The sequence below is a fragment of the Citrobacter werkmanii genome, assembly GCF_008693645.1.
Classification (GTDB): domain Bacteria; phylum Pseudomonadota; class Gammaproteobacteria; order Enterobacterales; family Enterobacteriaceae; genus Citrobacter; species Citrobacter werkmanii.
In genome coordinates, this window is sequence record NZ_CP044101.1 from 3,620,841 (window position 1) to 3,678,511 (window position 57,671).

The window sequence follows — 57,671 nt, forward strand, 5'->3', positions numbered from 1 at the left end:
ACTAAACCTATAAGTTGGGGAAATATAATGTTCCAGCAAGAAGTTACCATTACCGCTCCGAACGGTCTGCATACTCGCCCTGCTGCTCAGTTTGTTAAAGAAGCAAAAGGTTTTACTTCTGAAATTACTGTGACTTCCAACGGCAAAAGCGCTAGCGCCAAAAGCCTGTTTAAACTGCAGACTCTGGGCCTGACTCAGGGTACCGTTGTCACCCTGTCCGCAGAAGGTGAAGACGAGCAGAAAGCAGTTGAGCATCTGGTAAAACTGATGGCTGAACTCGAGTAAGTTCAACGAGTTCTTTTAAATATCAGTCACAAGTAAGGTAGGGTTATGATTTCAGGCATTTTAGCATCCCCGGGTATCGCTTTCGGCAAAGCATTGCTGCTGAAAGAAGACGAAATCGTCATTGACCGGAAAAAAATTTCTGCCGACAAGGTTGATCAGGAAGTTGAACGTTTTCTGAGCGGTCGTGCCAAGGCATCTGCGCAACTGGAAGCGATCAAAACCAAAGCTGGTGAAACGTTCGGTGAAGAAAAAGAAGCCATCTTTGAAGGGCATATCATGCTGCTCGAAGATGAGGAGCTGGAGCAGGAAATCATAGCCCTGATTAAAGATAAGCACATGACGGCTGATGCAGCTGCGCATGAAGTTATCGAAGGTCAGGCCACAGCCCTGGAAGAGCTGGATGATGAATACCTGAAAGAACGTGCGGCTGACGTACGTGACATCGGTAAACGCCTGCTGCGTAACATTCTGGGTCTGGCGATCATCGACCTGAGCGCGATTCAGGAAGAAGTTATCCTGGTTGCCGCAGACCTGACCCCGTCAGAAACCGCACAGCTGAACCTGAACAAGGTGCTGGGTTTCATCACTGACGCGGGGGGACGTACTTCCCACACCTCCATCATGGCGCGTTCTCTGGAACTGCCTGCCATCGTCGGTACGGGTAGCGTCACCTCTCAGGTGAAAAACGACGATTATCTGATTCTGGATGCCGTAAACAACCAGGTTTACGTCAATCCGACCAACGACGTTATCGAGCAACTGCGTGCCGTTCAGGAGCAGGTAGCGACCGAGAAAGCGGAACTCGCAAAACTGAAAGATCTGCCGGCGATCACGCTGGACGGACATCAGGTTGAAGTTTGCGCCAACATCGGTACCGTGCGTGACGTTGAAGGCGCTGAGCGTAACGGCGCTGAAGGTGTTGGTCTGTACCGCACCGAATTCCTGTTCATGGACCGTGAATCGCTGCCGACTGAAGAAGAACAGTTCGCTGCGTATAAAGCCGTGGCTGAAGCCTGTGGCTCTCAGGCGGTCATCGTCCGTACCATGGACATCGGCGGCGATAAAGAGCTGCCGTACATGAACTTCCCGAAAGAAGAGAACCCGTTCCTGGGCTGGCGCGCCGTACGTATCGCCATGGATCGTAAAGAGATCCTGCGTGACCAGGTTCGCGCTATCCTGCGCGCCTCTGCTTTCGGTAAACTGCGCATCATGTTCCCGATGATCATCTCTGTTGAAGAAGTGCGCGCGCTGCGCAAAGAGATCGAAATCTACAAACAGGAACTGCGCGACGAAGGTAAAGCTTTTGACGAAAGCATTGAGATTGGCGTGATGGTGGAAACACCGGCTGCGGCAACAATTGCGCGTCATTTAGCCAAAGAAGTTGATTTCTTTAGTATCGGCACCAATGATTTAACGCAGTACACCCTGGCAGTTGACCGTGGTAATGATATGATTTCACACCTTTACCAACCGATGTCGCCATCTGTGCTGACGCTGATCAAGCAAGTTATTGATGCTTCTCATGCTGAAGGCAAATGGACTGGCATGTGTGGTGAGCTTGCAGGCGACGAACGTGCTACACTTCTGTTGCTGGGGATGGGTCTGGACGAATTCTCTATGAGCGCCATTTCTATCCCGCGCATTAAGAAGATTATCCGTAACACGAACTTCGAAGATGCGAAGGTGTTAGCAGAGCAGGCTCTTGCTCAACCGACAACGGACGAGTTAATGACGCTGGTTAACAAGTTCATTGAAGAAAAAACAATCTGCTAATCCACGAGATGCGGCCCAATTTACTGCTTAGGAGAAGATCATGGGTTTGTTCGATAAACTGAAATCTCTGGTTTCTGATGATAAGAAAGACACCGGAACTATTGAGATTGTTGCTCCGCTCTCTGGCGAGATCGTCAACATCGAAGACGTGCCGGATGTAGTTTTTGCTGAAAAAATCGTTGGTGATGGCATCGCTATCAAACCAACCGGTAATAAAATGGTCGCCCCTGTTGATGGCACCATCGGCAAAATCTTTGAAACCAACCACGCTTTCTCTATCGAATCCGACAGCGGCATTGAGCTGTTTGTTCACTTCGGTATTGATACCGTTGAACTGAAAGGCGAAGGCTTCAAGCGTATCGCTGAAGAAGGTCAGCGCGTTAAAGTGGGCGACCCGGTTATTGAATTCGATCTGCCGCTGCTGGAAGAAAAAGCCAAGTCGACCCTGACTCCGGTTGTTATCTCCAACATGGACGAAATCAAAGAGCTGATCAAACTGTCCGGTAGCGTGACCGTGGGTGAAACTCCGGTTATCCGCATCAAGAAGTAATTCTTGCCGCAGAGAAGAATGGCGCCAGATGGCGCCATTTTTTTATCTAACGGATGGCGGCGTTAAATTTGTGAGGTCATCGGCCGGTAACACGCCTCGCGCATCAGGATTTTCATCCCTTCCGGTCCGCTTTCCAGCATCCGCCTTTCGGAATCAGACACCAGCAGTTCACAATCATACCCACCCGCAATACCAAACATCGCCCGCGCTACACAAATGTCTTCCAGCGCCTCTGTGCCGCTGGTATCAAAATGCCCGACTAAACGTCCATGCTGACGAACCACCAGCCGATAACTTTTCATCGCGCCTCCCCTGCCGGTGGCAGAATTAATTCATCACAACCGCACTGATGCGTCCAGCTCATGACGTCCAGCACGCGCTGCGCGGCATCGTATGCTGCCGTAGTCAGCGCTTTCCCCAGCACAATGCCGCTCACCAGTTCAGCACAGAACAGATCGCCGGTGCCTTTTAAATCCGTCTTCACCCGCGGGTGAGCGAACACCTCAACCGTTTCAGCCGTCACTACCGCCACATTAATATTCTCTTCGCTATCGCCCGGCGCGCTGGTGATCACCACCCATTTCAGCGTGTCGCTAAGCAGAGATTTTGCCGCTGCGATTGCTTCATCAAGCGTACGACACGGCTTTCCGCTCAGCATTTGCAGCTCGAATACGTTCGGCGTCAGCCCCTGCGCCAGCGGCAGCAGATGCTGACGATAAGCCTCCGGGATTTCGGCTTTAACATACATACCGCTATCCGTATCGCCAATCACGGGGTCAACCAAAATGCACAGGTCCGGATGCGTGGCCCGAACGGTTTCCAGCCACTGTGCCAGCAAGGCGATTTGCTCCGCGCTGCCCATGTACCCTGTCGTCACCGCCTTTAGCTCGCGTAAGGCATCACGTTCGCTTAAGGCGCGCAGATAGCCGCTAAACCAGTCGGGCGGAATAACGCCGCCGTAAAAAGTTTCATAATGCGGGGTGTTACTGAACAGTACCGTGGGTACTGCCGTCACGCGTAATCCCTGCGCTTTAATGGCCGGCACAGCGATACTGTTGCCTACGCTGCCATATACCACCTGTGACTGGACGGCGACGATATCGGTCTGTAATGCCCGATGTTTGTCGTCAAAGAGCACTGACTGAATATCACTCTCCTGCTCCATTAATTTCTCCTCTCGCTGGACAGCGCGCTTACGCCTCATTATTATCGTCATATGCTAAAATTCATTTTGTCATAGGTCAATAATGATCGACGGAAAAACCGCTAACGAAATTTTTGACAGTATCCGTCAACATGTCGCTACAGGCACGCTGGTAGCGGGAGAAACGTTGCCGCCAGTGCGGGAACTGGCAACGGAATTAAACGTGAACCGCAATACTGTCGCGGCGGCTTACAAACGTCTGGTCACCTCCGGGTTGGCACAGAGTCTGGGACGCAACGGCACCGTGATTAAGGGGATTACTGCCCCCGTTGCGCTGGAAGGTGGGAACCCAGATACCCCACTAATCGATCTTTCCGGCGGTAACCCAGCCCCCTCACGGCTTCCTGACCTGAGTAGTTATTTCGCGAAGATAAATAAGAATCCGCGCTTGTACGGCGATGCCGCTGTATCATCTGGACTTAAGGTATGGGCATCACAATGGATGCAAAATGCCATGCCCGGCGAAGGTGAAATTGATATCACCAGCGGCGCCATTGACGCCATTGAGCGGCTGCTGTGCGCCCATTTGCTGCCCGGCGATAGCGTGGTTGTAGAAGACCCGTGCTTTTTAAGCAGCATCAACATGCTGCGTTATGCCGGATTCTCCGCCAGTCCAGCCAACGTTGATCGCGAAGGCATGCTGCCGGACCAACTGGAACTCGCACTACAGAAAGGCGCGCGGGCGGTGATTCTGACGCCGCGCGCGCATAACCCGACAGGATGCAGTCTGAGCGCATCCCGCGCGGCGCAATTGCAGGAAATCCTGGCCCGCTATCCGCAGACGCTGGTGATTGTCGACGACCACTTTGCGCTGCTGTCCGCTTGCCGCTGGTATCCGGTGATTACGCAAGAAACCACGCACTGGGCGATAGTCCGTTCGATGTCGAAAACTTTAGGCCCGGATTTACGCCTGGCTATCGTCGCCAGCGATCCCGTCACTTCCGGGAAACTGCGTTTACGGCTCAACTCCGGCAGTCAGTGGGTCAGCCATCTGCTGCAGGATTTAGCCTGCGCCTGCCTGAGTGACGAGACATATCAACACACGCTGGCGCAAACACAGCAGTTTTACGCCGTCCAGCAGCAAAAGCTAAATTCAGCTCTGCGCCAATATGGTATTGAACTGCCCGTCGGGGACGGTCTGAATCTGTGGTTACCGCTGGCAGATCACAGTCAGGCGATCGCATTTGCGCTGGCAAAGTCCGGCTGGCTGGTACGCGAAGGCGAAGTGTTCGGCGTCAATACGCCTGCACATGGTTTACGCATTACGCTGTCAACATTAGAAGACAGCGACATTGATAAGCTGGCGGCTGATATTCATCAGGCGCTCAAGCGCTAACAGGAGAGAAAAAGTGCGAGTTCATTTTGTTATTCATGAGTCTTTTGAATCTGCTGGCGCGTACCTGCCATGGGCCGAATCGCGCGGCTATAGCATCACCTGGTCACGCGTATACGCTGGAGAAACGGTTCCCGCCAATGCCGATGGTTTCGATATGCTCGTCGTCTTTGGCGGCCCGCAGTCGCCCCGCACCACGCAGGCAGAGTGCCCATACTTTGACGCTCAGGCCGAGCAGCATCTGATCAACCAGGCGATTACGGCACGAAAAATCGTGGTGGGGATCTGTTTGGGTTCGCAGTTAATTGGCGAAGCGCTGGGCGCGAAGGTGTGTCAAAGCCCGGAAAAAGAGATTGGCCACTATCCAATCACCCTTACCGAATCAGGCCAACAGCACCCGTTATTCAGCCATTTTGGCTCACCGCTTATCGTCGGTCACTGGCACAACGACATGCCAGGGTTAACCGACCAGGCGATAATTCTGGCCGCAAGCGAGGGCTGCCCGCGACAAATCGTGCAATACGGTAATTTCGTCTATGGTTTCCAGTGCCATATGGAGTTCACAGCTGATGCGATTGAAGGATTAATTCAGCACTCAGAGCAAGAGCTGGCCGAAGCTGAAGGGAAACGCTTCATCCGCCCGGTTGAAGAGATGCGCGCCTGGGACTACCAGCAGATGAATGAGAAGCTGTGGCAATTCCTGGATAAGCTGGTGCAAAAACGTAACGAGTAATCATCCCTGGCCGGATAAAACATTATCCGGCCATCGTGCCAGGCAGTTACCTGATGGCGCTACGCTTATCAGGCCAACAAGTTAAATTCCCAGCCCCTGATTAAAGTGCTCTTCACCAAAGACGCCGGTCGAAAGGTAGCGATCGCCGCGATCGCAGATGATCGCCACAACTACCGCGCCGGGCGTGGCACGTGCGACGCGTAACGCGCCCGCGACCGCGCCGCCAGAGCTGACACCGCAGAAAATTCCTTCACGCACGGCCAGTTCACGCATGGTGTTTTCGGCATCATTCTGATGAATATCCAGCACCTCATCCACCAGCGAGGCGTTAAAAATGCCCGGCATATATTCCGCAGGCCAGCGGCGAATTCCCGGAATACTGCTGCCCTCTTCCGGCTGCAGGCCAACGATAGTGACCGCTTTTTCCTGCTCACGCAGAAAACGCGACACGCCGGTAATGGTACCGGTCGTCCCCATACTGGAGACAAAATGGGTGATGCGACCTGACGTCTGCTGCCAGATTTCGGGTCCGGTGGTGGTGTAGTGCGCATACGGGTTATCGGGATTATTAAACTGATCGAGCAGTTTACCTTCTCCGCGCTCAGACATAGCGAGGGCTAAATCGCGCGCCCCTTCCATCCCCTGTTCTTTAGTGACCAGAATCAGCTCCGCACCATAGGCACGCATTGCCGCCCGGCGTTCCTGGCTCATGTTGTCCGGCATCAGCAGCTTCATGCGGTAGCCCTTCAGCGCGGCGATCATCGCCAGCGCGATGCCAGTATTGCCGCTGGTGGCCTCAATCAATATGTCACCCGGCTTAATTTCCCCACGCTTTTCCGCTTCAACAATCATCGACAGCGCCGCCCGGTCTTTCACCGAACCCGCAGGATTATTCCCTTCCAGCTTGACCCAAATTTCGCTGCCGTTATCCGGCGCCAGACGTTGTAATTTCACCAGAGGCGTATTGCCAATTGTTTGTTCTAATGTGTTCACGTTTTCAGCTCGTAAAAAAGCCCGGTAAGCGTAGCGCCACCGGGCGATAACTATGCAAATTAACCTATCAGGCTGATTGCGCCAGGGCAAGTTCCTCTTCACGCGTTTCAATACGCTGGTCGCCGTTATACAAACGTGCATTTTGCAGTCCAACAAACAGCCGTTCACCGCGGTTCGGGGAATCATCGCCCTGCATGATGACCGTCAGCGGTTCGTTGTACCACCCGAGGGGTTGTACAACTAATTGGGTGTAGTGCCCTTTCGGACTGGCTTCCAGCACCTGAACCGGCAGCGGCGAATCCAGGCTGGTACGGCGGCTCACATCCACTTCCCATGGACGCAGGAACAGATCGACCGGTCCCTGATAGCCAGGCGTATAGCCCAACGGCCAACGGTGTGCGCCCACGTGGAATTGCCCACCGCGAATCGTCCCCTGCAGGCGGTTAACCTCGCCCATAAACTCCAGCACAAAACGGGTAGCCGGTTCACGCCAGACCTGATCCGGTGCGTCGGCCTGTTCGATATGACCCTGGCTCATCACCACCACCCGGTCTGCAACTTCCGTCGCTTCTTCCTGATCGTGGGTAACAAACACGCTGGTAAACTTCAGCTCCTCATGCAGTTGACGTAGCCAACGGCGCAGTTCTTTACGCACCTGAGCATCGAGCGCGCCAAACGGCTCGTCGAGTAGCAGGATCTGCGGTTCTACCGCCAGGGCACGCGCTAATGCCACACGCTGCTTTTGCCCACCGGAAAGCTGTGCCGGGAAACGATCCGCCAGATGAGCCAATTGCACCATCTCCAGCAGTTTGGTCACTTTGGCTTTGATCGCCGCCGCATTAGGACGCTCACGCCGTGGCAGAACTGTCAGACCAAAGGCGATATTGTCGAATACCGTCATATGACGAAATAGCGCATAGTGCTGGAACACAAACCCCACTTTGCGATCGCGCGCATGCAGACGGCTGACGTCGGTGCCGTGAAAACGAATATGCCCGCTGGACTGATGCTCCAGCCCGGCAATGATACGCAGCAGCGTAGTTTTGCCCGAACCGGATGGCCCCAGCAGAGCAACCATTTGACCTGAAGGAATATCCAGCGAGATATCGTTCAGCACCTGGGTGCGACCAAAAGACTTCTTAATATTGGCAATCTCAATGCTCATGATTTTCCTCCTGCTGCGCGCGTTTCTCCTGGTTCTCCAGACGCCATTGCAACATGCTCTTCAAAAACAGGGTAATAATCGCCATCAGCGTCAACAGCGCGGCGGCGGTAAAGGAGCCAACGGCGTTATAGTCCTGCTCCAGTAATTCAATCTGTAGTGGTAAAGATAAGGTTTCGCCGCGAATTGAGCCGGAAACCACCGACACCGCGCCGAATTCGCCTATCGCACGGGCATTAGTCAGCACCACGCCATACAGCAACGCCCAACGGATATTCGGCAGCGTGACGCGGCGGAACATCTGCCAGCCGGAGGCACCAAGCAAAATCGCCGCTTCGTCTTCATTGCTGCCCTGACTTAGCATCACCGGTACCAGCTCGCGCACCACAAACGGACAGGTCACGAACACCGTCACCAGCACCATCCCCGGCCAGGAGAACATAATTTGCAGGTTGTGCTCATCCAGCCAACCACCCAGCGGGCCGTTAGAACCGTAAAACAACAGATAGATCAGACCAGCGACCACTGGCGAGACGGCAAAGGGAATATCCAACAGCGTCAGCAACAGCTGGCGTCCAGGGAAGTTGAAGCGAGTCACCAGCCAGGCCAGCAATACGCCGAACACCAGATTCACCGGCACCGCAATCAGCGCAATTAACACCGTCAGCCAAATGGCATGCAGCATATCCGGGTCAGCCAGGTTCTGTAGCACCGGCATTAATCCCTTGCTGAACGCCTGCACGAAGATATAAATCATCGGCACCAGCAAAATAAAAGCCGATACCAACATGCCCGTACCGATCAGAAACCATTTACCCCAGTTAATGCGGGGTGCGTCATAGCGTTTCAATTGGGTAATGTCTGCCATTAGTGACCTACCACGCGTCGACCAAAGCGACTTTGCAGGGTGTTAATTGAAAACAGTAGCAGCAACGACGCCCCGAGGATCACAGAAGCAATCGCGCTGGCAGCCGGGTAGTCAAACTCCTGCAAGCGAACAAAAATCATCAGCGAGGTCACTTCTGTTTTCCATGCGATGTTCCCGGCGATAAAAATAACCGCGCCAAACTCACCGAGGCTTCGGGTAAACGAGAGCGCTACGCCCGCCACCAGCGCAGGAGACAGCTCTGGCAACACCACTTTACGAAAACTCTGCCAGCGCGTGGCGCCAAGCGTTTCCGCCGCTTCTTCATACTCCGGGCCTAACTCTTCCAGCACCGGCTGTACGGTGCGCACGACAAACGGAATGCTGGTAAAGGCCATCGCCACCGCGATGCCCAGCCAGGTGTAGGTCACCTTAATATCCAGCTTCGCCAGCCATTCGCCGTAGAAGCCATTGACAGAAAACAGCGATGCCAGCGTCAGGCCAGCTACCGCCGTAGGCAGCGCAAATGGCAGATCCATCAGCGCATCCAACAGCGTACGGCCCGGAAAGCGATAGCGGGTTAAGATCCACGCCATCAGCAGACCGAACACACCGTTAAAAATCGATGCCACAAACGCCGACAGCAGCGTCACTTTATAAGCCGCTACCACCTGCGGATTGGTAATCACTTCCCAATACTGCGCCCAGCTCATTTGCGCCAGTTGCATGACCAGCGCGCTAAGCGGCAGCAGCAATATCAGGCAAACGAACAGTAAGCTGGTGCCCAGGCTTAAGGTAAAGCCGGGCAGCACGCGTCGGGAGGAAACAGCAAACATTTACTTACGCCCCGCCGCCAACAGTTTGTCCAGCTCGCCGCCGCTGACAAAGTGCGTTTTCATCACCTCAGGCCACGTGCCAAACTTGTCTTCCACGCGGAACAGTTCGGTTTGCGGGAATTTATCTTTCAGCTTGTCCATCACCTGCGGGTTGTTCACGCGGTAGTAGAAATCGGTAATGATGGTTTGCGCCTGTGGGCTGTACAGCCAGTTCAGGTACGCTTTCGCCGCTTTTTCAGTACCGTTGGCCTGCACATTTTTATCGACCCAGGCTACCGGGAATTCCGCCAGAATGTTGACCTTCGGCACCACGACTTCGAAGCCCTGATCTTCATACTGTTTACGGATGTTGTTCACTTCTGATTCAAATGTGATCAGCACATCACCCAGACCGCGTTCAACAAAGGTGGTCGTTGCACCGCGACCGCCGGTATCAAACACTTCAACATTTTTCAGGAACTGGGTCATAAATTGTTCGGTTTTGGCTTTATCGCCGCCGTCAGCTTTGTCCGCCGCGCCCCATGCCGCTAAATAGGTGTAACGCGCATTTCCGGAGGTTTTCGGGTTCGGGAAAATCAGCTTCACGTCCGGGCGAACCAGATCGTTCCATTCGTGGATATTCTTCGGGTTACCCTTACGCACTAAAAACGCCATGGTGGAATAGAATGGCGAGCTGTTATTCGGCAGGCGGCTTTGCCAATCGGCAGAGATCAGTTTGCCTTTATCGTGCAGGATCTGCACATCGGTGACCTGGTTATAGGTCACAACGTCAGCTTTCAGTCCCTGCAAAATCGCCAGCGCCTGTTTTGATGACCCGGCATGAGATTGTTTAATCGTCAGTTTATCGCCACCGTTATCTTTCGCCCATTGCTGTTCAAACGACGGGTTAAGGGCGGCAAACAGCTCGCGGGAGACATCGTATGAACTGTTCAGCAGTTCCGTTGCCTGCGCCTGCCCCACCAGCAACAGCATTGCTGCCAGCGTCAGGGTTCTTTTTTTCAGTAAGTTAACGGCCATTGCGCACCCTTATAAATTTAATGACTTTCTTATGGTCATCATATTTATAACCAGTGCTAAAGGAGTAACGGTTTTATATACCGTTTGATGATTTGAAAGTTGAAAAGAGAATAAGGGGTACCTCCTCCCCATCACGCGGGGAGGAGACCGGCATCAATCAGATGCCAACGCTTACGCTTTCAGGCAAAGTGCTGCCGCCATCAATGACGTTTTGCGTGCCAGTTAAATAACTGGACTCATCCGAGGCGAGAAACGCGGCCAGTTCGCCGACTTCAAGCGGACAGGCCAGACGACGCATTGGAATCGCTTTCGCCATTTCAGTTAATACAGATTCCGGATCGTCCGGATTGGACTGACGCGCAATATTTTCCGCCATCGGCGTACGAACATAGCCAGGGCAAATGGCGTTCACGCGAATGCCGGACTGCGCATATTCCACCGCCAGCGATTTGGTTAAGCCGATAATCGCCGCTTTTGACATTGCGTAGGCCGTTTCGCCCGGATCGGCCACCATATCGCCAGTGACTGAGGACATCATCACGATGCGCCCGTCTTTGCGATCAATCATCTCCGGCAGTACGGCTTTCGTTACGTTCCAGACGCCTTTGATATTGATATCAATATGGAAGTCGCGATCGTCATCGCTCATCTCAAGGAAGTTACCGAGGCGACATACGCCGGCGTTGTTGACCAGAATATCGATTTTGCCTTCAACCTTCTTCGCGCGTTTCACCGCTTCCGTGACTGAAGCAAAATCTCTGACATCCGCGTGAACCGCCGTGCAGCGGTGACCGCGTCCAGCCAGCTCATCCGCCAGTTTTTCAATCTCATCGGAGATATCCAGCAGGATTAAGTTCGCGCCATGGCGGGCAAACGTTCTGGCGATCCCTTCGCCAATACCCTGAGATGCGCCCGTAATCAATGCTGTTTTGCCCGTGAGTTTTCCCATTTCAATATTCTCCTTTTGAATATGAAGCCTTCGCTTCATTCACGCAGAAGATACAGCAATAACAAATCGGTGCTGCGAAACGGCTCACTAATCAGTCCGGTCAATGAAAAAATATCGTCAACGCGCTTGTTTTTCGTTCGCTGACGCAACCGTTATGCGAACAGGCGGCTTTGTCTGATCAACTTTTGCTGGCCCTAATAGTTTATCCGGCGTGCAGTCACGAATGATTTTGCCCCCTTTCATGACCAGCACACGATCGAAATACTTCAGCAAATAACGACGGTGCGTCACCATGATCAGTGTCTTACCGCTGATAAAGTGATCGAGATGATCGAAGATTCGCTGTTCGGTCATTTCATCCATATTCGAGGTTGGCTCATCCCATAAGTAAATCTGAGCATCGCTACTCAAACTACGCGCTAATAACAGCTGCTGGTTTTGCCCTGAGGATAAGTTACGCGCCATAAACATCACCGGGTAACGCAGCCCCATAGGATGCTGGAGCACAAAGGTACAGTTCGCCAGATTAAGCGCCTCGATCACCTTCTTGCGGTTGTCGCAATCTTTAAGGGCAAAGTTACTTTCAATGCTGCCGGTAAACAACGTGTCATTATTGGTCACCATACTGATAAAGCGGCTGAAAAAGTTCTGCGCCAGATGTCGGGTATTGTAGCCATCGTACATAATACTGCCCTCAGTAGGTGGACAGTAGCCAGAGAGCAGGGAAACCAGCGAGCTTTTCCCGGAACCACATTCGCCAATAATTGCCACCCGCTGCCCATGAGGAATATCCAGCGTCAGCGTATCCAGCGCTTTTGGTAATTGCGGATCGTACTGATAGCTCAGGGCGCGTAGAGAGATATCACCGCGCACGTTAACAATCGATTGCAGCAATTTTTGCTCATGTTCCTGCCCTGCCGGCATAAACATTTTCATTAAATCCGTAATGGTTTTATTAGTCGTAAAAATAGTAGAGAGCGTTGATGATAACCCCGAGATGATCCCCGACATCCGCCCGGAGACAATAACGGAAGAGACAATCGCACCCGTGGTGATTTCACCTTTGATGACCAGGAAAAAAGCGAAAACCATCAGCAGGATCTGGTTCAGGTTCGACATCGCGCTAAGCGCAGACTGATAATAGACCCCAGCCTTACGCAACTTTAAGCTAAGCCATGACTGATTGTTACTGCTATTAACCCAATCAAGCATCAGGTTTTTGTTGTTTAAGGTATGGATGGTACGTAGGGAATAGAGTAATTCAGTAATGAAAACGTTACGGTTTGACTGGCTCTCCTTCATTTTATCCATCAGCACTTCCGTATACTTGAAGTATCCCCACGCCAACAGTAGCGACACCACCATCATCATCACGGGCACTAACACCAGGGCACCGAGATTAATGTAAATAATCACACAAAAAATAATAAATACCGGAATATCCGACACGCGCTGGAAAACGGAATTTAACAGCACGGGCTTTATTTTTTGAAATTCTGTCCACAGAACAAACACGGAGGACATAGAGCTGCTTTTAGTGGTGTTGTAGATCAATGCCTCCACAAAAGAGACATCAATATTGACATCCTCCTGGCGCGAGACAATCGACTGATAGATATCTTTCGAGGATCGCAGTAAAAATTCAAAGACGATAAATACCAGTACGATACCCACCACCCCAAACAGAGAGGCGGTCGATGACCCCGGTACAAGCTTATCGTAGTAAATGTTACTGAAAACCGGGATAGTCAGGGCAAACAAGGCCATAAACAGCGAGGTAAAAAAATACTTACTGTAAAAAACTTTATTATTTTGCAGTCCGGATTTTAATATCGAGCTGATTTTTATCGATTCAGTCATCCCGCTTAAAGGCTGGATCAGAAAGACCGAAATCGTCTGGATGTTTTCTCTGGCGCACGCAACGACACCCAACTCGTTGTTACGCTTGACCAGCTGTAGCCCCCCTTCCTGGCACCCGACACACACCATCCATTGCATGTCGGAGGTTAATATAATCAGCGGCATATTTTCATTCAGCAAATCGTCGGGGCGCGAGAATTTCACCTCGTGGATCATCAGACCTAATGATAGAAAATAGTTTTTAATCTGCGCTTCATGGTTCGGATCGTTTTTATCATATTGCGACAGCGTGACCGGTATTTTCGCTTCATCTATTTCGATACGTGAGTCGTGGTTTTTAGCGATGTATTGCATAACGCCAGCCAGGCCTAAATCATATAGCGTAAAATCATTCATAGAATTTGCACTCATTCCCCCGCACGTCCTGTACGGGGGAAACGGTTATTTATTGATGGTGATGTTGCTGATCGTCCTGATTATCTTCGACGCTCTGGCTAATGCTCATCACTTGTGCCGCGAAGCTGGCTGCTTCATGCGAAGAGGATTGATCCGCTGCAGAATGCGGCGCGTCACTCTCATCGCTGCGGGCGTCGTCCATGCCTGCAACGACGCTGCGGCTACTGGTATCCACCGTAAAGGCGATATCCTGACGTTCGCTATTCCCGGCACTGTCCTGCGTGCGCAATACCAGAGAATGTGGGCCATCCTCCAGCGCCACAGGCACGTCGAACTGCGTAGAGCCAGACGGCGAAGGCACCAGCGGATGCGTGACACCGTCCAGTTCAACGCTGGCATGGGTAATGCTGGCGTCCAGGTTGAACTCAAAGACCGGATGCGACGACTCCACTTCTATGGTGTCCCTGGTGTCCTGCTCGCTACTGTACAGACTGCTGCGTAGCGACACCGGGTCATCGGTTCCAACATCCACATCGTGCGTCACGGTGCTGGTGTTACCCGCCACGTCGGTAATGGTGAAGGTAAGCTGATGCTCGCCCTGCGCCACATCCTCAAGCTGGAGATTCCAGTTACCGTCTTTATCCACGTTTGCCGTCAGCACATCGCCATTATCCAGTGAAACGCTAACCTGGGCTCCCGCTTCGCCATGCCCGCTAAACGACAAGGTTGACTCATCGGTCTGCCAGGTTTGTTCCTGGCTACTCGTACCATCGAAAGTCACATCAAAATTATCGACATGGGTATCGACCGTGAACTCAACCGACTGGCTGGCGGTATTACCTGCCGCATCGCTGACATTCACCACCAACGTCCAGGTGCCTTCAGCCAGCGCCTCTTCAGGTGTCCAGGTCCAGTGGCCTGATTCATCCTGCGTGGCGCTGTGGGTTTCGCCGTTTATGGTCACCGTTACGGTAGTTGCATCAGGATCAATGTTACTCAGGATAAACGTTGGGGTGTCGTCCTTAGTAATGTTGTCCCCTGAGGCACCGCTATCGCTGCCCGCATCCAGGGAAACTGTCGGCGTGCTGACCGTGGTGTCGATGGTGTAATCCAGGGACGCATCCGCGCTATTGCCCGCCGCATCGGTCACGGTCACCACTAACGTTCCGCTGCCGTCCGCCAGCGGGGTGTCCGGCGTATACGTCCAGTTACCCTGCTCATCCTTGGTTGCGCTGTGCGTTTCACCGTTCAGCGTCACCATCACTGACGTGGCGTCCGGGTCGATATTACTCAGGATAAAGGTTGGCGTCGTATCCTTCGTCAGATTATCACCCACCGTACCACTATCGCTGCCCGCATCCAGGGCGATCGTCGGCGTGCTGATAGTGGTGTCGATGGTGTAATCCAGGGACGCATCCGCGCTATTGCCCGCCGCATCGGTCACGGTCACCACCAACGTTCCGCTGCCGTCCGCCAGCGGGGTGTCCGGCGTATACGTCCAGTTACCCTGCTCATCCTTGGTTGCGCTGTGCGTTTCACCGTTCAGCGTCACCATCACCGACGTGACGTCCGGGTCGATATTACTCAGGATAAAGGTTGGCGTCGTATCGCTGGTGATATTATCCCCTGCCGTTGCGGTGTCACTGTCCGTATCCATCATTACTGTTGGTGTGCTTAGCGTACTGTCAATGGTGAAATCCAGTGAAGATTCCGCAGTGTTACCTGCGCCATCCGTGACTTTCACCTTCAGGGTCCAACTACCGTCTGACAGCGCAGTTTCCGGCGTATACGTCCAGTTACCCTGCTCATCTTTGGTTGCGCTGTGCGTTTCGCCATTCAGCGTCACCATCACCGAAGTGACATCCGGGTCAATATTGCTCAGGATAAAGGTTGGCGTCGTCTCATTCGTCAGGTTGTCACCGACATCACCGGTATCGCTGCTGGCATCAAGAGCCACCGTCGGCGTACTGATACTAGTGTCAACGGTGAAATCCAGGCTGGACTGCTTAGTATTCCCTGCCGCATCGGTTACTTTCACCTCAACGGTCCAGTTACCGTCTGCCAGCGGGGTTTCCGGCGTATAGATCCAGTTACCCGAAGCGTCTTTGGTCAGGGTTTGCGTATTGCCGTTTAAGGTCACCTCTACCTTCGTCACATCAGCGTCAACGTTAGTCACGACAAACGTCGGTTTAACGGTTTGCGTGATGTTATCGCCCACCGTGCTAGTATCGCTTGCCGCATCCATGGCGATGACCGGCGCGCTGAGCACAGTATCAATAGTAAAGCTAAAGGATTGCGTTGCGGTATTTCCTGCCGCATCCGTTGCGCTCACCTGAACGTCACATTCGCCGTCACTTAGCGGAGTTCCCCATGTTACGGTCCAGACGCCATCGCTGATCTTCGTTGCCTGCACCGTCGTTCCATCAATCGTTACGCTCACCGCAACGACATCCTTCTCGATGTTACTCAAAACCAGCGTCGGGGTTGAGTCATTGGTCAGGTTGTCGCCCAGCGCACCACCGTCTGAGGACACATCCAGCGCCACGGCTGGCGTCGTGAACATCACATCAAGGTCGACAGGCACGCTGATATTGGTGGCAGAATCCTCTGCCTGAATGCTGACTTTACCGCCATCAGGATAGTTAATCGCGGTACTCCAACTGCCGGAGCTGTTGACATTAACCGTGGTGATAACGTTGCCGGACTCATCCTTGATAACAATGGTCGTTCCCGCTTCCGCCTTGCCTGAGAGGATCCACAGGTTCCCCTCTTCGTTCCAGGAAGAGATCTCTACCGTTGGCGTATTTGGCGCAACGCTATCGACCAGAATGTCATGGTTAATGGTTTGGGTATTGCCGGCAGTATCTTTAATGGTGAAGGTTAAATTGCTGGTCCCTTCAGGCAACGCGCTGGCCTTGATGCTCCAGGTGCCATCGGCGGCAACTGTGGTGGTAGCCACCACCATCCCTGCCACCATCAGGGTGACAGTAGCCCCCGCCTCACCGACGCCATTAAAGACAGGCGTGCGGTTGTTAACTACCCATTTATCGGCCGAACTGTCTTTGTCGTCCTGCACGTTGGCGGTGAACTGGCTGATGGAGGTATCAATCACTATCGTGAAGGTTGAGACGGTACTGTCGTTCCCCGCGCGGTCTTCTGAACTCACCTGGACGGTCCATGTCGCATCGCTAAGCAACATAGGATTAACGTTTACGCTCCATTTTCCTGTACCGTCTGCCCAGACGTTGCTAACGGTCATTCCATTAATTTTGACAGTGACATAGCTGTTAGCCTCAGCCATACCGCTCAGCTTAATACCTGCAGAAATATCATTGATGTAAATCGTACCATCAACGGTGTGGTCAGCGACGCTCTCTCCGTTAATATTGTCCAGCGTGACGGGAGTATCGTTAACCGTATCGATCGTGAACTTCTGATCGCCAGTGGAGGCCGTATTGCCGGCGGCATCGGCAATATCAAAGCGGATGGTATGGCTACCGTCGTCCAGCGCTTGCGGAACGGTATATTGATAATTTCGCCCGGAGATCGTGATGGTTTCCACATACTTACCATCAATATAAACCTTGACGGGCTGACCCGTTTCACCGTTGATCTGGAACGTCGGCGTCGTTCGGGCGGTAACATAATCGTTAGAGTAGAGGCCACCATCAGGATTCATTTTATCCAGCTCAATCCAGGTGCTGGTATCGACCGTAACCAGAATGCGTGCCGACTCTGCGGTATTGCCCGCCGTATCTTCCGCCACTACGCGGATGGAATATTCACCGTCAGCCAACGTAGTTGGGTATTGCCACGTCCAGTTGCCTTCGTCATCCGCCGTTACCGTTGCGACCGTTTTTTCATCCACCAGAATAGAAATCGTCGCCCCCGGCTCTCCCGTACCATGGAAGGCTGGCGTATTGTCGCTGGTTATGTTGTCATCCAGCGAGCCTGAGTTAGACGCGTCATCCAGGTTGATGGTCGGGTAATCGGTATGGCTATCCAGCGTGAAGACAAATGGATCGCTGGTCTGGCTGTTTCCGGCCACATCCGTGATCTGTACCGTCAGGCTGTACTCGCCATCATCATTGAGGATCAGCGGTACCGTCCAACTGCCATCAGCCGCTACGGTAACCTGGCCTGCCGCGACGCCATTCAAATAGACGGTAATCGTAGCGCCGCTTTCACCGGTACCTGTGACACTCAGCGCTTTACTATTGGTCAGGTCCGGCAGCGTATCGACGCTAAAATTGTCAACTACGGTATCAATAACAACGGTAGTCGTTGCACTGGTTGCGGTATTGCCTGCCGCATCCGTCGACACCATTTTAATATCATAAGAACCGTCGGCGCTTTCCGGCATCGTCCAGCTCACTGTCCCTGCCGCATCGGCGGTTACCGTGGCAACTTTTTCGCCATTGACATAAACATCGACCGTCGCATTAGGATCGGTGACTGCCGTCAGGGTTGGCGTAGTCACTTTGGTGATGGCGTCCAGCGTGTCCGCACTGTTGGAATCACGACTCAGGACTACGTCAGTGATGCTATTTTGCGTATCGCGGGTAATATCGATATTTTTGGAGACGGTATTGCCAGCAGCATCGGTGGAAGTCACCACAAAGGTTTGCATCCCCTCCTGCAGCGTAATTTCCGTACTCCATGCACCATCGCTCTCCACGGCAATGGTAGCCAGAATCTCGCCCTGCGTATTGGCGATCGTAACGGTTGAGCCCGCTTCTGCGGTACCGTCAAGGTGAACGCTGGTTTTTTGGGTGATGTTGTCGGTATCGCTGGTGCCGGTATCATCCGTATCGCGTAAATCAACGGTCAGTGGCGCAATATAGGTATCGAGAACAAAACTCTCCGGGCCGAAGGTTTCTGTGTTACCCGCCACATCTGTTACCGAGAAGCTAATCTCATGCTCTCCGTCAGCGCCAATGTTTGTAATCGATGCCAGCCATTTACCATCACTGGCGGCAACCGTTTCCACCACTACACGACCGTCAATCATCACCTTGATATGCGCGCCGGCTTCAGAGATTCCGCTCACTACCGGGGTATTGGTGTTCAGATACCCTTCATCATTTAATCCGTTAATATCCCAGTCAAGAGGAACCACATGCGTGTCAATGACCAGACTTGCAGGGTCAGATTTTACCTCCTCCCCGTTGTTCGGGTTAATGACGCTCACCTCTATGCTGTAGGTCCCTTCAGCCATTTCTGGCAGGTTAAAGTTGTAGCGTCCGGTTGAGTCCGTTGCCGCGGTACCAACCACCTCACCGTTAACATAGATCGTCACGGTGCTGCCCGGCAGCGATGTCCCGGTAATTGATGGCGTCGTATCATTAGTGACAAAGTCACCAATGGAGCCGCTATCCGATGCGGTTTGTAGCTGCAGTGTCGGTGGATCGACGTCGATCAGCGGAATGATAAAGGCGAAGTTAGTGGCATCAGAGACGTTACCCGCTTTGTCGGTCGCGACGACGCTAATAATATGATCGCCAGAGTTAATGGCGCTCGGCGGCGTCCATGACCATGTTCCGTTGCTGTCCGCCACAACACTGGCGACAGTAACGCCATCAATACTTATCACCAGCGTCGATCCTGCTTCCGCAGTACCGCTGAATTCTGGCGCCAGACTTAAGGCTTCATGGTTATTCCCGGGATCGGACTCGCTCAATGCAACACCCGGCGCGTTAACCACTGTATCGATAACAAAATCAATGTTGCTTGCCTGGGTGTTTCCGGCCTTATCGGTCGCGGTAACCGAGATGGTATAGTTGCCATCAGTCAAATCACCCAGCGTAATAGACCAGGTCCCGTCCGAGGCAGGAGAGATCGTTTGGGTCTGAATCGCATTACCGCTCTCATCCAGCACGGTCACCACTAGCGTTGCGTCTTTGTCCGTCAGACCGCCGAACGTAGGTGACGTATCTTTGGTGATTTTATCCGTCTGCGAAGAGCCTGTATCAGAAGAGGCCAGCAGCTCCACCGACAGCGCAACGTGTGTGTCAATGGTAAAATTCATGCTGCTTTCAGCGGTATTACCGGCTTTATCCGTAACGGTCACTTCTGCGGTGTAGTTACCATCCGCCAGATTGGCTGAGGTAACCGTCCATTCCCCAGCTTCATTTTGTGTCGCCGTATATTTCGCACCGTTTATAACAACAAACACGGTATCAACATCGTCCGGCACGCCGGAAACTATGAACGTCGGCTGCGTATCATTGGTTAACGAATCACTTGAGCTATCGCCAGAATCACTGGCGCTATCCATCGAAATGGTTGGCTGCGGGATCTGAGTGTCAATCGTAAAAGTCAGGGTCTCTGTCTGGTGGTTGCCCGCGACATCGACCATCTCCACGGTGGCGGTGTAAGTACCATCCGCTAGCATGTCAGCGGTATAAATCCACTCGCCCTGGGCGTTTTTCTCCAGCGTCTGCGTGTGCCCATTGAGCGTGACGGTGACGGAGGTGAGTTCCTCCGCCGCGCTAATCTGGATACGCGGCACTGAGACGTTAGTCAGGTTATCGGTGGTATTCTGCCCGGTATCATCCAGCAGCAGCACGGCAGGAGAGTCAACCACCGTATCAACGGTAAAGTTATAGGTTGTCGATGCGCTGTTACCCGCATTATCCGTAAAGGTCACGACCACGCTATATGCGCCATCCGCCAGGCTTTGCGGTACCTGCCAGCTCGTTGTCGACGGATCCAGTGACAGCGTCGTGTCACCAAGAGTTACCGTTATACTGGCGATATCGGCAGGTACGCCGCTGATACTGATAACCGGTTTCGTCACGTTGGTGATGTTATCATCAGTGCTGCCGCTGTTGCTGCCATTATCCAGCGCCAGAACCGGTGCCGAGCAAATGGTATCAACGGTAAAGCTCATTGAGGATGATTTGGTATTGCCTGCATCATCTTCAACCTTAACAGTTGCGGTATAAGTTCCATCCGGGAGGGCATCAGCATCGGGTAACTGCAAGCCCCATACTCCATTCTTTTCCGTCGCGTTATAGGTTTTATTGTTGATAGTGACAGTGACGCTATAAGCATCGCTATCGATATTATCGAGCGTGAAATATGGCGTCGTATCGTTGGTTAGGTGATCGTTTGACAAGGTCCCCGTATCACTTGCAGCCGCTAAATCGATTGTTGGCGTGCTAAGGGTGGTATCCACCACAAATTTGAGTTCAGTGCTGGCGGTGTTACCCGCTTTATCCACTACTGAAACGTCGAGAGTGTAGTTGCCATCTGCCAGTGCCGGAGCCGAGTAGATCCAGCGGCCGGACTCATCCTTCGTCAACGAAGTCACCGTGCCGTTGAGGGTAACGCTCACCGATTCCACATCCGCCGGAACGCTGATTTCAAATTCAGGGGCATTGCTCTTCGTTATGTTATCGCTGTCGGAATATCCCGTGTCGTCACCGACGACAAAGTCCACCGATACCGACGTTTGCGTATCAATGGTGAAGGTCAGCGGAGTTTCTTTGGTATTTCCGGCGTTATCCGTCACCGTGGCAATTAAGGTGTAAGTGCCGTCTGCCAGCGCTTCATCCGGCGTAAAACTCACCGGCTGACTGGTCAAATCCACAGGAATATCTTTGCCGTTCAGGTTCACCGTCAGACTATAAACATCTTTATCCAGCGAACCAAACTCAAACGTCGGCTGGGTATTGTTAGTGTAATTATCGGCGGAGCTGCTGCCGCTGTCGTCCTCGTCTTTAAGATCCACCGTCACAGGTGTAAGCGTTGTATCGATAGTAAAGGTGAAAGTTTCCTGGGTTGTGTTGCCCGCTTTATCCATCACGTTGACGACAATCGAATGCTCACCATCGGTCAACGCCGAGCTGGCGGTGTAGGTCCACTTGCCATTGGTTTTCGTCAGCGTCTGGGCATCACCGCCGTCCAGTGCCACCGAGACATGCGTAACATCTGCGGCAACGCTAATATCAAAGCTTGGGATGGTATCGTTCGTTAAATGGTCATCCGAAGAAAAACCGGTATCATCAGACATGGTAATCTGATCGATTGCCACCGCGGTATCAATGGTAAAATCGAGATCGGACGTCCGTTCGTTCCCCGCTTTATCGGTTGCCGTGACCGTTATCGTATAGTCCCCATCGGCCAGTTTAGGAGCCAGGAATACCCACTCGCCGTCGGCATTTTTGGTGACGTCATAGTCGACACCGTTCAGGGTGACGATAACTGAATAGATATCACCATCAACATTGTTGATAACAAATTCGGGCTGCGTTTTCGACGTCAGATTATCGTCGTCGCTATCACCCGAGTCGGATGAGCTGCTGAGATCGATAGTTGGCGTCGATAATGTAGTATCTACTGTAAAGGAGAAGGTCTGCGTTGAGGTATTTCCCGCCCGATCCTGCACTTCCAGGATCATTTTATGATTGCCATCCGAAAGTGCCGATGGAGGCGTAAAGCTCCAGTTACCGCTGCCATCCTGCGTCAGCGTAATCGGCACCCCATCAAGCGTAATGACGGCATGCGTCACGTCGCTGTCCATGTTGCTTATCAGGAACGTGGGCTTATTGTTACTCGTCAAATGATCGGTAGCGTCATAACCCGTGTCATCACCCGCGTCGAACGCAATAGTCGGTACGGAAAGCTGGTTATCAAAGGTGATCGTTTTCGTGTCGCTGGTGGTGTTCCCTGCGGCATCTTCAACGGTAACGGTCAGCGTGTAATCTCCAGCGACAGAGAGTATCGGCGAGGTGACGGTCCAGTCACCGTTGGCATTTTTCACCACGGTACAGGCAAGACCGTTAATCGTTGCCGTCAGGCTGACGACATCATCAGAGGTGGTGACGTTAAATATCGGTTGGGCAGCATTCGTGATGCCATCGGAGGACGAATCCCCAGTATCTGTCGTCAGAGTGATGGAATTAATATCCACCGAGGTATCCACGGTGAAATCATATGTCGACGTTCTTTGGTTTCCTGCTTCATCAGTAACGCGTACATCCAGCGTATATTTCCCTTCAACAAGGGCGGTTTCTGGAGTATAGGTCCAACTGCCATCCGCTTGTTTCTTAATGGTTGTCGTCGCGCCGTTCAGCGTCACTTCGATGCTGTAAACATCTGCCGGCACATTGCCTAGTTCAAACGTAGGTTTTGTGTCGTTGGTAACATTGTCGCCTACCACACCACTGTCATCCGCCGCCATCATCTTGACGGTGAGCGGCTCCAGGGTGGTGTCAATGGTGAATGTTTGCGCGCGATTCGCCGTATTGCCTGCGTCATCCGTAACGGTCACCGTAAGCGTATATTCACCGTCCGCAAGGGCAGATGGCAGAGTCACCACCCACTTCCCTTCCTGGAAAATGGCATCCTGAGTCAGTGAGCCTATGCTGACAGTGACAGCATGCGCATCAGCAGGCGCGGTGATCGCAAACGTTGGGGTGGAATCGTTGGTCATCCAGTCGTTTTGCACGCCGGTATCACTTTGCAGAGTAATACCGTCCACGCTGGTGGAGGTGTCAATGGTCACGGAGAGTGAGGTCGTCTTTTCATTACCTGCATCATCAACAACCGTCAATTGGGCCTGCCAAATCCCATCCGGCAGATCGGCGGGAACGGTAAAGGTAGCACTGCCATTTTCAACCGTAATAGGCCATGTCTGACCGTTAATCGTCAGTGAAACGCTGACAACGTCGCTATCGATATTGCCGATCACAAACGTTGGGCGCACATCCTGAGTGACATTATCTGAATCACTGTGCCCCGTATCGCTATCGCTTGAAAGCTGCAGCGTCGGCACAGAAAGGGTCGTATCAACCGTAAAATTGAGATCTTTATTACTGGTATTACCCGCTTCATCTGTTACGGTAACCGACACAGTATGTGCTCCATCGGCGAGCACCGCGGTGGAAAAATGCCACTTTCCATCGGTCTGCTTAGAAGCTTCACCAGCCGCTTTACCATCAATCATTATGCTGACATGCGTGACATCATCCGGCACGCCGATCGCAAACTCAGGTGTATTCACATTGGTTTGGTTATCGGTAGTGCTTGAACCGGTATCATCCAGAAGCACGATAGAGTCGATGTGAGTGACAGTATCTATTTCAAACCTGGCAGCGTCAGAGGTGCTCTGATTACCCGCCATGTCTTCAACCGTGACCGTTATCGTATATTGCCCATCGTCCAGCGCAACCGGACAGGCCCAGGCTCCGCTTTCGTAGGTTTCACTGTCCAGTGTCCAACTATCTTTATAGCTGCCATCGCTACTCACAATCGCTATCGTAATCGTATTGACGTCATCAGTATCCACGCCACTAATCTGGAATTGCGGCTTCGTCTCATTAGTCAGCCCATCGGTCTGGCTGTCACCCGAATCAGATACCGTCGCAAGTTCGACTGTCGGTTTATCGACAATGGTATCGATAGTAAAGCTAATCTTACTGTCAGCACTGTTACCTGCCACGTCAGTCACCGTCACAGTTGCAGTGTAACTGCCATCTTGCAACTCATCAGGTAGGGTGAAAGAAGTACTCTTGCTCAGATCTATTGTGTAGTGCTGCCCGGTGCTCAACGTCAGGGTAATAGTGGCGACATCGTCCGGAATATTGCTGAACTTAAACGTCGGTGTTGTGTCCGCAGTATAATTATCTGTCGAGCTCTCTCCCGTGTCAGACGTCTTATCCAGCACAATATTGACTGGCAGAACCTCTGTATCCACCGTGATAGCCAGCGCCGCCGAGGTCGCGGTGTTGCCGGCGTCATCGGTCACCTGCACGCTGATGCTGTAGTCGCCGTCCGCCAGTTCCGGGGCGGTAAAGGTCCACTTGCCCTCAGCCTTCACGGCGTCATAGGCGGTGCCGTTGATAAGAACCTGCACCTTCGTCACATCCGCATCGATATTCCCCAGCGTAAAGGCTGGCGTGGTGTCGTTCGTGATGTTGTCGCTGTTGAGGCTGCCGCTGTCTGACGCATCCGCCAGATCGATGGTCGGCACCGACAGCGTGGTGTCCACCGTAAAGGTCAGGATGGCCGAGTCCGCGGTGTTGCCCGCCAGATCGGTGACGGTGGCCACGATGGTGTGGTCGCCGTCGGCCAGCGCGGCGCTGTCAATATGCCACTGCCCGTCCGCGGCCTTCGTCGCCGCCACCGGGGTGCCGCCGTCAATGCTCACCATCACGCTGACGGCGTCGTTCTCCGTGGTGATGGCAAAGCCCGGGGTGGTGTCGTTAGTCTGGTTGTCGCCGGGGGTACCGGTGTCGTCGCTCAGGGCGATCACCGGCGCCGCCAGGCTGGTGTCCACCGTCACAGCCAGCGCCGTGGAGGTCTGCACGTTCCCCGCGTCGTCGGTCACCTGCACGGTGACGCTGTAGTCCCCGTCCGCCAGTTCCGGGGCGGTAAAGGTCCACTTGCCCTCAGCCTTCACGGCGTCATAGGCGGTGCCGTTGATAATGACCTGCACCTTCGTCACGTCGGCGTCGATACTGCCCAGCGTGAACGCCGGCGTGGTGTCGTTCGTGATGTTGTCGCTGTTGAGGCTGCCGCTGTCTGACGCATCCGCCAGGTCGATGGTCGGCACCGACAGCGTGGTGTCCACCGTAAAGGTCAGGGCGGCCGAGTCCGCGGTGTTGCCGGCGAGGTCGGTGACGGTGGCCACAATGGTGTGGTCGCCGTCGGCCAGCGCGGTGCTGTCAATATGCCACTGCCCGTCGGCGGTCTTCGTCGCCGCCACCGGGGTGCCGCCGTCGATGCTCACCATCACGCTGACGGCGTCGTTCTCCGTGGTGATGGCAAAGCCCGGGGTGGTGTCGTTAGTCTGGTTGTCACCGGGGGTACCGGTGTCGTCGCTCAGGGCGATCACCGGCGCCGCCACGCGGGTGTCCACCGTGATGGCCAGCGCGGTGGAGGTCTGCACGTTCCCCGCGTCATCGGTCACCTGCACGGTGACACTGTAGTCGCCGTCCGCCAGTTCCGGGGCGGTAAAGGTCCACTTGCCCTCAGCCTTCACGGCGTCATAGGCGGTGCCGTTGATAATGACCTGCACCTTCGTCACGTCGGCGTCGATACTGCCCAGCGTGAACGCCGGCGTGGTGTCGTTCGTGATGTTGTCGCTGTTGAGGCTGCCGCTGTCTGACGCATCCGCCAGGTCGATGGTCGGCACCGACAGCGTGGTGTCCACCGTAAAGGTCAGGGCGGCCGAGTCCGCGGTGTTGCCGGCCAGGTCGGTGACGGTGGCCACAATGGTGTGGTCGCCGTCGGCCAGCGCGGTGCTGTCAATATGCCACTGCCCGTCCGCGGCCTTCGTCGCCGCCACCGGGGTGCCGCCGTCAATGCTCACCATCACGCTGATGGCGTCGTTCTCCGTGGCAATGGCAAAGCCCGGGGTGGCGTCGTTAGTCTGGTTATCCCCTGCCGTACCGGTGTCGTCGCTCAGGGCGATCACCGGCGCCGCCACGGTGGTGTCCACCGTCACAGCCAGCGCGGTGGAGGTCTGCACGTTCCCCGCGTCGTCGGTGACCTGCACCGTGACGCTGTATGTCCCGTCCGCCAGTTCCGGGGCGGTAAAGGTCCACTTGCCCTCTGACTGCACGGCGTCATAGGCGGTATCATTGATAAGAACCTGCACCTTCGTCACATCGGCGTCGATACTGCCCAGCGTGAACGCCGGCGTGGTGTCGTTCGTGATGTTGTCGCTGTTGAGGCTGCCGCTGTCTGACGCATCCGTCAGATCGATGGTCGGCACCGACAGCGTGGTGTCCACCGTAAAGGCCAGTGAGGACGTCGCGGTGTTGCCGGCGAGGTCGGTGACAGTGGCCACGATGGAATGGTCGCCGTCGGCCAGCGCGGTGCTGTCAATATGCCACTGCCCGTCCGCGTCCTTCGTCGCCGTCACCGGTTTACCGCCGTCGATGCTCACCATCACGCTGACGGCGTCGTTCTCCGTGGTGATGGTAAAGCCCGGGGTGGTGTCGTTAGTCTGGTTGTCGCCGGGGGTGCCGGTGTCGTCGCTCAGGGCGATCACCGGTACCGCCACGCGGGTGTCCACCGTCACAGCCAGCGCGGTGGAGGTCTGCACGTTCCCCGCGTCGTCGGTCACCTGCACGGTGATGCTGTAGTCCCCGTCCGCCAGCTCCGGGGCGGTAAAGGTCCACGTCCCGTCCGTCAGTGTCGCCGGGTAAGCCGTCCCGTTGATCAGCACCTGCACGCTGATCACGTCGGCGTCGATACTGCCCAGCGTGAACGCCGGCGTGGTGTCGCGGGTGATGTTGTCGCTGTTGCTGCTGCCGCTGTCTGACGCATCCGCCAGATCGATGGTCGGCACCGACAGCGTGGTGTCCACCGTAAAGGCCAGTGAGGACGTCGCGGTGTTGCCCGCCAGGTCGGTGACGGTGGCCACAATGGTGTGGTCGCCGTCGGCCAGCGCGCTACTGTCAATATGCCACTGCCCGTCCGCGTCCTTCGTCGCCGCCAGCGGCTTACCGCCGTCAATGCTCACCATCACGCTGACGGCGTCGTTCTCCGTGGTGATGGTAAAGCCCGGGGTGGTGTCGTTAGTCTGGTTATCCCCCGCCGTGCCGGTGTCGTCGCTCAGGGCGATCACCGGCGCCGCCACGCGGGTGTCCACCGTCACAGCCAGCGCCGTGGAGGTCTGCACGTTCCCCGCGTCGTCGGTCACCTGCACCGTGACGCTGTACGTCCCGTCCGCCAGTTCCGGGGCGGTAAAGGTCCACGTCCCGTCCGTCAGTGTCGCCGGGTAAGCGGTGCCGTTGATCAGCACCTGCACGCTGGTCACGTCGGCGTCGATACTGCCCAGCGTGAACGCCGGCGTGGTGTCGCGGGTGATGTTGTCGCTGTTGCTGCTGCCGCTGTCTGACGCATCCGCCAGATCGATGGTCGGCACCGACAGCGTGGTGTCCACCGTAAAGGCCAGTGAGGACGTCGCGGTGTTGCCCGCCAGGTCGGTGACGGTGGCCACAATGGTGTGGTCGCCGTCGGCCAGCGCGCTACTGTCAATATGCCACTGCCCGTCCGCGTCCTTCGTCGCCGCCAGCGGCTTACCGCCGTCAATGCTCACCATCACGCTGACGGCGTCGTTCTCCGTGGTGATGGTAAAGCCCGGCGTGGCGTCGTTGGTCTGGTTATCCCCCGCCGTGCCGGTGTCGTCGCTCAGGGCGATCACCGGCGCCGCCACGCGGGTGTCCACCGTCACAGCCAGCGCCGTGGAGGTCTGCACGTTCCCCGCGTCGTCGGTCACCTGCACCGTGACGCTGTACGTCCCGTCCGCCAGTTCCGGGGCGGTAAAGGTCCACGTCCCGTCCGTCAGTGTCGCCGGGTAAGCGGTGCCGTTGATCAGCACCTGCACGCTGGTCACGTCGGCGTCGATACTGCCCAGCGTGAACGCCGGCGTGGTGTCGTTCGTGATGTTGTCGCTGTTGCTGCTGCCGCTGTCTGACGCATCCGCCAGATCGATGGTCGGCACCGACAGCGTGGTGTCCACCGTAAAGGTCAGGGTGGCCGAGTCCGCGGTGTTACCGGCGAGGTCGGTGACAGTGGCCACGATGGTGTGGTCGCCGTCGGCCAGCGCGGTGCTGTCAATATGCCACTGCCCGTCGGCGGTCTTCGTCGCCGCCACCGGCTTACCGCCGTCGATGCTCACCATCACGCTGAACGCGTCCGGATCGGTGCTGACAGTGAAGCCCGGCGTGGCGTCGTTAGTCTGGTTATCCCCCGCCGTGCCGGTGTCGTCGCTCAGGGCGATCACCGGCACCGCCACGCGGGTGTCCACCGTCACAGCCAGCGCCGTGGAGGTCTGCACGTTCCCCGCGTCGTCAGTCACCTGCACCGTGACGCTGTAGTCGCCGTCCGCCAGTTCCGGGGCGGTAAAGGTCCACCTGCCCTCTGACTGCACGGCGTCATAGGCGGTGCCGTTGATAATGACCTGCACCTTCGTCACATCCGCGTCGATACTGCCCAGCGTGAAGGCCGGGGTGGTGTCGCGGGTGATGTTGTCGCTGTTGCTGCTGCCGCTGTCTGACGCATCCGTCAGATCGATGGTCGGTACCGACAGCGTGGTGTCCACCGTAAAGGCCAGTGAGGACGTTGCGGTGTTACCGGCGAGGTCGGTGACGGTGGCCACAATGGTGTGGTCGCCGTCGGCCAGCGCGGTGCTGTCAATATGCCACTGCCCGTCCGCATCCTTCGTCGCCGCCACCGGGGTGCCGCCGTCAATGCTCACCATCACGCTGACGGCGTCGTTCTCCGTGGCAATGGCAAAGCCCGGCGTGGCGTCGTTGGTCTGGTTATCCCCCGCCGTGCCGGTGTCGTCGCTCAGGGCGATCACCGGCGCCGCCACGCTGGTGTCCACCGTCATGGCCAGTGTGGTCGAGTTAGCGGTATTACCCGCATTGTCGGTGACGATAACACTGATGCTATAGTCGCCGTCCGCCAGTTCCGGGGCGGTAAAGGTCCACTTGCCCTCTGACTGCACGGCGTCATAGGCGGTGCCGTTGATAATGACCTGCACGCTGATCACGTCAGCATCGATATTGCCCAGCGAGAATGTTGGCGTGGTGTCCCGGGTGATGTTGTCGCTGTTGAGGCTGCCGGTGTCTGACGCATCCGCCAGATCCAGCGTAGGGATAGAAACCTGGGTATCAATGGTGACCTGAATTTTTTCTGATGTCGCTGAGTTGCCGGCGACATCTGTTGCCGTGATATAAAAAATGTAGCTTCCATCGGTCAACGCCTGCGATCCCGTGAAGCTATAAGACCAATTTCCGTTAGCATCCGCGCTGACTTTCCCGATGGCCTTCCCGTCCTGATAAATAGTGATGCTGGAATAAGCCTCGGCTGAACCAGAGAAAATCGGGGAAGCGTTATTGGTAATGCGATCGGCATCACTTATGCCGCTATCGCTATCAAGATGGATTGTGGGTGTTTCCATCGTACTATCGACCACAATATCCAGCGTGGTCGAGTTTGCGCTGTTGCCGGCGGCATCTGTTGCACGTACAACGACGGCATGCTCGCCATCAGCTAAGCTCGCCTCTTCCGGGATACGATAGTTCCAGACGCCATTTTTATCAGAGACAACCTGACCGACTACGGTACCATCAATAAAGATCTCGATCGTCGCGTTGGCTTCAGCCGTTCCGGTTAACAACGGCTGCGTTTCCTTGGTGATACCATCATCATTCGACGATCCCGTATCTGAACCCGTGTCTAATTTAAGCGACGGCGTGACGGTGACGGTATCAATGACCAGATCGTAACTACTGCTCGATGTGTTCCCCACCTCATCCTGAGCCTGAATAGTCAGCGTATAATCGCCATCGGAAAGCGCCGGATTAGGGTCATATTCGAACTGCCAGTTGCCATTAGCATCAGCCTGGGTAGTGCCCACGGCTTTACCGTCAACCGTCACTGTAATGGTGGCGTATTTTTCAGCGGTCCCGTCAATTGTTAAATTATCATTTTGCCGGGTGATCCAGTCAGTCTGGCTTATCCCCGTATCATCTTCAGCCTGCAACGTGGCAACCGGTGACGTCGTGCTGGTATCGACAGTGAAAGTACAATCGGCAGATGATGGAGAAACGTTTCCCGCAAGGTCAGTCGCATAAGCCACTGCAGTATAGCTACCATCAGCCAGATCGCTTGGCAAGGTAAACGACCAGATACCATCGTGGTTTGCCGTCACCGTGCCACAGGCCTTGCCATCAATATAAATCGTCACCGTACTGCCCGCTTCTGCTGTACCGGTAAAGGCTGGCGTGGCGTCGTTTGTCAGAATATCGCCTGATTTTGAAACGGTGTATTTATCCAGTTCAATATCGGGCGATACGGGAGCAACCGTATCAATAGTATATTCGTAGCTGAAGGTTTGCTGGTTGCCCGCATAATCGGTTACGGTGATTGAGAGTTCGTTCAGCCCTTCTGCAGAGGCCTGCGCCAGGTTAAAGCTGAAATTACCACTCTGTGAAGCATCAATTTCAATCTTTTCCCCGGTCGTCAGGTTAGTGATCACAATATGACTATTTGGGTCAGTTTTACCGGTAAACGCTGGATAAATATCGTTGGTATAATTGTCCCCGGCAACTCCGCTGTCTGACTGGCTAGCCATTGCCAGTGTGAATGCATCAATATCGGTATCGACAGTCACATCTATTTGTGCGGTTGAGGTATTACCCGCACGATCGGAAGAGACCACTTCAAAAGTATAAATACCATCAGCGGTAATTTTATTTTCCGGCAGTGTATATTGCCAGTTCCCCATGGAATCCACGCTGATATCGGCCACTTTGTAGCCATTAAGATATAACTCGAGCGTTGAGTTCGGTTCAGCATTACCATGCAGAGAAGGCGTTTTATCATTAGTCAGGCTATCGGTCGAGGACATCCCCGTATCACTGGATTCATCAAGAATAATAACGGGTGTTTCTGGGGGAATCGTATCCAGCGTAATAACGCCGGTCGTTGATGCCGTGTTTCCCGCTTTATCCGTAGCATCAATCTCAATATTATTAATGCCTTCATTTAATTCTGAACCACTAAACTGATACGACCAGGCGCCATCAGAATCTACGGTGACTGTGGTAAGCAGAACGCCATTGGCATAGATAGCAACCTGCGATCCTGCTTCGGCTTCACCAATAATTTTCGCATCGGTAAAACGGGTAAGATTTTCACCCTCAATGCGATCGGCTGCAGGAATGGCGTACTGATCGTCGAGTTCGAAAGTGGGAGCCGCGATGACGGTATCAATGGTTACGATAATTTTCGCGCTACCGCTTCCCCCCTGCCCGTCCGTCACATCGACCTGGACGTTGTGTTGTCCGTCAGCCAGCACCGTGCCGCTATTGAATGAAAAGTTGCCCATCGCATCGGAGGTCGTGACGGCGACAACCACACCATCAATGCGCAGTGAAACTGTCAATCCGGGATCGGTAGAACCAACAAACTGCGGCGTGGTGACGTTGGTAATATTATCGTTTTTTACCCCAGAATCACTGCCGTCATCAAGCTTAAGAGCCACATCAATAGGTTTTACGTCGATGGGCGTTTCATCAGATTCTGATGAACTTGAAGAACTGGACGAACTGGATGAGTAATCAGAGAAAACGAGTCGACTGGCCTCAGCCACAGAGTCATCGTCATATTTCTTATGGTAAAGGCTGGCATCCAGTTGCTCTTCTCCCTGGTTATGAGAGGCTGCGCCATTTTGGCCATTGCTCTGCGCTTTATCATTGAGGAACTCCTCAAGCTGCTTTTGAACTTCTGCAGAAGCTTTTTGCGCCTCTTCAGCTTCAGCACGCATTTTTTCTGCTTCATGCTTCAGATCAGCAGCCTCTTTTTTAGCTTCCTCAAGGTCTTTCGCATTAATCTCGCTGATTTTATTAATATTATCTTTCAGCACGCGATCCTGACGCTGATCTGATAGTGCAGAGTCAAGCCGTTCAAGTTGAAGATTGCTTAAGTCGATCGTTTTCAGCAGTTGCTGACCTGAAACATCCTGCCCCTGGAATTTGAAGTGAACGTGGTTATTTTCAAGGCTTGAATAAAGAGCACCGTTAATAACGTTAACCACCACATTACCCGGAAAAATAAATTTAAAGTCGGTCCCACTAATGACGACTTTGGCACTATCCATAGCACCATACTGCTGTAAGTCGACAATTGAATCATTGCTTGCAAAAATAGTATTACTCATATTATCACCCTGAATTAATGAGTTGATTTACTGTCAGTGATGACCGGCTCACTGAAAACTTGTTGAAGGCCACGCAGCAATGGCGAGGCAAGGTATTTTAATATGCTGTGGTTACCTGTAATAATGAAAGCATCTACCGTCATTCCAGGTTTGATAACATCCCGTTCTTTTGTACCGATAGTGAACTCTACGATAGCTTTGTAATACCTCACCGTATTTCCATTAACCGTATCTTCGTAGGAGTCAGGGCTGATTTGCTCGACTACACCGGTATAAGGTTTTGAACCCGAGAGAATAAATGAGAGAATTTTCACGTTAACCGAACCACCAACATAAATTTGATCGCGATCTTTAGGTTGAATTTTTACTTCCGCGAGCATTTTGGTTGACATTGGTTTAATCTCAAACAGCGAGTCAGCAGCCTGTATCACACCGCCTTTGGTGAAGGCATTTTTGTTAATTTGATAAATCACGCCATCAATGGGCGATCGGACGCGAGATTCTTTCATCTGCTTTTGTAATACACTCATGGCAGAGTCATTAAGCGCAGCTTCATGTTGAGCATCGACCAGGTTTTTCGACAAGGTATTACGAAAAGTAAAGACATCATCATTAATTTCGCTATGGATCACCTTTATCTCTTCTGATTTCGCTACTACCTGGCTTTCAAGATCGATAAGCTCAGACTTGAGACGCTCTGCTGCCTGTTTTTTTGCCAACAGAGTGGTATAAGAACTGATCCCCTTTTTAACCAAAGGAGAAAGAAGATTAACCTCTTCCTGAACAAGCATTAGCTCGCTGTTCTTGCTGATTTTAGAAATACCTAAACGCTCAATTTCAGAATTGAGGCTGTTGATTTTATTATCCTTCGTTTTGGTCTGGCTAATTAACAATTGTATATTACCAATCAAGTCCTGATTCGTGATATTGCTAATATCAAAGAGAGTATAATCCTGCCTCCAGGCCAAAATGGACATCATTTCTTTGATATATAAGGCAAGATAGCGGTGCTGAGCTTGGGTACGTTCGTTTTCTTTCTGAATGTCAAAGTTTGATGTTTCGGCAAGGACCTGACCTTTGGTAACAAAATCCCCTTCCGCGACATGAATCGCATCAATCGTTCCACCTTTAGAGAGAGAAACGACCTGAGTATTATCCTTGGTGATAATGACACCGCTGCCATGTACGACCGAATTTATCTTTATCAGGCTAAAAAGTAGGAGTATGACGAGGGTCATCACGACGATGACCATCATCAGATGGTCACACTGTTTCCTGTTCATTGCGACATAGAACCGCTTTTAGGCTGTATCTGGCCAGGTTCCAGATACAGTTCATGTAACAGATCGGCGAGTTGAGCCATCTGTTCAAGCTTCGCCTGATAGATAGAGAATTGTGACTCAATCATTGTCAGGTTAGCTTGATAATGTTCATTCCTGCTGGAAATAAAGTCGAGTAGCGATTTTTGACCTAATTTGAACTCTTCTTTATACAGTTCAATGAGTTTCCCGGCATTTTCATAGGAGCGTTTAGATATTGCTAATGAATCTTTTCCTGTCATATATTTAGAGACAGAAGCATCAACACTATTGCGAGTTTTAAAAATAAAATCATCAAGCCCCAGTTTTGCCTGGGTATATTTTGCACTAAATTTGGCAGCTTCAGATTGGTTCTTAAAGCCATTAAAAATGTTAAAGCCTACTTTAACGCCAACCTGGAGTTCATCCTCATAATCATCCTGCTGCGCATCTTTGGAAGGATTATTGTCCGTGTAGTGGGCGTTGAAATCTACAACCGGATAATTAGCTGATTTTGCCGCCGAATATTCAGCATTTGCTGCAGATATTGCCTTCGTCAAAGAAAGATACGTCGGATTATCCTGCATGATTTTTTTATAAACGGCATCTTTATCAACATTAAAAGGGTATTTATTGAAAAAATCAGGCAGCTTACCCAGGTTTTCAGCGGTGACATTGTCTCCCGTAAGATTACGCAGCATCATTAACTGCGTATCCAGTTGCGCGCGGAAATTCAACTCCTGAGTGCTTAAAGAGTCGATAGATACCTGAACTTTACGAATATCCGATTGCATTGCTGCGCCTGCCGCGATGAGTTCGGAAAAATCATTCAGCATCTGCTTGTAAAAGATTTTCTCGTCGTCGATCACCGCAAGTATCTGCCGGGTTTTTTCCACTGACAAATAGGCATCGGCCGTTTTTTGTGCGGTTGTAAGCAACTCTTGTTGGAAATCGTACTTACTGGCCTCTTCCTGCTGCTCAGACTTAGAAATATTGCTGCTTCTGACGCCAAAATCCGCAATTCGGTAAGCGAGGGTTAATTTATTCTCTACGTTCTGCTCATTATCATGTTCGTCCGTTTTTTTATGGATGGCTTCTGACGAAACGTCCAACGTCGGATAGAGAGAAGCTTTGCTCATGTTTGTCTCCTGGTGACGCATTTCGGTCTCCCAGGAGGCAATGGCCACAGAAGGTTGCGTGTTTAACGCATCCACAATTAACGTCCGCAGCGGCAACGTATGGTCTCCCGTTTCTGCATGAGCGCAGATGGCCAACGGCAGCGAACTCCCGAGGATAAGCAAAGCGATGACGGATTTATTCATGGCTTTTTTTCTCCTTAAGGACATTAATTTCTTTTTGCAGATTGCGGTGCATTCCGGCAATTTGTCCAAGCAGGGGTTCAAACGTCTGTGACTGGCTATCCAGCGTGGCGACGGTTTCATGGTGGCGATCGAGGTTGACGCGTTCGGCGGTTTCCACAGCGTTGGAGATGCCATCCAGAAGTGAAGCCTGCTCGCTAAAGTGGCGCTCAGCAACGGTATGTAGTTCTCCCACGTTTGCATCAAGGTGTCCCATACCATCATTGACCTCCAGGACGGCATGATGGGTCTGCGCTTGCGAGGCCAGTAATTCGTCCAACGTACCGCGCTGAGATTCAACCGTAGCCATCAGTTGTAGCTGACTGCTCTGCAGCAAAGATTGACTTTCGGTTAGCGCTGCAAGGTGTGTTCCCTGGTTGACCAGAGCTTGCGTAGATGCGCCGATCTCTTTCTCAATCCCGAGTAAAGCGGAATGATTCGACGTGATGCACTGGTCTATATGCTGTAACTGTTCAACCTGTTGATGAACCGCAGCAATAAGGGCATCATTAAATTTCTCCGTTTTGCTGGCCCCCTCTACAGTGCAGCTAAGAAGTGAATTCAGCATGTTGTTGCTGGCGTCAAATGCGTTAGTCAGGCGTTCCTGAAAGCCAAACATGCCCGCTTTGAACTCTTTGATAACATCGTCAAGATCGGTTATCAGACGCAGGGTTTTCGTTTTTCCGATCGCAGAGGTTTTACTGCGCTCATGACATTCTCTGACGAAATCAAGGCGCGCATTGCGTAAATCGATGGCTAAACGGGTGAATTCCCCACGCAGGAAAGAACACATCACATTAAGTAAAATAGCGCTCACCACCCCATAGATTGATGAAACGAATGCGGTATTCATTCCTTTCAGTGGTTCAGCAAGCGAGGAGACCACACTGACGATAATCCCTAACGTATCCGCCTCGTTACCGCCGGTGATTTGCGATTTCTCCAGCAACGAGATGACCGAGGCAATCGTCATAGATAAACCCGCGAAGGTTCCCAACAGGCCAATCATGGTAGACAGGTTTGCGCAGGTCATAACCCCTGCCAGACTCTGATTCTGCTTACGATTCACGCTGTTATCCATGCTTTCATACAGCGTGGCAACAGTATCATCATCAAGGCCATGACTTGCTGAGAAAACAATCTTGTTGGCATCACCAAGTAAATAAGAGTGTTTCTGCGCGTTCTTATTACGTAATACGCTTACACACTTACTTATTTCAATAAATGAGAAAATAACAATAAATGTACCGGTCAGATACATAATAATAATGATGGAACTGTAGAATGCCGCGACATGCCATGTTTCAAAAACATAGGCGCGTAAGCCAGGAATACACAGCAAAATAACAGGCAGAAATGCGAACACTAATGCAATAATAAATGCATGATACCGCTTTAAGTTATTCATTATTTATCATTCACTCTTGGTAATGACGGCACTATTCGTCAACGTTGTTGCATCATTAACGACTGAGATAGAAACTTCCGTGTTAGGATATTTGCTTTTGACGACCTTTAGCAGGATCACACCGCGCTCGTAGGCCAGACGCATCGCATCTGAAATAGCGATGGAGGGACTGACATAGGCATAAACCACAATGCTGACCGGCTTATCTGTGCCAAACCATTTAGCCATCTCATCAATGATTTCTTGCGGATAGCCTTGCTCCATTGATTTGAAATGAACAATGAACTGATTGCCCTGAGTCTCCCAGGATGGGTTCGCTCTCGAGGTATCGAATTGACCGGAAGTTTTCCCTTTAATCGAGGTGGCAGTTTGGTTGTCGGCCAGTCTAATCACGTCACTTTTTTTATCTTCACGGCCCGCTTGCTCTGACTCGTCTGCAGGAGATGCTGCTGAAGCGGCAGTAGAATCAGAGGCGGTGGCGAAATCTGCACCGGTAGCAGCGCCAGCATCAGTTGAAGCAGAAGCAGAAGCAGAAGCAGAAGCAGAAGCAGCGGCCAACATATCGGCATCAGCATCCTGGCTACGATTTTTATTATCGTCTGCCGCAGTTGCTTCAACTGGCTGTGTTTGATCACCCGTAAGGGTTTGATTGGGTGTTGTGCTGACAGCACCACTGCTGGATCCGCTACCACTTACCGAGGAGGCTACTGGCTGAACAGTTTGTTCAGCCAGTAAAGGGGCTTCATAACGTTTTTTAGAGCTTTCATACATGATTAACATACTGTTAAGTACGAAAACTAACATCAGAAATATAAAAATACATAAAACCGTTGAAAATGCATCAACGAATGTTGGCCATGGGTTACTCTCTTCCATAAAAGCACCATATAAAATAAATTAATCATTCCTCAGCGGACATTATATTCATCAAAAAATAGAAAAAATACTCGCAAATTATATTTTAAGAAAAAACCAATACACCAAACAATATAAATAAATTCATTTTCATTCATCAAAATAATATCGCCAACAAAAACAACAGTCATCCCCGAGCGACGCCTTTAATTTACCCGCTTGAATTCTAAATAATATAAAACATGCCGCACGCTTGTTTTTAGATGAAAGAAAATCCGTTCATGTAAAAGCAATTCCAAGAATCATTAATATTATTTATGTAAGAAAACGCAGTTTATGGGGTGTAAAAAAAAACGGCTCCTTATTACAGAAGCCGTTGTGGTATCACCGTTTTAATCTGTTCAGCATTGCCCGCGGGCAATGCTGCTAATAATAGTGCGACATTACAGTGCCATCAGTCGGTCCAGCGACGGAGCAAAGTAATAGCCGCCGGTTACCGGCTTGGTGAAACGCAGCATGGCGTCGCGCTTACCGTCAGTGTCACCGAACATGCTTAGCAGTTGCTGCTCAATATTATGCAGACGTGCGCAGTAAGCGCAGAAATAGAGACCGTGCGTGCCGCTGGCCGTGCCGTATGGCAGACTCTGGCGCACAATTTTCAGCCCTTTACCGTCTTCTTTCAGATCGACACGGCTCAGGTGAGAGGTAACCGGACGGTCATCACCGTCGATCTCTTCGTTAGCTTCTTTGGTGCGACCAATCATCATTTCCTGGTCATGAATGCTCATGCGGTTAAGCTGCTTCAGGTTATGTTCCCAACGCTGCACAAACACATAGCTGCCGCCAGCATCCACGCCATCTTTGATCACCGCGACTTCACGGCGCGTTTCTTCACCAGCCGGGTTTTCCGTACCGTCAACAAAGCCGCTGAGATCGCGTTCTTCAACCCAACGGAAACCGTGGATCTCTTCTTTAACGTCAATGCAGTCACCAAATGCTTCCATTGCCGCCTGCGCGACGGAGAAATTCACGTCATGACGCAGAGAGAGTATATGGATCAGCACATCATATTGGGTAGCCGGCGCCAGGCCTTTACCATAAGGGATAAAGTCTTTTAACTCTTCCGCCCCAACGCCGCCGCTTAATGCACGCCAGGTGTTGTTGCCGAAAGCCACAACCGCGCCCAGATGCGCATCCGGGAACTTCGCTTCAAAGGTCGCCAGTTTATCGGCAAAGATTTTGCTGGCCGCACGCAGGGCCTCAACGTCGCCTTTAACATTGGCTTCAATCCAAATCGCCGCACGGCAATGTTCTGGCAAAATGCCACTCTGAACCTGAGACATTGTTCCTCCTGAAAAAAAGATGCCACGACCTCGTGGCATTGATTGGCGCTATTCTACCTGTTTTTTTAGCAAGTCGATTTGTTCAGACGCAAATTAACGCCGCCAGATGATTTTGCTGACTTTCCACGTTTTCAGCGTGTCGTCCGACGGCATTAAGCCCTCAGGCCCGCTCCATTCGCCGGAAAAAATATAGCTAATATGCTGACTGCCTTCAGCTTTACATTCAATGTTCGCGCTGTCATCGCCGGTTGCTTTCTGGCAATTACCAAAGGCTTTGGTGTAAAGGTCGCTAAACGGTGTACCGATTTCGACACCCGCGTCTGATGAAATATCGCTGTCCAGGACATCAATACGGCTGATAGTTCCCTGACTGCCATTGATGACCATTGCCAGCTTGTCATCTTTCATCGCTTCATAGAAGCGCACCACATTACCGTCATCGGTCTTCATCCCGCTGCGCAGGCGGTAATCACCGTCCAGGGCATCAGCAATAGCTTTTTCATCCAGCGGCGTAGCGCCAGTTAACGCGCCGACGCCCTGCTCAGTGACCTGCGTTGAAGAACCGAACCAGTTCCACGGATTGGCGGCAGACCAGTTCACCGACGACAGCGTGGAACACCCGGTCAATAGCAGCGGCATCGCGCATAAAGTCAAACGCAGTGATTTCATTTCACTTCCTTCCTTATTTATCAACGTTGCTTGGAGTCCGGTTTCGCCAAAAAGTGCCGTTATTCTTTCTCAAGGGAAAAACAGGCGCGCAGACGTTGATTGGTTAACAGCCAGACCAGCGCGACGATATCCGCAACCAGCAGCGCCAGTCCGATGCCGTTGACAGGATCGCCTGCCAGCCACATCGCCGGTTGCCAGCAAAGCAGCACCAGTTGCGCGAGAATCAGCAATCCGCGCAGCCAGCGCCACAAAACAGGAAACGCAAAACGCCGCCCGCTGAGTAAAAAAGCCACCACCGCGGGAACGCCGGGAAGCAACCCCAGCCAGAACGCGTTATGGTCGGGATAAAACAGATTCAGTAGCGTATTGCCCTGCTCCCGGGAAGAGCCGGCAATCACAAACAGTACCCAGGTGCGTGCCTGCAGCAGCAGTACGCACCAGAACAGAAAAGGCAGGCGCAGACGTCCGTGACCGTCATAGTCGGCGGGGTGAAATTCAGTACTCTTCATCTTCGATCAAGCGCTTACCGAGATTGAGTACATCCGCATGTTCATAGCCCAGGCGTTCATACATCCCCAACACCAGATCATTATCCTCACGCACCATGATTTGAATCTTCGGACACCCGCGGGCGATGAGTTTTTTCTCCAGTCGGTTAAGCAGCGCATTGGCGATGCCGCGACCGCGAAACTCAGGATGCACGCCCAGGTAATAGGCCGAGCCGCGATGGCCGTCGTAACCGCCCATCACCGTACCGACTACCTCGCCGTTCACTTCAGCGACCAGGAACAAGCTGACGTCATGATTTACTTTACGCTCAATGTCCATTTCCGGGTCATTCCATGGACGCAGCAAATCACAGCGCTCCCAGAGGGTGATCACCTCTTCGAAATCTTCCTGGCGAAAAACGCGTATTTCCATGGTATTGGTTACCTTTTCAGGACGTTAAAAAGCGATTATGGCGCGAACGGCTGATTTAGCCAATATCTGACGCGAAGCGGCGGAAAAAATGGCATAATACGGAATTGTCACGTATTGAAATGAAAAGTAAAACAATTCTTATCCCGATCCGTCGCAACGGACTACGCGATACGATATAACGTCTGGAACCTTTTTTTACAACTCAGGCCGTATGAGCACTTTTAAACCACTAAAAACACTCACATCGCGCCGCCAGGTGCTGAAAGCCGGGCTGGCCGCCCTGACGCTGTCAGGCATGTCGCAAGCCATCGCTAAAGAAGAAGCGCTAAAAACCAATAATGGACACAGCAAACCGAAAGCGAAAAAATCAGGCGCTAAACGCGTGGTTGTCCTTGATCCGGGTCACGGAGGGATAGATACCGGCGCAATTGGACGCAACGGTTCGAAAGAAAAGCACGTGGTACTGGCGATTGCCAAAAACGTGCGCTCTATTCTTCGCAATCAGGGGATTGATGCGCGCCTGACCCGCTCTGGCGATACATTTATTCCGCTTTACGATCGCGTCGAGATCGCCCACAAACACGGGGCCGATCTGTTTATGTCGATTCACGCCGACGGTTTTACCAACCCGAGCGCCGCGGGCGCATCGGTCTTCGCGCTGTCAAATCGCGGCGCCAGTAGCGCTATGGCGAAGTATCTGTCCGATCGCGAAAACCGCGCCGATGAAGTCGCCGGGAAAAAAACCACCGATAAAGATCACTTGTTGCAGCAGGTGCTGTTCGATCTGGTGCAAACCGATACCATTAAAAACAGCCTGACGTTAGGCTCGCATATTCTTAAGAAGATCAAACCAGTACACCGTCTGCACAGTCGCAGCACGGAACAGGCCGCCTTCGTGGTGCTAAAATCACCCTCAATTCCTTCGGTACTGGTCGAAACCTCGTTCATTACTAATCCGGAAGAAGAACGTCTGCTGGGTACGGCGGCATTTCGTCAAAAAATTGCTACCGCTATCGCCAATGGCATCATCAGTTATTTCCACTGGTTTGATAACCAGAAAGCACACTCGAAGAAACGTTAATCATGAAGCCCGATGCACAGCGCGTAAAACAGTTCCTGCTTAGCCTGCAGGACGATATTTGCCAGCGATTATCCGCCGTAGACGGCGCCGAGTTCAGTGAAGATAGCTGGCAGCGTGAAGCGGGCGGCGGCGGGCGCAGTCGGGTGCTGCGTAACGGCGGTATTTTCGAGCAAGCGGGCGTCAATTTCTCTCACGTCCACGGCGACGCGATGCCGGCCTCGGCCACCGCCCATCGACCAGAGCTTGCCGGACGCAGCTTTGAAGCCATGGGCGTCTCGCTGGTGGTACATCCACTCAATCCCTACATTCCGACCAGTCATGCCAACGTGCGGTTTTTTATCGCGGAAAAACCGGGTGCCGACCCAGTCTGGTGGTTTGGCGGCGGCTTTGACTTAACGCCCTACTACGGCTTTGAAGAGGATGCGGTACACTGGCACCGTACGGCGCGGGATCTGTGTCAGCCGTTCGGTGATGACGTTTATCCCCGTTACAAAAAGTGGTGCGATGACTACTTCTTCCTTAAACACCGCAACGAGCAGCGCGGCATTGGCGGGTTGTTTTTCGATGATTTGAATACGCCGGGTTTCGACCACTGCTTCGCCTTTATGCAGGCGGTGGGGCAAGGTTACACCGAGGCGTATCTGCCCATTGTTGAGCGACGTAAAGCGATGAACTGGGGCGAGCGCGAGCGTGATTTCCAGCTTTATCGTCGCGGGCGCTATGTCGAATTTAACCTGGTGTGGGATCGCGGCACATTGTTCGGTCTGCAAACCGGTGGGCGCACGGAATCAATTCTGATGTCAATGCCGCCGCTGGTGCGCTGGGAGTATGACTGGCAGCCGGAAGCGAACAGCCCGGAAGCTGCCCTTAGCAAGTTTATTCAGGTCCGCGACTGGGTGTGATTGCCTGATGGCGCGACGCTTATCCGGTCTACAGCCCTTAGGCCGGATAAGACGCAAAGCGTCGCATCCGGCACCATAATCTTATCACGCCCACTGCCGCATACGCTGATGCAGCGTCAACGATGGTTTTTCCGCAAACAACTGCTGGTAGTCGGTAGCAAACTGCCCTAAATGCCAGAATCCCCACTGCATGGCGGCATCTTTCACCGTCGTACTCTGCGACCACGGGCTTATCAGCTCGCGACGCACGGCGTTCAGGCGAATACGTTTTAACCAGGCATTCGGACCAATACCCAGAATCGCGTGAAAGGCGTTTTGCAACGTCCGGCGACTAACGTGCAGTTGGTTACACAAATCGAGCACGGTTAGCGGCTCAGACATGTTTTCCAGCACATATTCGCGCGCACGCGACAGCAGACGACGATAGCTCTGATGGCTGATGCTCTCAGCGGTTATAATCGGCTGCGCTTCTTCCAGCATAGTCCCCATCGCCAGCAGCAGGTTATCGCCCAACACTTTGCGTACCGCAGGTTGACGCAGGTTTTCCGGATTCTCGCTAAACGTCGCCAGCGCCTGCTGCACAAAGCCCCATAGCGCGGCTTTGTGCTGTTCTTTGACTTCCAGCGCCGACTGGTTGCGCAGCATATGCAGCACCCTTTCCGGGTTATGCAGGAAGTTGGCCTGACGGGCAATCGCCTCTTCCGAAATGACAACCCCCAGAATGGTGTAATCATCCGGCGTACTCAGTTCAAACTCCGTCCCGCCTGGACGGGTGGCAATTTCAGCACTGCCCAGACATTGGGCGCCAATAAATCCCTGTTCGCCGCGCGTGGCCGGAATACCAAACCAGAACGAGTTCGGCCAGACAAGGCATGACTGGCGCAGCGCGAGTCCGGTGTATTCACGGAAAACCTGAATATCGTCGAGCAGGATTTCCGTGAACTCGCCATGAAATTTTCCCGGATGCAGCTGGTCGTAAATCTGCTGCCAGGCGGTAATCGTCAGCGCGTGTTCATATACATCCGTTGTTCGCCGCTGGTGAACGTTGTCCACCTCTACTTTCGGCGTAAGTTTAACGTCTTCGGGTAGTGCTTCATGATAAAGATGGTGCAAGTTTGCAGTACGGTTCTTTTTCATGATCTTTTAAGCCGGAAGCTTCAGGGAAGCCCCCGGCCCTCCGACAGGTTAATTTTTTAAGCGGTAGCGACTACTACGTTTACGCAACGCTCCGTCAGAAAAGAGCTGTTCCAGCGCCTTTCTGGCTTCATCAAGTGACCAGCCAAAGTGGGCAGCCACTTCCCCTGCCGTCATTCCTTGACGGACCGATGCCAACAGCGTCAGAAGTTGTACAGAGGATTCAGATGTCAACGGGGCGTCCTGCGTCTTCTCTGCTTTTACGTCTGTTTTTACATCTGGCTTCTGTTCTGGTTTCTTCGGCTGGCGCTTAAAACCGCCGATCAGCCACTGGGTGTCATCGTCCGGTCGGCCTATCTCTTTACGGCTGATAACACGGCCTGTACGCGCTGCGGCGGCGCTGCCGGCATCAAGCGCTGCGCGGCACGCCGCCAGATCGCCTTCCACCACCAGCGTCAACCTGCCAGGATCGAGCACTTCGTGGCTCAGCAGGCGTACGTTCGCGGCTTTCAGCATGGCATCCGCCGCGTCTACGGCAGCCACCATGCCATCCACTTCCAGTAATCCCAGTGCATTGATCATCACAACCTCTCTTACGCGCGCTGGATTGGATTACGGGCAATATCCAGAACGGCATCGGCAAAGGCGTTACATGCGGCTTTACAAGCGGCCTGGCTACCGGTCAAAAACGCTGCTGAATAGTTGGTTTCTGACGGCGGCGGCACGTAGGTCACCAGTTGTACATCGGCAGATTTCAGCGCCGCATCAATACCAAATGTTGCTTCCAGCGGCGGCGCCACCAGATACGCCATCGGATCGCCAAGTCGGCATCCCGCCGTCGCGGAAAGATACGAACCGGTACGCGAAACCACGTGCGCCAGGAAAGCGGTATCTTCTGCGTCATTCGCCCACTGGAACGCTGCGCCGCTTTCAATGTTGGCCACCATCGCGTCCAGACCCGCGCGAACTTCAGCCGGGTTGGGTCCACCGAGCATAATCAGTACTTCGCCCGAGGTTGGAGAGGGACTATGCGCCGCCCCGGCATACAGCGAGCGGCCATAAACCACTTCCACCATCGCCTGTTTTGTCGCTTCGTCTGCGGCAATATACGCCACGTCATCAGAGTCTGCTGTGATGAGTCCGAGGCTACGGATATGTGGCGGTAACTTAAGCTCACGGGCAAAACCGTCATTTACCGAGGCAATCACGCGCATTGCGGTGACTGAAGGTCTAATCAAATCTAATGCTGGCATGATGCCTCCTTAACGGGTCATATTGATGCCGGAGGCTTTTTGCTCCAGCATGCGCTTGGCCAAATCCACAATTACCGCCGCTGCTTCAACCGGTGGCGTACCGCCCTGGTGAATGTTCGAGATACAGGTACGGTCAGCTTCTACGGTCGTCGCAACGCGCGGCGAATAGACGGCGTAGCAGGAGAGACTTTCCGACTGACCGAGGCCCGGACGTTCACCCACCAGCAGGATCACCGCTTTCGCGCCCAGCAGCTCGCCAATCTGATCTTCGATTTTCACGCGACCATAGCGAACGAAGAACGGGGTCCCGACCTTCAGTCCGGCCTGTTTTAAGCCCGACAACAATGGCGGCAGAATCTCTTCGTAGTTAGCGGTGATGGCGTCAGTAGACAGGCCATCAGAGATAATCACCTGCACATCCGGGTTCATCACACACTGCGATTTCAGCGCATCAATGGCTTCCGCGCTCAGACGACGGCCAAGATCCGGGCGCGTCAGATACAGGTTTTTGTCGCTAATTTCCGAGCGTACTTCCAGCAGTCCCTGCGCTTTTACCCACTCTTCCGGCACTTCTTTTAATACCGTATCTTTTGAACGCGAGTGGTCGGCCAGGAAGCGCAGTAACGCCTGGGTGCGCGGACGAGGGCCGGCGCGACCGGTACATACACGCGCCGCGGTACTGCGCCGCAGTTCAGTCAACACCTCTGCGCGGTGCGGATTCTCAACGCCTATCCACGCTTTGGCTTCGGCTGAACCTAAGTCCATCGCACAACTTTCACCAGTCGGCGCGGCGCACTGCGTGGTGCTGCATTTTGCTGGTGCTGACGATTCTTGAGCCTGCGGCTGCGACTCCCCCATTGACGCCATTACGCTGCGTACAATTTCTTCAATCTGTTTTTGATCCATCGTGTTTCATCCCCGCATCATCAAAAGAACAGTGACGGATCGCCCGCCCGTTTGGTCAGGCGACCGTTTGCCATAATGCCCATGGTTTCCAGCCAGCGTTCAAATTCCGGCGACGGGCGCAGGTTCAGCAACTGGCGGACGGTCGCGGTATCGTGGAATGCGGTGGTCTGATAGTTGAGCATGATGTCGTCGCCGAGCGGCATGCCCATGATGTAGTTGCAGCCAGCGGTGGCGAGCAGAATCATCAGGTTTTCGTTAAGGTTCTGGTCAGCATCAGCATGGTTGGTGTAGCAGCAGTCGCAGCCCATTGAGATGCCGCTCAGCTTGCCCATAAAGTGATCTTCCAGACCGGCGCGAATGATCTGACGGTCGTTGTAGAGATACTCCGGCCCGATAAAGCCCACGACGGTGTTCACCAGGAACGGATCGTAGTGGCGCGCCAGCCCGTAGTTACGCGCTTCCATTGTTACCTGATCGGCGCCGAAGTTTGCGCCAGCGGAGAGCGCCGACCCTTGTCCGGTTTCGAAGTAAAGGCAATTTTCCCCGGCGATACGGTTGAATTCAGCGCCAACTGCGCGCGCTTCGTCGAGCATTGCCAGCTCAACACCGAACTCTTTTAAGCCTTTCTCGCTGCCGCAGATACTCTGGAAGATCAATCCACCCGGCGCGCCGCGACGAATCGCTTCAATCTGGGTGGTAACGTGCGCCAGTACGCAGCCCTGGGTCGGAATATTGAATTTATCGATAACGCCGTACACGGTATCGAGCACGCGGCTTAAGTTTTCCACGTCATCCGTTACCGGGTTTACGCCGATCACCGCATCGCCCGCCCCGAAAGACAGCCCTTCATAGATTTGCGCCGCAATACTCTGCACGTCGTCACGGGTGTCGTTCGGCTGCAAACGGCAGCTAAAGGTGCCCGGCAGACCGATGGTGGTGTTAGCCTTTTTGATCACCGGCATTTTCTTGCCGCCGTAGATCAGGTCCGCGTTGGAGCAGATTTTTGCTACCGCAGCGACCACCTCCGACGTTAACCCTTTGCGCGTAAACGCGATGTCATCAACGGAGGTTTCATCGCTCAGCACGTACTCGCGCAGCTCGCTGATACTCCAGTTTTTGATGCGGTTATAGGCCGTTTCATTGACGTCATCCTGAATCAGACGCGTCACGCAGTCCTCTTCATAGGAAATCACCGGGTTATTGCGGATATCCGCTACCGTCATTTCCGACAATACCTGCTTGGCCGCCACGCGTTCCTGTGAACTGGTTGCAGCTACCCCTGCCAGCACATCCCCCGAACGCAGTTCGTTGGCTTTAGCCAGCACCTCTTTAACATCCTTAAACTGATAAACATTGCCGAACAATGTGGTCTTTAGTTTCATAAGTCGTTCCCTCAGGAAGGAAATGCGAGTGATTTCACCGTCACCGGCACAACCGATCCGCCAAAAAGAGGCGTACCAATGTCGATATAGTCCCCCGCCCGGACAACCACCTCATCGATGACCGCCAGCGGGTGTTGCTGTAACTGTGGGCGTAACAGCATGCCCAGGGCTTTACCAAAATCCTGCTCGGCTACCACCAGCAGGGGATGCGGATTTGGATAACGCGCGACAAAAGCCAGCAGCGCATCAATTACCGTTAACAGCGCGGCGTAGCGCACCGGCAGAGAACCGGGCAACGCCAGCACGTAGGCGTCCGTTTGCGGATCCAGATCGAGCTGCATTAACGCCTGTTGCCAGGCGGCCACCAAATCAGCCTCATCAACCGGAATCGCCACCGGCAGATTGCGCAGCGGAAGCGCCACGCCTTCCAGCCAGATGGTGCTGCCCGAAAGCGACAGCGTATGCGCCCCGGCGCCAATCACCGTGGCGCGCACGGTTTGCGCCGGGAACTGCACGTTCATCTCACGCAGGCGCGGATGTTCATGCAGCGCCGTGGCGAGCAGCGGTCCAATATCGGAAAAACAGAACGGATCGGCAGGTTGGTTGCGGTAGCACTCGCCTACCCCGCCGGACAACGTAATCACTTCCGGCTTCACGCCCGCAGGCAGCAGACCGGTTTGCATCAGCGCCTGCGCCAGCGGTGAAAGCGTGCCGTCAATCACCTCCACAATCAGCGCCGCCATGCGTCGCGCCACCGCAACCAGTTGCGCCGCATTGAGGGTTCGGGCGTCAAAGCCAGGACCAAATACGTCATCAACAATCATCTGTCCCGGCTGATGCGCGTGCACCACGTGCCCCTGACCGTCGGTTTCCAGCAGTCGCCCGCCGACGTTCAGACAGGCCGAACCACTGACTTTTCCGGCGTCGAACAGCGCATAGTTCGACGTCCCGCCACCGATGTCGATATTCAGTACACGGCACAACTTCTGCTCAGACAGCGTTTGCGCCCCCGCGCCGTGACCGGCGATCACCGACTCCAGATGCGGACCGGCGCTGGCAACCACGAAGTCCCCCAGCGACTGGGAGAGCGTCATTACCGCCGGGCGGGCGTTGCGGGTTTTGGCGCTTTCTCCGGTAATGATGATCGCGCCGGAATCAACGGTCTCAGGTGCGATGCCCGCCGCCTGATACTGGGCAAGGATCAGTGCCTTAAGTTCGGCCTCTTTCAACCCGCCCTGCTTATCAACAGGGGTAAAGAACACCGGGCTTTGCCAGCTAATTTCGCGTTTGATGAATTCATAGCGCGGCACCTGCGACACAGCCGCACGGTTAACCAGCTCAAGGCGCGAGAAGATCACCTGAGTCGTGGTGGTGCCGATATCAATACCGACGCTCAGTAGCTGGCGAGTGTTCACGATTGCGCCTCCGGGTTGGTTTCCACTTCTGCTGGCACGTTTTCATCTTTCGGTACCAACAGCATAGCCACGCCAATCGCCGTTACGCCGCCAATCAGCTTGCCGACAATCATCGGGAAGATCATGGCGTTCATGTTGGCGGCGGCGAAACCTAAGTGGTCACCCAGGGCGAAGGCCGCGGAGACCGCAAAGGCGCAGTTGATCACTTTCCCGCGGGTATCCATATTCTTCATCATGCCGAACATTGGGATGTTGTTGGCCAGCGTCGCCACCATGCCAGCAGCCGCAATATTATTAACTTTTAACAGGTTACCGACGCTCATCAGCGGCTTTTCAAACCAGCGGGTCAGCAGCAGCACCATCGGGTACGCACCCAGCAGCACGCAGGAGATAGAACCGATAACTTCGATGGCGCGCATTACTTCACCCGGCTTGTCGCCCGGCGCCATGAAGATAGGGTCCAGACCCGGGATCAGCTCCCAACCAAGCAGGAATTTGATGACTGCCGCCGCCAGACCGAGGGTGATCAGCGCCACCAGAAATTTCGCGAAGATCTGGAAACCGTTGATCATTTTTTCCGGGATAAATTTCAGCCCCAGCGCCACCAGCACAGCAACGATGATCACCGGGATCATGTTCATCAGGATCAGCGCGAAGGTAAACTCCACCGGCTGCCCGTTGATTTCGACGCCGGAGTACATCGCGACCAATCCCCCCGCGATACAGCCAATCGGAATGGTGACGATACCGGCCAGCACGCCCAGCGCCAGATAACGACGGTCAGACGGTTCAATAATCCCCAGCGCAACCGGAATAGAGAACACCAGAGTCGGCCCCATCATCGCCCCAAGGATCAGGCCAGAGTACAGCCACGCCGCAACGTCGCCGCCCGCCAGTTCTTTCGCCAGGAAGAAGCCGCCCATGTCGCACGCCAGCAGCGTTCCGGCAAACATCGACGGGTTCGCGCCCAGCATTTCGTACAGCGGAATAATCACCGGTCCGAGCAAATGCGCCAGTACCGGCGCCAGTGCGGTCATACCGACCATCGCCAAGCCCAACGCGCCCATCGCCATAAAACCTTCTTCAAACTGACCGCCCGATCCCTCAATACTCTTACCGAATTTACCGAGGAAGCGCGCTGAACCGCCGAACTGCGACAGGATCCTGTCCACGGCGGCAATCAGCATAAAGAACATCATGATGTACATGATGATTTCGTTAATTCCCATAGCCCCTACTCCCTGTCATTTGTGATTTGTAGGCCGGATAAGACGTTTCCGTCGCTTCCGGCATTAACGCCGTGTTATTGCCGGATGGCGGTGCGAGCACCTTATCCGGCCTACAGGCATTACCCGGCAACCGCGTACAGGTCGATAATCTGCGCCTGCGTGGCGGTGCGAGGGTTACTGCGAATACAAATATCCTCCAGCGCGGCGTCAGCCCATGCGCTGTAATGCTCGGGCTTTGCCCCAACGTCAGAGAGCCGTTTGGTCTGGCCCACTTCGCTAATCAGCTCGCTGACGGCGTTGATGGCATCGCGATCGTCCGCCTTCTTGTTGGTTAACGCCCGTCCGATATGGCTGAAACGCTCGCGACACACCATGCGGTTGAACCCCATTACCGTGGGCAGCAACATGGCGTTAGCCTGTCCGTGCGGGATGTGCAGCGCTGCGCCCGGCTGGTGCGCCATCGCATGACACAGGCCCAGCCCCGCGCTGGAAAACGCCATCCCGGCCATACAGGAGGCCAGCAACATGCTCTCCCGCGCCGCCAGATCCTGCCCATAGCCGACGGCCTTCGGCAGCGATTTACCGATCATCGCAATCGCACCAATCGCCAGGCTGTCGGTAAACGGCGTCGCGTTCAGGGCGCTGTACGCTTCAACGGCATGCGTCAGCGCATCGATACCCGTCATCGCCGTAACGTGCGCGGGTACACCTTCCGTTAGCGCTGCATCAAGAATCGCCACGTCCGGCATCAGAGACGCATGCGCCAGTACTTTTTTAAGTCCGCTCGCGGCGTCGATAATCACCGTGACATTAGTGGTTTCCGACCCCGTTCCGGCGGTAGTCGGTACGGCAATCAGCGGCAAACGCGGTCGTAACGCGCTGTGCTCGGTCATGTCAGCCAGGGTCTGCGTGGGATTAGTCACCAGCAACGCCACTGCCTTAGCGGCATCCAGTACGGAACCTCCGCCAAAGGCCACCACGCCGTCGCACTTCGATTCACGCAGTTGCGCGACCGCGGCGCAGACATCCGTAATGCACGGTTCGCCCACCGGGCACGGCCACAGCGTCATCGCCACACCTTTCATCGCCAGGCTGCGTTCCAGTGCGGCGGTCATTCCCGCCTGATGCAGGAAGCTGTCGACCATGACAAACATGTGCGTCAGTCCGCGCGTTTGTGCTTCCTGTCCGCAGGTACTGAGCGCTCCCAGCCCACAAAGGGTGACCGGTGGAACGCTAAACGTTTTTACGCGTTGCAGATTCAGGGTATCGAATGCCTGAAAGAGCGCGGTCTGCAATTCAGCTTGCATAGATTCCTTCCGCTTTTTCTTTTCCGCTGTTGGCAATCGCCAGCGGGGTCATAAACAGGCTGTGCTGAGGTAAATGCACCTGCAGTTCCGGGAAGCGCTTACGGAACAGCTCATCCACGCCCGGCTGCATGCAGGAACCGCCGGCCAGCCATAAATCGGTGACACCCTGCCCGGCAATATGGTGAGCCACGATTTCCGCCATTTTTTCGTAGACTGGCTTCACCACCGGCCAGATCTCCTGACCGTTGCTGCGTTTGTACTGTTCGGCTTCTTCCAGTTGGATACGGCGGTTCCCGGCCAGCGTCAGAGAAATGTGGTGCCCGCCGGTCGCTTCATCGGCGGAATACGTCACTTTGCCCTGCTTAACAATGGCTATCCCGGTGGTGCCGCCACCGATATCCACCACGCCAGCGTTATCGAGCTGCAACAGATCCGCCACGGCGGTCGGCTCGTCGAGCACATGACTCACTTCAAGTCCGGCTGACTCCAGCACGTTGATGGAGATACGTGGGTCCGTTCCCGGTGGAAATGAGGTTGCCGCATGGGTAAATCGACAACCCAGTTGTTGCTCAAGCGTATCGAGATGGCGACGAACAATGGTCACTGCGCCGAAGAAATCCCAGACGATGCCATCGCGCACGACATCGGCCCAGTCGAGGCAAACCGCTACCGGCTGCCCGTCACCGTCGACGACCATCGACACCACATCACACGTCCCCAAATCAACGCCCAGCCATAGCGGTGATTCGCTCTCAGCAGGCGTCTGGTTGCATAGCGTGGCTGCTTTTTGCAGTCTGGGTGTCAGCCAACGTTGTTCGTCGTGCGCCATCTCTTTTACTCCTTATACAATTCTGAAGGCGTCCACCAACACACAGCGACGCAGACGCACAAACGTACGCGCGCTGGTCACCCCTTCCCCGGTTGGCGTGGTAATGGTCATCGTGGTCCAGCCTTCGCCGCCAAGTCCCAGACCGGCAATACACGGCCCGTTCTTAACGAAAATGCTGGTATCAATGGCGTTCGCCATGCGGTTCATGTTGTCGATGTTGCGTGAGTGCATTGCCGCCGTATGGTGGCAGCCGCCTTCAAGCCTGACCGCCAGTTCAATGGCGTCATCGACGTTAGCGACCCGCACGACCGGCAGAACCGGCATCATCAGTTCGGTGACGGCAAACGGATGCGTCGCGGAGGTTTCGACGAATAACAGCCGGGTTTGCTCCGGTACGTTCAGACCAATCGCCGCAGCGATTTTTCCTGCGTCGCGCCCTACCCAGTCACGACTGACCGTGCCTTTACCGCGCTCATCGATATTTTTCAGCAGCACTGGTTGCAGCTGTTCAGCCTGGGCCGCGGTCAGTTTCACCGCATGCTGGCTTTCCATCAGACGCATCAGCTCATCGGCGACGCTGTCGACCACAATCAGCACTTTTTCGTCGGCGCAGATGATGTTGTTGTCAAACGACGCGCCTTTGACAATCGACTGCGCCGCGCGGGCCAGGTCGGCCGTTTCATCGACCACCACCGGCGGGTTACCCGCACCGGCGGCAATCAGACGTTTGTTGGTGTGTTTACGCGCGGCATCTACTACGGCTTCGCCACCGGTGACGACCAGCAGGCCGATACCTGGGTACTTGAACAACCGCTGGGCGGTTTCGATGTCCGGGTTAGCAACGGTGACCAGCAGGTTTGCCGGACCGCCTGCAGCGACCACCGCCTGGTTAAGCAGGGTGATCGCGCGCTGAGAAACTTTTTTGGCCGCCGGATGCGGCGCGAAGACCACGCTGTTGCCAGCGGCGATCAGGCTAATGGCGTTGTTAATAACGGTTGCGGCCGGGTTGGTGGACGGTGTCACCGAAGCCACCACGCCCCACGGTGCGTTTTCAATCAGCGTCAGGCCGTTATCGCCGGTCAGGACCTGTGGAGACAGACATTCCACTCCCGGCGTGCCGCGCGCCTGCGCCACGTTTTTGGCAAATTTATCTTCTACGCGTCCCATGCCGGTTTCTGTGACGGCAAGCTCCGCTAATTCTCTGGCGTGCTTTTCGCCCGCCTCACGTAGCGCCGCGATAGCCAGTTGGCGCATGGCGACGCTTTTCAGCCCTTGCTGGGCCAGTTTTGCTGCCGCCACTGCGTCATCCAGGGAGGCAAAAACGCCCATTTCTTGAACGGCACTGACGGGTTGGCTGCTGTCTTTCATTTTCAGCAGTACCGCTTTCACGACCTGTTCAATATCCTGTTGATTCATGATTTTCTGCCTTATTTATGGAAGATCACCTGACCACCTGCCACCACTTCATCGACAATGCCAATCACGCACAGATCGACAGGTGATGATTCGTTACGGTGCGCCTGACGGGCTGAGCTTCCGCTGACCAGCAGCACCCACTCTCCGGTTCCCGCCCCGATGCTGTCGATAGCAACAGCACATTGCCCGTCGGGATTACCCTGGGCATCAATCATTTCCACCATCAGCAACTTGTCGTGCGCGAGCCCCTGATGGCGTACGGTACAAACAATTTGTCCTGTGACGATTGCCAGTTTCATACGCGCCTCCGTGGCATATTTCAGGTAAAACCTCCCCCTACCCTCCGCAGAAGGTAATGTGAAAAGGAGAGAGGGTGACGCCAGCAATGCAGTCTGTGGCGTCACATGGACGACTTACATGTCGTTGCTGTCGCCTTTAAAGCTGATCGGGAATACTTCTTCCAGATCGCCATGCGGACGCGGGATCACATGTACGGAAACCAGCTCGCCAATACGCTGTGCAGCCGCAGCACCTGCGTCCGTTGCGGCTTTGCATGCCGCTACGTCGCCACGGACCATGGCAGTGACCAGACCGCCACCGATCTGCTTCACGCCAACCAGTTTCACGCGTGCCGCTTTAACCATTGCGTCAGAAGCCTCAATCAGTGCAACCAGGCCCCGGGTTTCAATCATTCCTAATGCTTCCATTATGCTTTCCTCTTAAGTCAAAGGGGTCCAGAACGGGACCTTATACAACCAGTGTGTGCGAGGCGTTTTCACGACTCACGTCAGTCTGGCGCGGCACTGCTGCCACCAACGCCAGTTCGATAATTTCCTGTACGCTACAGCCGCGAGAGAGGTCATGAAGCGGTGCGGCAAGCCCCTGGATCAGTGGCCCGACTGCACGATACCCTCCCAAACGCTGGGCGATTTTGTAACCAATATTGCCTGCTTCAAGCGACGGGAAGACCATCACATTGGCATTGCCCTTTAACGGACTTGCAGGCGCTTTTTGCGCGGCGACATCCGGAACAAAGGCGGCATCAAATTGCAGTTCGCCATCCACCATAAGCTGCGGCGCACGTTCACGAACGATCTCCGTGGCCTGCTGCACGTTAGCGACGTTGGGGTGACGGGCACTGCCATTACTTGAAAACGACAGCATGGCCACGCGCGGTTCTTCCCCCGTAATTGCCTGCCAGGTCTGCGCGCTGGCAATCGCAATATCCGCCAGCTGTGCGGCGGTGGGCTGGGGTACGACGCTGCAATCGGCAAAGCCTAATGACGGTCCGAGATACTGCGGCAGCATCAGGAAAATTGACGACAGCGTTTTACAGCCAGGCTGTAGCCCAATAATGCGTAACCCGGCGCGCAGCACGTTTGCCGTCGACGAAAGATTGCCGGCAATACAGACATCCGCTTTCCCCGCGCTAACCATTGCGGCGGCGAACATTAATGGGTCATTGAGTTTTTCCAGCGCATCGGCTGGCGTTTTATCTCCCGCGCGGGCCAGCCAGCGCAGCGCAAACTCTTCGCGCATTGCCAGATTGCTTTGCGGATCGATAACCTGGATACCATCCATCGCCACCCGATGGCTGAGAGCAAACTGGCGCAAGGCAAATGGACTGGCGACGAGAATGGGGCGCGCCAGACCGTGCTGATGCAGATAATTCGCCGCTTTCAGCACCCGGACATCCAGCGCATCCGGGAACACCACCCGGGCAGGTGAGCGTTGGGCGAGTTGACGAGCACGTTCAATGATCATGGCTTCTCCCCCAGTCGCTGTTGAATTTGGCTAACCGTCAGCGGATGCTTCGCCACGCTCAAAATCATCATCACGTAGACTGTACTGGAAAGGCGGTTAAGCGCCTGCATGATGTCCGGTCGCATAACGTCAAAACTGCGGGTGATGAAGACCTGCGCAGCCACCGTCTCCGTTTCACGGACTTTGGTGCGCAGCAGATTCAGCAACGCGCAATCACGTCCGTGGCTGGCCTCAGGCACCAGATGATCGTGATCCAGATAGCGCAGCGGATGATGTGAAAGCCGGTGTAAATCTTCGTCGCTCAAACCGACGATAGCTTGTGCGGCCAGCGGCTCGTCCATAGCATCGGCGCGCATAATATTGCCCAGACGTGAGCGAATATCCGCCAGCCATGGCTGCCACGGTTCCGCCAGCTCGATCTGCAACCACACGGCCAGAGCGATAGTGCTGTCCAGCGCGGCGCGAAATCCCAGACGCGGATCGCTTTTGGCCACCATCTTGTCAGCCGTCAGATGCGTCAGCGTGTCTGGTTTCTTCGCCACCGGTTGATGACACAGTTCGCAGCTGGCCTGGGGATGGGTAGCGCTGCTGGTTAAACCATGCACCGGCTGCGGCTGCTGTTCTTCGTCATCAATAAACAGGCTGCCCTGCTCGTCGATAAACTTAATGCGCAGATGTCGGCTTTCCAGTAATTCCCGGGCAGACGGCGTCAGGCGAGCGTCAGCGGGGAGATGAATTTCAGCCCCTTCGCTGAGCGTATGATTCGCTCTGAGCCATGCTTCGGTAATGAAATCCTTCATACATCCGCCTTAGCAGGACTGCCAGTTCGCAGGCCAGGCCACATACAGAAACTTCACCGTCGATGGCGTACCAAATTCAATGCTGGAGCCTTTCGGGATAAACATGACGTCCCCGGCTTTAGCAATCATGGTTTCGCCTTCGTGACGAACGTGCAGCTCGCCTTCCAGAATCATGTCGATTTCGTCGTAGTTCAGCGTCCATGGGAAAAAGGCGTTATCCCACTGCATGAACCCGGCGGCCATGCTGCTACCGTCCTGGTCGGTCACCAGGTCGGTTAAGCCAACGCAGTGCGGTTGCGCGCCGTCAAAACGCCCAAACTTCACGCTGCTACCGTCGATGACTTTGACACCGCCTTTGCCGGTGACCGATTTAAAGCTCGGCTGCATTCCGCCCTGCTCCAGCGACTGTTTCTCCTTCATGACTTTGTCCATCAGCTGCGCGACCAGGCTTTCGGTAAATTGCCCTTCGGGCAATTGCGCAATGATGGTTTCACGAATGCGCTGGCTCTCCGTTTTGCCATCATCCCCCGCAGCCGGTGCTGCAGCGGCGGCAGTTGGCGCGGATTCGTCGCATTCACGGATAGTGACGCCCAGCAGCTCCGCCACTTCGCGTGCCTCTGGGGTGATGATGCTGGCGCGCAGAACAACCGACATTTCCTGTTCGCCGCGTGCGTGGGCCGCACGAATATCGTTAGCTGTGATGAGTTTTTTCACCTGCCCTTTCCTCCTTTTGGCTGAGCTCAGTCAGATAATCCACCAGGTGCTGCACGCTGCGCGGGTCATGGCTATTGAGCTCGAAAATCGGCTCCTGAAACCCCATCCCGCGAAGTAGTTGTCGCGTTGCGGCGACGTCGGCATCCGGCATGTCCGTTTTGCTGATAACGGCGATTTGTCGTTTACTGGCGCCGATATCCAACAGCCCGGCAGGTAAGCGACTTTCTTTATCATTTGCCGCGTGTATATAAATCAACGTATCGACATCCTGCAGCGTGGTAATTAAGGCGTGGTACCAGCGCGGATGGCTAAAATATTCTCCCGGCGTATCGATATCGCCATTTTCATTAAACTCAACGGCCTGTGTTTTTCTGGCGAGGGAATAATTCCCCTGTAGCGCATTAAAGAGCGTTGTTTTCCCCGCGCCCACCGTACCGACAAACGCAATACGTTTCATCGCCGCCTCTGATTAACTTTTTGTCAGGTTGCACAACGTGAAATTTAATAACCGACCCAGACCGCTCACCGTCTGTAATAGCGCTTCTTCTACCGCGCCTACCGAGCCATAAATCACCAGTGCCCCGCTGAATCTATCGAGAAAGCCGATATGTACATCCGCCGCCTTCATGGCTAAGTCACCGGCAATCATCGCGGTTTCGCCTGGCGTCAGCGTCATAATGCCGATGGCGCCCGCCTCGGGAACGCCGATCTTTTTCGCCAGTTCTTCGCCAGGGTGCGCAATGAGATGCGCCAGCGTGACCTGTTTCCCCGGCACAAATTCCTGAATGATGCGTTCTTTTTCCATTGCTCACCGCCTCCGCTGAAACTGCCCTCATCGTGGCAATTTTTTGTCAGAGTAAATAACAAAATTCGGCAACCAGGTTTAAAAGGTGAAGTGGATCACTAAGAAAAGGAAAATAAAAAGGCGCGGGAGATACCCGCGCCAGAAATAATTAAAGTGAAATTACAGCGGCTGTGTTTGAGCTTCTACAACGGCCAGCGCCACCATATTAACGATACGACGAACAGAGGCGATCTGCGTT

At 53.9% G+C, this 57,671-nt stretch carries 42 protein-coding genes and 1 pseudogene (1 of these 43 only partly in view); 7 read left to right on the forward strand and 36 right to left on the reverse strand.

Going from position 1 to position 57,671, the window contains the following annotated elements; genetic code table 11:
* The first annotated feature begins 27 nt into the window (after positions 1 to 27).
* Genes ptsH through crr form a run of 3 tightly spaced genes read left to right on the forward strand, consistent with a single transcriptional unit; the run spans position 28 to position 2,608 of the window.
* Positions 28 to 285 (forward strand): phosphocarrier protein Hpr, encoded by a 258-nt coding sequence (gene ptsH / locus FOB24_RS18155; RefSeq protein WP_002913505.1) that lies wholly within the window; start codon positions 28 to 30, stop codon positions 283 to 285.
* A 45-nt stretch (positions 286 to 330) separates the two neighbouring features.
* A complete protein-coding gene (gene ptsI, locus FOB24_RS18160) occupies positions 331 to 2,058 on the forward strand; it encodes a phosphoenolpyruvate-protein phosphotransferase PtsI (RefSeq protein WP_003038080.1) in 1,728 nt (575 codons plus the stop codon).
* Between the two features lie 40 nt (positions 2,059 to 2,098).
* Positions 2,099 to 2,608, forward strand: coding sequence for a PTS glucose transporter subunit IIA (crr, locus tag FOB24_RS18165; RefSeq protein WP_000522253.1), 510 nt, complete (start codon positions 2,099 to 2,101; stop codon positions 2,606 to 2,608).
* 62 nt (positions 2,609 to 2,670) lie between these two features.
* On the opposite strand, the gene FOB24_RS18170 is transcribed toward crr, so the two are convergent.
* Complete coding sequence (locus FOB24_RS18170; protein ID WP_038642483.1) at positions 2,671 to 2,910, reverse strand: hypothetical protein; 240 nt, start codon at positions 2,908 to 2,910, stop codon at positions 2,671 to 2,673.
* Complete coding sequence (gene pdxK / locus FOB24_RS18175) at positions 2,907 to 3,773, reverse strand: pyridoxine/pyridoxal/pyridoxamine kinase (protein ID WP_038642485.1); 867 nt, start codon at positions 3,771 to 3,773, stop codon at positions 2,907 to 2,909. The genes FOB24_RS18170 and pdxK overlap by 4 nt, the downstream gene beginning before the upstream one ends.
* Positions 3,774 to 3,855: 82 nt before the next feature.
* Here pdxK and ptsJ point away from each other — a divergent pair, with 82 nt between their 5' ends.
* Together ptsJ and FOB24_RS18185 are read left to right on the forward strand one after the other, a co-directional pair.
* The gene (gene ptsJ, locus FOB24_RS18180) at positions 3,856 to 5,148 is read left to right on the forward strand and encodes a MocR-like B6 salvage transcription factor PtsJ (RefSeq protein ID WP_150345280.1); all 1,293 of its coding nucleotides are present in this window, start codon (positions 3,856 to 3,858) and stop codon (positions 5,146 to 5,148) included.
* Between the two features lie 13 nt (positions 5,149 to 5,161).
* Positions 5,162 to 5,878, forward strand: a complete 717-nt coding sequence (locus tag FOB24_RS18185; RefSeq protein ID WP_150345281.1) for a type 1 glutamine amidotransferase — start codon at positions 5,162 to 5,164, stop codon at positions 5,876 to 5,878.
* An 81-nt stretch (positions 5,879 to 5,959) separates the two neighbouring features.
* Here FOB24_RS18185 and cysM read toward each other — a convergent pair whose 3' ends face one another.
* The 16 genes and pseudogenes from cysM to FOB24_RS18265 form a co-directional block, all read right to left on the reverse strand.
* Complete coding sequence (cysM, locus tag FOB24_RS18190; protein ID WP_121529377.1) at positions 5,960 to 6,871, reverse strand: cysteine synthase CysM; 912 nt, start codon at positions 6,869 to 6,871, stop codon at positions 5,960 to 5,962.
* A 67-nt stretch (positions 6,872 to 6,938) separates the two neighbouring features.
* Complete coding sequence (gene cysA / locus FOB24_RS18195; protein ID WP_085049690.1) at positions 6,939 to 8,036, reverse strand: sulfate/thiosulfate ABC transporter ATP-binding protein CysA; 1,098 nt, start codon at positions 8,034 to 8,036, stop codon at positions 6,939 to 6,941.
* Positions 8,026 to 8,901 carry a sulfate/thiosulfate ABC transporter permease CysW gene (gene cysW / locus FOB24_RS18200; RefSeq protein ID WP_038642495.1) on the reverse strand — a complete coding sequence of 292 codons (876 nt, stop codon included), beginning with the start codon at positions 8,899 to 8,901 and terminating at the stop codon, positions 8,026 to 8,028. Before cysW ends, cysA begins: the two co-directional genes overlap by 11 nt.
* Positions 8,901 to 9,734, reverse strand: coding sequence for a sulfate/thiosulfate ABC transporter permease CysT (cysT, locus tag FOB24_RS18205; protein WP_038642497.1), 834 nt, complete (start codon positions 9,732 to 9,734; stop codon positions 8,901 to 8,903). Before cysT ends, cysW begins: the two co-directional genes overlap by 1 nt.
* Positions 9,735 to 10,751, reverse strand: coding sequence for a sulfate ABC transporter substrate-binding protein (locus tag FOB24_RS18210; RefSeq protein WP_069324493.1), 1,017 nt, complete (start codon positions 10,749 to 10,751; stop codon positions 9,735 to 9,737).
* Positions 10,752 to 10,908: 157 nt separating this feature from the next.
* Positions 10,909 to 11,700 carry an SDR family oxidoreductase UcpA gene (gene ucpA / locus FOB24_RS18215; RefSeq protein ID WP_150345282.1) on the reverse strand — a complete coding sequence of 264 codons (792 nt, stop codon included), beginning with the start codon at positions 11,698 to 11,700 and terminating at the stop codon, positions 10,909 to 10,911.
* Positions 11,701 to 11,817: 117 nt separating this feature from the next.
* Positions 11,818 to 13,971 (reverse strand): peptidase domain-containing ABC transporter, encoded by a 2,154-nt coding sequence (locus tag FOB24_RS18220; protein ID WP_394851904.1) that lies wholly within the window; start codon positions 13,969 to 13,971, stop codon positions 11,818 to 11,820.
* A 34-nt stretch (positions 13,972 to 14,005) separates the two neighbouring features.
* Positions 14,006 to 32,644, reverse strand: a complete 18,639-nt coding sequence (locus FOB24_RS18225) for an Ig-like domain-containing protein (protein ID WP_150345283.1) — start codon at positions 32,642 to 32,644, stop codon at positions 14,006 to 14,008.
* A gap of 14 nt (positions 32,645 to 32,658) precedes the next feature.
* The gene (locus FOB24_RS18230) at positions 32,659 to 33,900 is read right to left on the reverse strand and encodes an HlyD family type I secretion periplasmic adaptor subunit (protein ID WP_159121833.1); all 1,242 of its coding nucleotides are present in this window, start codon (positions 33,898 to 33,900) and stop codon (positions 32,659 to 32,661) included.
* Between the two features lie 23 nt (positions 33,901 to 33,923).
* The gene (locus FOB24_RS18235; protein WP_159121834.1) at positions 33,924 to 35,264 is read right to left on the reverse strand and encodes a TolC family protein; all 1,341 of its coding nucleotides are present in this window, start codon (positions 35,262 to 35,264) and stop codon (positions 33,924 to 33,926) included.
* Positions 35,257 to 36,708 carry a MotA/TolQ/ExbB proton channel family protein gene (locus tag FOB24_RS18240; RefSeq protein WP_150345285.1) on the reverse strand — a complete coding sequence of 484 codons (1,452 nt, stop codon included), beginning with the start codon at positions 36,706 to 36,708 and terminating at the stop codon, positions 35,257 to 35,259. Before FOB24_RS18240 ends, FOB24_RS18235 begins: the two co-directional genes overlap by 8 nt.
* Positions 36,709 to 37,446: 738 nt before the next feature.
* Positions 37,447 to 37,584, reverse strand: a pseudogene (locus tag FOB24_RS24475) (hypothetical protein); the annotation flags it as partial.
* A gap of 422 nt (positions 37,585 to 38,006) precedes the next feature.
* Positions 38,007 to 38,906, reverse strand: coding sequence for a porphyrinogen peroxidase (yfeX, locus tag FOB24_RS18250; protein ID WP_042306924.1), 900 nt, complete (start codon positions 38,904 to 38,906; stop codon positions 38,007 to 38,009).
* Positions 38,907 to 38,999: 93 nt separating this feature from the next.
* On the reverse strand, positions 39,000 to 39,575 hold the full coding sequence (locus FOB24_RS18255; protein ID WP_038642508.1) for an RpoE-regulated lipoprotein: 576 nt from the start codon (positions 39,573 to 39,575) through the stop codon (positions 39,000 to 39,002).
* A 59-nt stretch (positions 39,576 to 39,634) separates the two neighbouring features.
* Positions 39,635 to 40,084, reverse strand: a complete 450-nt coding sequence (locus FOB24_RS18260; protein WP_038642510.1) for a DUF2919 domain-containing protein — start codon at positions 40,082 to 40,084, stop codon at positions 39,635 to 39,637.
* Positions 40,071 to 40,496 carry a GNAT family acetyltransferase gene (locus FOB24_RS18265; RefSeq protein ID WP_006683546.1) on the reverse strand — a complete coding sequence of 142 codons (426 nt, stop codon included), beginning with the start codon at positions 40,494 to 40,496 and terminating at the stop codon, positions 40,071 to 40,073. The genes FOB24_RS18260 and FOB24_RS18265 overlap by 14 nt, the downstream gene beginning before the upstream one ends.
* Before the next feature lie 211 nt (positions 40,497 to 40,707).
* Here FOB24_RS18265 and amiA point away from each other — a divergent pair, with 211 nt between their 5' ends.
* The gene (amiA, locus tag FOB24_RS18270) at positions 40,708 to 41,577 is read left to right on the forward strand and encodes an N-acetylmuramoyl-L-alanine amidase AmiA (RefSeq protein WP_085049240.1); all 870 of its coding nucleotides are present in this window, start codon (positions 40,708 to 40,710) and stop codon (positions 41,575 to 41,577) included.
* Between the two features lie 2 nt (positions 41,578 to 41,579).
* Positions 41,580 to 42,479, forward strand: a complete 900-nt coding sequence (gene hemF, locus FOB24_RS18275; protein ID WP_150345287.1) for an oxygen-dependent coproporphyrinogen oxidase — start codon at positions 41,580 to 41,582, stop codon at positions 42,477 to 42,479.
* A gap of 84 nt (positions 42,480 to 42,563) precedes the next feature.
* Here hemF and eutR read toward each other — a convergent pair whose 3' ends face one another.
* The 18 genes from eutR to maeB form a co-directional block, all read right to left on the reverse strand.
* Positions 42,564 to 43,616, reverse strand: a complete 1,053-nt coding sequence (gene eutR / locus FOB24_RS18280; protein WP_038642516.1) for an HTH-type transcriptional regulator EutR — start codon at positions 43,614 to 43,616, stop codon at positions 42,564 to 42,566.
* Between the two features lie 48 nt (positions 43,617 to 43,664).
* On the reverse strand, positions 43,665 to 44,195 hold the full coding sequence (eutK, locus tag FOB24_RS18285; protein WP_150345288.1) for an ethanolamine utilization microcompartment protein EutK: 531 nt from the start codon (positions 44,193 to 44,195) through the stop codon (positions 43,665 to 43,667).
* Between the two features lie 11 nt (positions 44,196 to 44,206).
* On the reverse strand, positions 44,207 to 44,866 hold the full coding sequence (gene eutL, locus FOB24_RS18290) for an ethanolamine utilization microcompartment protein EutL (RefSeq protein ID WP_003838537.1): 660 nt from the start codon (positions 44,864 to 44,866) through the stop codon (positions 44,207 to 44,209).
* Between the two features lie 9 nt (positions 44,867 to 44,875).
* Positions 44,876 to 45,772 (reverse strand): ethanolamine ammonia-lyase subunit EutC, encoded by an 897-nt coding sequence (gene eutC / locus FOB24_RS18295; RefSeq protein WP_085049242.1) that lies wholly within the window; start codon positions 45,770 to 45,772, stop codon positions 44,876 to 44,878.
* 20 nt (positions 45,773 to 45,792) lie between these two features.
* Positions 45,793 to 47,154, reverse strand: a complete 1,362-nt coding sequence (gene eutB / locus FOB24_RS18300) for an ethanolamine ammonia-lyase subunit alpha (protein WP_003038029.1) — start codon at positions 47,152 to 47,154, stop codon at positions 45,793 to 45,795.
* A gap of 11 nt (positions 47,155 to 47,165) precedes the next feature.
* Positions 47,166 to 48,569, reverse strand: a complete 1,404-nt coding sequence (eutA, locus tag FOB24_RS18305) for an ethanolamine ammonia-lyase reactivating factor EutA (RefSeq protein ID WP_038642524.1) — start codon at positions 48,567 to 48,569, stop codon at positions 47,166 to 47,168.
* Complete coding sequence (eutH, locus tag FOB24_RS18310; protein ID WP_038642526.1) at positions 48,566 to 49,798, reverse strand: ethanolamine utilization protein EutH; 1,233 nt, start codon at positions 49,796 to 49,798, stop codon at positions 48,566 to 48,568. Before eutH ends, eutA begins: the two co-directional genes overlap by 4 nt.
* A gap of 119 nt (positions 49,799 to 49,917) precedes the next feature.
* Positions 49,918 to 51,105 carry an ethanolamine utilization ethanol dehydrogenase EutG gene (gene eutG / locus FOB24_RS18315; protein WP_150345289.1) on the reverse strand — a complete coding sequence of 396 codons (1,188 nt, stop codon included), beginning with the start codon at positions 51,103 to 51,105 and terminating at the stop codon, positions 49,918 to 49,920.
* Positions 51,095 to 51,934, reverse strand: a complete 840-nt coding sequence (eutJ, locus tag FOB24_RS18320; protein ID WP_038642530.1) for an ethanolamine utilization protein EutJ — start codon at positions 51,932 to 51,934, stop codon at positions 51,095 to 51,097. The genes eutG and eutJ overlap by 11 nt, the downstream gene beginning before the upstream one ends.
* Before the next feature lie 12 nt (positions 51,935 to 51,946).
* Positions 51,947 to 53,350 (reverse strand): aldehyde dehydrogenase family protein, encoded by a 1,404-nt coding sequence (locus tag FOB24_RS18325; RefSeq protein WP_038642532.1) that lies wholly within the window; start codon positions 53,348 to 53,350, stop codon positions 51,947 to 51,949.
* A gap of 11 nt (positions 53,351 to 53,361) precedes the next feature.
* Positions 53,362 to 53,649, reverse strand: coding sequence for an ethanolamine utilization microcompartment protein EutN (gene eutN / locus FOB24_RS18330; protein WP_003038011.1), 288 nt, complete (start codon positions 53,647 to 53,649; stop codon positions 53,362 to 53,364).
* Positions 53,650 to 53,763: 114 nt separating this feature from the next.
* Positions 53,764 to 54,057, reverse strand: a complete 294-nt coding sequence (gene eutM, locus FOB24_RS18335) for an ethanolamine utilization microcompartment protein EutM (protein WP_003835054.1) — start codon at positions 54,055 to 54,057, stop codon at positions 53,764 to 53,766.
* 40 nt (positions 54,058 to 54,097) lie between these two features.
* Positions 54,098 to 55,114, reverse strand: a complete 1,017-nt coding sequence (gene pta / locus FOB24_RS18340) for a phosphate acetyltransferase (RefSeq protein ID WP_038642535.1) — start codon at positions 55,112 to 55,114, stop codon at positions 54,098 to 54,100.
* Positions 55,111 to 55,914 (reverse strand): ethanolamine utilization cob(I)yrinic acid a,c-diamide adenosyltransferase EutT, encoded by an 804-nt coding sequence (gene eutT / locus FOB24_RS18345; RefSeq protein WP_087856433.1) that lies wholly within the window; start codon positions 55,912 to 55,914, stop codon positions 55,111 to 55,113. Before eutT ends, pta begins: the two co-directional genes overlap by 4 nt.
* A gap of 9 nt (positions 55,915 to 55,923) precedes the next feature.
* Positions 55,924 to 56,628: an ethanolamine utilization acetate kinase EutQ gene (gene eutQ, locus FOB24_RS18350; protein WP_038642538.1), complete on the reverse strand. Its 705-nt coding sequence runs from the start codon at positions 56,626 to 56,628 to the stop codon at positions 55,924 to 55,926.
* Positions 56,606 to 57,085 carry an ethanolamine utilization acetate kinase EutP gene (eutP, locus tag FOB24_RS18355; protein WP_003037998.1) on the reverse strand — a complete coding sequence of 160 codons (480 nt, stop codon included), beginning with the start codon at positions 57,083 to 57,085 and terminating at the stop codon, positions 56,606 to 56,608. Before eutP ends, eutQ begins: the two co-directional genes overlap by 23 nt.
* 12 nt (positions 57,086 to 57,097) lie before the next feature.
* Positions 57,098 to 57,433: an ethanolamine utilization microcompartment protein EutS gene (gene eutS / locus FOB24_RS18360; protein WP_003037995.1), complete on the reverse strand. Its 336-nt coding sequence runs from the start codon at positions 57,431 to 57,433 to the stop codon at positions 57,098 to 57,100.
* Positions 57,434 to 57,592: 159 nt separating this feature from the next.
* Positions 57,593 to 57,671, reverse strand: the end of a protein-coding gene (gene maeB, locus FOB24_RS18365) for an NADP-dependent oxaloacetate-decarboxylating malate dehydrogenase (protein WP_038642540.1). It continues 2,201 nt past the right edge of the window; only the last 79 of its 2,280 coding nucleotides appear in the window; the start codon falls outside the window, past its right edge — the gene reads right to left on this strand; its stop codon occupies positions 57,593 to 57,595.

Coding starts and splice junctions, on each gene's coding strand:
- ptsH (WP_002913505.1), top strand. CDS start 28: ATGTTCCAGCAAGAAGTTACCATTACCGCTCCGAACGGTCTGCATACT.
- eutS (WP_003037995.1), bottom strand. CDS start 57,433: ATGGAAAAAGAACGCATCATTCAGGAATTTGTGCCGGGGAAACAGGTC.
- eutK (WP_150345288.1), bottom strand. CDS start 44,195: ATGATCAATGCACTGGGATTACTGGAAGTGGATGGCATGGTGGCTGCC.
- ptsJ (WP_150345280.1), top strand. CDS start 3,856: ATGATCGACGGAAAAACCGCTAACGAAATTTTTGACAGTATCCGTCAA.
- pta (WP_038642535.1), bottom strand. CDS start 55,114: ATGATCATTGAACGTGCTCGTCAACTCGCCCAACGCTCACCTGCCCGG.
- cysA (WP_085049690.1), bottom strand. CDS start 8,036: ATGAGCATTGAGATTGCCAATATTAAGAAGTCTTTTGGTCGCACCCAG.
- hemF (WP_150345287.1), top strand. CDS start 41,580: ATGAAGCCCGATGCACAGCGCGTAAAACAGTTCCTGCTTAGCCTGCAG.
- eutC (WP_085049242.1), bottom strand. CDS start 45,772: ATGGATCAAAAACAGATTGAAGAAATTGTACGCAGCGTAATGGCGTCA.
- FOB24_RS18265 (WP_006683546.1), bottom strand. CDS start 40,496: ATGGAAATACGCGTTTTTCGCCAGGAAGATTTCGAAGAGGTGATCACC.
- FOB24_RS18220 (WP_394851904.1), bottom strand. CDS start 13,971: ATGAGTGCAAATTCTATGAATGATTTTACGCTATATGATTTAGGCCTG.
- amiA (WP_085049240.1), top strand. CDS start 40,708: ATGAGCACTTTTAAACCACTAAAAACACTCACATCGCGCCGCCAGGTG.
- eutN (WP_003038011.1), bottom strand. CDS start 53,649: ATGAAACTGGCAATCGTCACAGGACAAATTGTTTGTACCGTACGCCAT.
- eutH (WP_038642526.1), bottom strand. CDS start 49,798: ATGGGAATTAACGAAATCATCATGTACATCATGATGTTCTTTATGCTG.
- crr (WP_000522253.1), top strand. CDS start 2,099: ATGGGTTTGTTCGATAAACTGAAATCTCTGGTTTCTGATGATAAGAAA.
- eutP (WP_003037998.1), bottom strand. CDS start 57,085: ATGAAACGTATTGCGTTTGTCGGTACGGTGGGCGCGGGGAAAACAACG.
- FOB24_RS18225 (WP_150345283.1), bottom strand. CDS start 32,644: ATGAGTAATACTATTTTTGCAAGCAATGATTCAATTGTCGACTTACAG.
- yfeX (WP_042306924.1), bottom strand. CDS start 38,906: ATGTCTCAGGTTCAGAGTGGCATTTTGCCAGAACATTGCCGTGCGGCG.
- FOB24_RS18235 (WP_159121834.1), bottom strand. CDS start 35,264: ATGAATAAATCCGTCATCGCTTTGCTTATCCTCGGGAGTTCGCTGCCG.
- ucpA (WP_150345282.1), bottom strand. CDS start 11,700: ATGGGAAAACTCACGGGCAAAACAGCATTGATTACGGGCGCATCTCAG.
- FOB24_RS18260 (WP_038642510.1), bottom strand. CDS start 40,084: ATGAAGAGTACTGAATTTCACCCCGCCGACTATGACGGTCACGGACGT.
- eutR (WP_038642516.1), bottom strand. CDS start 43,616: ATGAAAAAGAACCGTACTGCAAACTTGCACCATCTTTATCATGAAGCA.
- cysT (WP_038642497.1), bottom strand. CDS start 9,734: ATGTTTGCTGTTTCCTCCCGACGCGTGCTGCCCGGCTTTACCTTAAGC.
- FOB24_RS18210 (WP_069324493.1), bottom strand. CDS start 10,751: ATGGCCGTTAACTTACTGAAAAAAAGAACCCTGACGCTGGCAGCAATG.
- FOB24_RS18230 (WP_159121833.1), bottom strand. CDS start 33,900: ATGATGGTCATCGTCGTGATGACCCTCGTCATACTCCTACTTTTTAGC.
- pdxK (WP_038642485.1), bottom strand. CDS start 3,773: ATGGAGCAGGAGAGTGATATTCAGTCAGTGCTCTTTGACGACAAACAT.
- eutB (WP_003038029.1), bottom strand. CDS start 47,154: ATGAAACTAAAGACCACATTGTTCGGCAATGTTTATCAGTTTAAGGAT.
- FOB24_RS18240 (WP_150345285.1), bottom strand. CDS start 36,708: ATGAATAACTTAAAGCGGTATCATGCATTTATTATTGCATTAGTGTTC.
- eutJ (WP_038642530.1), bottom strand. CDS start 51,934: ATGGCGCACGACGAACAACGTTGGCTGACACCCAGACTGCAAAAAGCA.
- cysW (WP_038642495.1), bottom strand. CDS start 8,901: ATGGCAGACATTACCCAATTGAAACGCTATGACGCACCCCGCATTAAC.
- ptsI (WP_003038080.1), top strand. CDS start 331: ATGATTTCAGGCATTTTAGCATCCCCGGGTATCGCTTTCGGCAAAGCA.
- FOB24_RS18325 (WP_038642532.1), bottom strand. CDS start 53,350: ATGAATCAACAGGATATTGAACAGGTCGTGAAAGCGGTACTGCTGAAA.
- FOB24_RS18170 (WP_038642483.1), bottom strand. CDS start 2,910: ATGAAAAGTTATCGGCTGGTGGTTCGTCAGCATGGACGTTTAGTCGGG.
- eutG (WP_150345289.1), bottom strand. CDS start 51,105: ATGCAAGCTGAATTGCAGACCGCGCTCTTTCAGGCATTCGATACCCTG.
- eutL (WP_003838537.1), bottom strand. CDS start 44,866: ATGCCAGCATTAGATTTGATTAGACCTTCAGTCACCGCAATGCGCGTG.
- eutM (WP_003835054.1), bottom strand. CDS start 54,057: ATGGAAGCATTAGGAATGATTGAAACCCGGGGCCTGGTTGCACTGATT.
- eutT (WP_087856433.1), bottom strand. CDS start 55,914: ATGAAGGATTTCATTACCGAAGCATGGCTCAGAGCGAATCATACGCTC.
- FOB24_RS18255 (WP_038642508.1), bottom strand. CDS start 39,575: ATGAAATCACTGCGTTTGACTTTATGCGCGATGCCGCTGCTATTGACC.